The sequence below is a fragment of the Microbacterium suwonense genome, assembly GCF_030296555.1.
GTDB classification, from domain to species: domain Bacteria; phylum Actinomycetota; class Actinomycetes; order Actinomycetales; family Microbacteriaceae; genus Microbacterium; species Microbacterium suwonense.
Genome location: NZ_AP027728.1, coordinates 1,088,118 through 1,145,302 on the forward strand (window position 1 = coordinate 1,088,118; position 57,185 = coordinate 1,145,302).

A 57,185-nucleotide genomic window follows, 5' to 3' on the forward strand; every position below is an offset into this window, starting at 1 on the left:
CTCGGCCGGGTTCCCCGGCCCCGCAGCGTCTGCGCCAGCTCGAGCGCGAACTCGGTCTTGCCCGTGCCCGTGGCGCCGACGACCGCCCACAGGAGCGGGCCGCGGATGCTGGCGGTCACACCCCGACGCGCAGGGTCGGCAGACCGAGCGACACCGCGCGTGGAGCACCGGCCTCACCGGCGGGTGCGGGGACACCGCAGCTGGCTGCCTGCGCGCGATCCCAGGCGTCGCCTCCACGCGTGCGCCGGATGCGAAGCGGCGCGCCGGTCGGGTCGTCCGCGAGCAGGTGGAACGGGGCGCCGTGGGTGATCCTCACCGTCACGACATCCCCCGGCCGGGGCAGCTCCGACCCCGGCGTCACTTCGAAATGCACCAGGCGGTTGTCTTCGGCGCGGCCGGTGAGGCGGTGCGTCTCGGCATCCTTCTTGCCTTCGCCGACCGATACCAGCACCTCGACCTCACGGCCGACCTGCTTCTGGTTCTCCTCCAGCGAGATGCGCTCCTGCAGTGCGATCAGCCGGTCGTAGCGCTCCTGCACGACGGCCTTGGGCACCTGGTTCTCCATGGTCGCGGCCGGAGTGCCCTCACGGATCGAGTACTGGAAGGTGAAAGCGCTCGCGAACCGGGACTGCTCGACCACGCGCATGGTGTCTTCGAAGTCCTCATCGGTCTCCCCGGGGAAGCCGACGATGATGTCGGTGGTGATCGCAGCGTGCGGGATGCGCTCGCGCACGCGGTCGAGGATGCCCAGGTAGCGCTCGCTGCGGTACGAGCGGCGCATGGCCTTGAGGATCCGGTCGCTGCCGGATTGCAGCGGCATGTGCAGCTGGGGCATGACGTTGGGGGTCTCGGCCATGGCCGCGATGACGTCATCGGTGAAGGCCGCCGGGTGGGGGCTGGTGAAGCGGATGCGTTCGAGGCCCTCGATCTCACCGGCCGCGCGCAGCAGCTTGCCGAACGCCTGACGGTCGCCGAACTCGACCCCGTAGGAGTTCACGTTCTGACCGAGCAGGGTCACCTCGATCGCGCCGTCCTCGACGAGCAGGCGGATCTCACTGAGGATGTCGCCGGGGCGGCGATCCTTCTCCTTGCCGCGCAGGCTGGGCACGATGCAGAACGTGCAGGTGTTGTTGCAGCCCACTGAGATCGACACCCAACCGCTGTGCGCGGAGTCGCGCTTGGTGGGAAGGGTCGAGGGGAAGACCTCGAGCGATTCGAGGATCTCCAGCTCGGCCTCGCCGTTGTGGCGCGCGCGCTCGAGCAGTCCGGGGAGGGAGCCCATGTTGTGCGTGCCGAAGACGACGTCGACCCAGGGCGCCTTGTCGAGGACCGCCTGCTGATCCATCTGCGCCAGGCATCCGCCGACGGCGATCTGCATCCCCTCGTGCTTGTCCTTGCGGGACTTCAGATGCCCCAGAGTGCCGTACAGCTTTCCGGCCGCGTTGTCGCGCACCGCGCAGGTGTTGATGATGACGATGTCGGCGTCCTCGCCGTCGTCCGCCCGCACATACCCGGCACTCTCCAGCGAGCCGGAGAGCCGCTCGGAGTCGTGCACGTTCATCTGGCAGCCGAAGGTGCGGACCTCGTAGGAGCGTCGGCGTCCGTCGGCATCGATCGCGGCCGGGGAGGGCGCGATGATCGTCGGTTCGGAGGAGAGAAGAGACATGATTCCGCCATTCTACGAGCTGTGGATGCGAAGGGCATCGAAGCAGACCGCTCGGCTCCGGCTCTTGATGCTGGCTGGTGCCGATCAGTCGGATTCCACGAAGCGCACTCCGCTGCGCCCGCTCCCCGCTTCGCTCAGCGCTGTGCGCGCCGCATTCATCGCGACGGACCCCGCATACCCGCGCCTCGCGAGCTGGCCAAGCAGGCGCCGCAGTGCGGTCTCGGGTTCGAGCCTGGTCATTGCGGGCGCCTTGCTGCGAGCGTACTCGAGGGCCCGATCGGCATCGTCGTCGGGCAGCTCCTCCAGAGCCTGCGTGATGATCTCCCGCGGGATCCCCCGTTGCGACAGCGCCCGCGACAGCGCGATCCTCCCCTGCCCCTTGCGTTCGACGCCCGAGGTGACCAGCAGCTGAGCGAGGGTGCGATCATCGAGGTAGCCACGGTGGACGAACTCGTCGATGATCTGCTCGATCGATTCGCGATCGGCCCTGCTCTCACGCAGCACGGAGCGCGCCTCGGACACCGACAGCTGCCGGCTGCGCAGCCTGCGCACCAGCACCTCCTCGGCGCGGCGGCGGGCCTCGTCCGGGTCCTCTGTCGCGTGATCCGGTGCCTCGTTCGTCACGTCCTCCGCGTGTGCGGTAGGCAGGGCGGTCACGCGTCCGCGGCTCTCCGACAGCGCGGAGCGCCAGAGCCCCTCGTCGCCGGTTCGACGCGGAAGATCCGGTCGGGTCTCCCCCGAGTCACGGTCGGCGCCGAAGATCGGGATGACGGGGGCGAGGTGCTCCTCGCCCCCGTTGCTGTGCCCCATGATCACGCCGGACGGCGCTCGGCGAGCTCGTCAGCCGGCGCCTCGGGAACAGCCTTCATGCCGATGCCCAGCTTCTGCTTGATCTGATCCTCGATCGCGAGGGCGATGTCCTCGTTCTTCAACAGGAAGGTGCGGGCGTTCTCCTTGCCCTGTCCCAGCTGATCGCCGTCGTAGGTGTACCAGGAGCCGGACTTCTTCACGATGCCGTGCTCGACGCCGAAGTCGATCAGGCTGCCCTCACGCGAGATTCCGACACCGTAGAGGATGTCGAACTCCGCCTGCTTGAACGGCGGGGCCATCTTGTTCTTGACGACCTTGACGCGAGTGCGGTTTCCGACTGCCTCGGCACCGTCCTTGAGCGTCTCGATGCGCCGGATGTCCAGGCGAACGGAGGCGTAGAACTTCAGCGCCTTTCCACCGGCGGTGGTCTCGGGCGAGCCGAAGAAGACACCGATCTTCTCACGCAGCTGGTTGATGAAGATCGCGGTGGTCCTGGTCTGGTTCAGACCGCCGGTCAGCTTGCGCAGCGCCTGCGACATCAGTCGAGCCTGCAGACCGACGTGCGAGTCGCCCATCTCGCCCTTGATCTCGGCCTCGGGGACCAATGCCGCGACCGAGTCGATGACGACCAGGTCGATCGCGCCGGATCGGATGAGCATGTCGGCGATCTCGAGCGCCTGCTCACCGGTGTCGGGCTGAGAGACCAGCAGCTGATCGATGTCGACGCCGAGCTTTCGCGCGTACTCGGGATCGAGTGCGTGCTCCGCATCGATGAATGCCGCGATGCCACCCGCCCGCTGAGCGTTGGCGATGGCGTGCAGCGTGAGCGTGGTCTTTCCAGACGACTCGGGGCCGTAGATCTCGATGATGCGGCCGCGCGGCAGACCTCCGATGCCCAGGGCGCTGTCCAGGGCGATCGATCCGGTCGGGATGACCTCGACGGGAGCACGCTCATCGCTGCCCAGTCGCATGATCGATCCCTTGCCGAACTGACGCTCGATGTGTGCGAGTGCGGAATCCAGGGCCTTCTCGCGGTCGTCGGTGGATGGCATGACGTGCTCCTCAGTGTCTCGAATGCTGCCGCCTGTAGGCTGTCGCGGCCGCTCCGGGATGGATCGACTCTGCGACAAGGCGCATGGCTGGTGCCACGTCATTCACGGTAGAAGCAACCACCGACATCGGCTCGGGATTGCCCCGTTCTGTGGAAAGAAATCACACCAGGACCACTTGTGCAGAACGATACGCGCACGTCGAACAGATCTTCGACGACACGCCGCGCGCGCCGATCGGAGATTCGTTCAGCGTCGGCGCGGCTCCAGGCGCCCCACCCCGTAACGGCGCTCTGCGGGCACGTCCGCCTCGTCGCACAGCGCGAGCCAGATGTCGCGTGGCGGCACTCCGGCCTCCAGCGCCTCCAGCGCCGTCGTTCCCAGCGCGCCGAGGATCAGGTCATGGGTGAGCGCCGTCGCCCGTCCGCCGAACTCGTCGTCGACTGCGCGCAGGAACTCACTGCGTCTCATTCGCGTCGAGAGCCGATCAGTGCAGCGACAGTTCGGGCTCGACCGAGGCGACCAGATCGTCGGGAACGACATCCGGGAAGCCGCCCAGACCTTCGAGGACCGAGATGCGGTCGCCGACTTCGCGCATGATCGTCGAGATGGGGATGTCCAGTGCATCGGCGACCGAGGCGAGGATCTCGCTGGAGGCCTCCTTCTGGCCGCGCTCCACCTCGCTGAGGTAGCCGAGCGCGACAGACGCCTTGCTCGCCACCTGGCGCAGCGTGCGCCCCTTCTGCAGGCGGAAGTCCCGCAGCACATCGCCGATCTCCTGTCTGACAAGGATCATCGGAACCTCCTCTCCTCTCCAGCGGTTGAATCGACATCCGAGTGGATCGCCAGTCTAACCCGACTGGCTGATGCTGAATCTACTGTTTCTCGCTGTGCTTCCGTTGTGAGGGGATTTCTCATGGTGTGTCGAATATTGAGCACACTCGTGTCAACCAGACCTTCGCATCCGCTATTCCCGCAGTGTCGCGAGAGCGAGCGCGAACGCCGCTGCGGTCGCCTGCGCGCGGATGTCCGCCCTCGACCCGGTGAAGACGTGCGACGCCGATCGTGTCCTGCCCGGAACTGCCACGCCGATGTGGACGGTACCGACCGGCTGGCCGTCGGGCGAGTCGGGGCCGGCGATCCCGGTGGTGGCGATCCCGGCATCCGCCGCCTGTCCGTCCACGGCCACCGCATGTCGCACACCCTCGGCCATCTGCACGGCCACCTCCGGATGCACGGGCCCGTGCGCGGCCAGCAGCGTGGCGTCCACGCCCAGCAGCGTGTGCTTGAGGGGCGTGGCGTAGGCGACGACCGCTCCCCGCAGCACGGCGGATGCGCCCGGCACCGACACGATCTCGGATGCCACAGCTCCCCCGGTGAGCGATTCCGCGACGCCGAGCGTCCAGCCCCGGTCGCGAAGCGCGGCGACCAGTCGGGCAGCCTCGCTCAGCGGCGCCGCGCCGGTCATGCCGGTTCCCTGCGACCGCGCAGCTGCGCGACGACGTAGTCGATCCCGCTGACGACCGTCAGCGCAAGAGCCGCGATCATCAGCCACAGGGTCACACCGGTCCAGACCGGCATCCCGAGCCACACGTGCAGGGGAAGCAGCGCCCAGCCGAGCGCGACCCCCTGCACGACGGTCTTGATCTTTCCCATCCAGGCCGCCGCCACGACCTGCTCGTGCACGATGATGAAGCGGTGGACGGTGATCCCCCATTCGCGGATCAGGATGACGATCACGATCCACCAGTGGACTTCGCCGAGGATCGCCAGTCCCAGGAATCCTGCACCCGTGAGCAGCTTGTCGGCGATCGGATCCCACAGCTTGCCGAAATCGCTGACGATGTCGTATCTGCGGGCGAGGTATCCGTCCACCCAATCCGTCGAGATCGCCAGCACGAACAGCGCGCCCGCCACCCAGCGCATCGCCAGGTCGTCGCCTCCGAACGCGCCCGCCAAGAGCAGCAGGACGAAGAAGACGATCGCGAGCGGGATGCGGGCGATCGTGATCGCGTTGGGCAGCTGCCTCGGAATCGCCATCAGTCGCGGCCCGTCAGGCCCCAGGCATCCTCGTCGCCGTCGTCCTCGCTCTCGACGACGGGGTAGCCCTGGAACTGCTGCTCGACAGGATCGTGCTGATGCGGGTCGTGCCCTGCCGCTGGCGCAGGGACTCCGTCGGCGGACGGCGCCGCGGAGGCAGCTGTGGGCGCCGGCGCATCGTCGCCGCGAAGCCGTGCCAGCACGGCGGGCAGCTGCTCATTGGTCACCAGCACGTCGCGGGCCTTCGATCCCTCGGACGGTCCGACGATCTCGCGCGACTCCAGCAGATCCATCAGGCGGCCGGCTTTGGCGAAGCCCACCCGCAGCTTGCGCTGCAGCATCGACGTCGAGCCGAACTGCGACGAGACGATCAGCTCCGCCGCCGCGAGCAGCAGCTCGAGGTCGTCGCCGATGTCCTCGTCGACCTCCTTCTTCTTCGCGGCGGCCTCCTGCACATCCGGACGGTACTCCGGCCTGGCCTGCTGTGTGACGTGCTTGACGACGGCGGCGATCTCGCTCTCGTCGACCCAGGCGCCCTGCAGGCGGAACGGCTTCGAGGAGCCCATCGGCGAGAACAGCGCATCGCCCTGGCCGATGAGCTTGTCGGCCCCCGGTGCGTCGAGGATGACGCGGCTGTCCGTCACGCTCGTGACGGCGAAGGCGAGCCGCGAGGGCACGTTGGCCTTGATCAGCCCGGTCACCACGTCGACGCTCGGGCGCTGCGTGGCCAGCACGAGGTGGATTCCGGAGGCGCGCGCCAGCTGGGTGATGCGCACGATGGAATCCTCGACGTCGCGCGGGGCGACCATCATCAGGTCGGCGAGCTCGTCGACGACCACCAGCAGGTACGGGTACGGCTTGAGCACCCGCTCGCTGCCCGCCGGCACCTCGATCTCACCGTTGCGCACGGCTCGGTTGAAGTCGTCGATGTGACGGAAGCCGAACGACGCGAGGTCGTCGTACCGCATGTCCATCTCCTTCACGACCCACTGCAGCGCCTCGGCCGCCTTCTTCGGGTTCGTGATGATGGGGGTGATCAGGTGCGGCACGCCCGCATAGCTGGTGAGCTCCACCCGCTTCGGGTCGATGAGCACCATCCGCACATCGGCAGGACGTGCGCGCATCAGCAGGCTCGTGATCATCGAGTTCACGAAGCTCGACTTGCCCGACCCGGTGGATCCGGCCACCAGCAGGTGCGGCATCTTGGCGAGGTTCGCCACCACGATCTTGCCGCCGACGTCCTTGCCGACGCCGATCGTCAGCGGATGGGTGCTCTTCTGCGCGGCGGGCGAGCGCAGCACGTCGCCGAGCGCCACGGTCTCCTTGTCGACGTTCGGGATCTCGATGCCGATCGCGCTCTTGCCGGGGATCGGCGAGAGGATGCGCACATCGTTGGAGGCCACGGCATAGGAGAAGTTGTTGCTCAGCTGGAGGATCTTCTCGACCTTGACTCCCAGGCCCACCTCGATCTCGTACTGCGTGACCGTCGGCCCGCGGGAGAAGCCGGTGACCTTGGCATCCACCTTGAACTGCTCGAGCACACTGGTGATCTGCGCGATCGTGTGATCGGTGGCGTCCGAGCGAGTGACCGGCGGCGGGCCCGCCTTGAGAACCATCGGCGAGGGCAGCACATAAGGAGCGGCCGGCGGCTGAGGTCCGTTCGTTCCGGGCCCCGCCGTGCCGAAGCCGTCCAGGCCGGGCAGCTCACCGGTGGAACCGGCGTCGTCGAGCAGCGCGGTGGCGTTCTGCTCGTCGAGCATGCCGGTCAGCGCACTGATATCGGTGAGCACCTCGGTCGCCGCGTCCTGCCCGGCCTCGTCGACGATGACGGCCTGTTCGTAGGCGCCCTCGCTGCTCGGCTCATCCAGCAGGGCGGTGAGCGCCTGCGAGTCGACCCCGTCGTCGGGGTCCTCTTCGCGACCGGTCTTGTTGCGACGCCACCAGGGCAGCGCGTCCTTGTCGTCGGCGTCGTCCGCAGGCGCCTCGTCGACTGCCGCCGGGCGCAGGGGCGCTCCGCGCCGAACATCCACGCGTACAGGTCGCCCAGCCGCTCGCCGATGCGGTTCGGCGGGGTCTTGGTGAGGATCAGGACGCTCAGCAGTGCCAGCAGCCCGAGCACGATGTACGCCACCACCGCGGTCAGGTGCGCCAGCGGCTCCCCCAGCATCCAGCCGAACAGTCCGCCCGCCGCGCTCAGCGCGGGCATCCCGTCCTTGGGCTGGGGACGCGACAGCTCACCGAACTTGTCGACAGCGCCCGAGGCGACGTGGCAGAACCCGGCGAGAGCGAGCACGAAGAACCCGAAGCCGATGCCGATGCGTCCGTTGTCGTGCACGGAGGACGGATGCCGGAACAGCCAGCCCGCGAGCAGGAGCAGCAACACGGGCAGCACGAAGGCCACCCGCCCGACCAGCAGACCCCAGGTGTAGGCGCTGATGTTCTGCGCGATCTGCTCACCGATGAAGAACCACTCCACCACTGCGCCGGCGCAGGCCAGCAGCACGAGCAGGAACGGGAATCCGTCGCGGCGCTGATCCTTCTCGAGGGATTCGGGGCCGAACGCACGGAACAGCCCGCCGACGCCGTGCGCCACGCCGAGCCACATGCGCGCCGCCAGCGGCGGCCTGTCGGCCTCGTCCACGTACTTCTTCGGTGCAGGAGCGGCCTTCGCGCCGGATCGCGAGGAAGTCTGCCGCTTCGATCGCGACGCGGGCGTCGCGGAGGCGCGCTCAGACTTCGTGGTGCTCCTTGCCATGCCTCCACGCTACGGCGCAACACCGACATCCGGCCGCAATGACGCGGCTTTCCGCGGGATCCCGGAGGCCGAGTGCTACGCCTCGATGACGAGCGGGACGATCATCGGGCGACGGCGCAGCTTCTGATTGACCCACCGGCCGATCGTGCGCCGCACGATCTGCGAGAGCGCATGGTTGTCGCGCACGCCGTTCCCCGCGGCCTCCTTGAGAGCCGCGACGATCTTCGGAACCACGTCGTCGAAGACCCGATCGTCCTCCGCGACGCCGCGGGCGTGGATCTCCGGCCCGGAGATGATGGCCCCGGTGGTCGAATCCACGACGATGATGATCGAGACGAAGCCCTCCTCGCCGAGGATGCGGCGGTCCTTCAGATCCGCATCCGTGATGCCGCCGACCGTCGACCCGTCCACGTACACGAAGCCGATGTCCAGCTGACCGGCGACTCTGGCCTGTCCGTCCTTCAGGTCGACGATGGTGCCGTTGGAGCCCAAGATGGTGTTCTCTTCGGGGATGCCGGTGTCCTGCGCCAGCTTGGCGTTCGCCATCAGATGCCGGTACTCGCCGTGCACCGGCAGCACGTTCTTCGGCTGCAGGATGTTGTAGCAGTACAGCAGCTCGCCCGCGGCGGCGTGCCCGGAGACGTGCACCTTGGCGTTGGCCTTGTGCACCACGTTCGCGCCGAGCCTGGTGAGTCCGTCGATCACTCGGTAGACGGCGTTCTCGTTGCCCGGGATCAGACTGGAGGCGAGGATGACGGTGTCGCCGTCCCCGGGCTCGATGGCGTGGTCGAGGTTGGCCATCCGGCTGAGCACGGCCATCGGCTCGCCCTGCGAGCCGGTGGACATGTAGACGATCCTGTCGTCGGGCAGGTCGCGGGCCTTCTTGTAATCGATGAGCACGTTGTCGGGCACGTGCAGATAGCCGAGCTGCTCGGCGATGGTCATGTTGCGCACCATGCTGCGGCCCAGGAATGCGACGCGGCGACCGTGCGCGTGCGCGGCGTCGATCACCTGCTGCACGCGGTGGACGTGGCTGGAGAAACTGGCGACGATCACGCGGCGCGGTGCCTTGCCGATCACCTGATCCAGCACGGGCCCGATCGAGCGCTCGGTAGGGGTGAACCCGGGCACGTCGGCGTTGGTGGAGTCCACCAGGAACAGGTCGACGCCCTCCTCGCCCAGCCGTGCGAAGGCACGCAGATCGGTGATGCGGCCGTCCAGCGGCAGCTGATCCATCTTGAAGTCGCCGGTCGCCAGCACCAGGCCGGCGGGAGTGCGGATGGCGACCGCCATCGCGTCGGGGATGGAATGGTTCACGGCGATGAACTCGAGATCGAACGGGCCGACCTTCTCCTGCTGCCCCTCGGTGACCGTGAGGGTGAACGGCTTGATGCGATGCTCCTTGAGCTTCGCCTCGACCAGCGCCAGAGTGAGCCCCGATCCGATCAGCGGGATGTCGTTCTTGAGCCGGAGCAGATACGGCACGGCGCCGATGTGATCCTCGTGCCCGTGCGTGAGCACCACACCGACGATGTCGTCGAGGCGGTCCTTGATCGGCTCGAAGTCGGGCAGGATCAGGTCGACGCCGGGCTGGTGCTCCTCGGGGAACAGCACCCCGCAGTCGACGATGAGGATCTTGCCGCCGAACTCGAAGGTGGTCATGTTGCGGCCGACCTCCCCGAGACCGCCGAGCGGGGTCACGCGGAGCGTGCCCTGGGCAAGCGGTTCAGGGGCGGCGATGGGGGTGGACATGCAGTCTCCTCAGTCGGACACCGGGTGCCCGCTCGTTGCTTCTCAGCGCCCGGTGGCGCTCATCGTGTTGTTCCGTGCACCTTCGGCAGCGCACCGCCGGCCGCCGCGTTGCGGTCGGGACGGAAGTTGGAGAAATCGGCGCCAGGGACATCGTGGACGAGCGAGAGCTCGTCCTCGATGATCGCGGCCTCCCACTCCTCCGGGCCCACCAGCGGCAGCCGCACCCGCGGGCTGCCGATGCGGCCCAGGCCGTGCAGGATGTACTTGGCCGAGACGGTTCCCGGCACATGCGTCATGACTGCGCGCACCAGGGGCTCCAGGCGCTTGTGCTCGGCGGTGGCGGTCTTCAGATCGCCGCGGTTGACCGCGTCGATGATGGTCCGATACGGCGCCGAGGTGATGTTCGCCGTCACGCCGACCAACCCGGTCGCGCCGATCGACAGGTGCGGCAGGACATTGGTGTCGTCACCGGAGAAGTACATCAGGTCGGTCTGGTTGAGCACCCGGCTCACCTCGGAGAAGTCGCCCTTGGCATCCTTCACCGCGAGGATGTTCGGATGCTTGGCCAGCCGCAGGATGGTCTCGTACATGATCGGCACGCCGGTGCGCCCGGGGATGTCATAGAGGATGACCGGCAGATCGGTGGCGTCGGCGACGAGGCGGAAGTGCGTCAGGATGCCGGCCTGGGTGGGCTTGTTGTAATAGGGCGTGACGATCATGATGCCGTCGGCGCCGGCCTTCTCGCTGGCCTTGTACAGCTCGATGGCATGCGCGGTCTCGTTCGAGCCGCCGCCGGTGATGATCTTCGCCCGTCCCGCGGAGACGTCTTTGCCGACCTCGACCAGACGCAGCTTCTCATCGTCTGTGAGCGTCGAGGTCTCACCGGTCGTCCCGGTGACGACGATGCCATCCGCACCGTCGCTGATGACGCGATCCAGGTGCTTCTCGACGGCGGGCCAGTCGACTTCACCGTCGGCGGTCATCGGGGTGACCAGCGCGACCAGAACCTGTCCGAAGGGATTGTCAGGGTGCGTCATGCCCTCAGGTTATCGCGTCGGGTGGCACTGCACGTGCCTGATGCGCCGCACAGCGCCGGTCAGACCCGTCCGCGGCGGGCGACGCCCGCGGTGATCCGGCTCGGAAGCACCCGCGTCAGCCCGACGATCGCCTTGTACCGCAGTGACGGGATCGACACAGCCCTGCCACGCGCGGCATCCCGCAGCCCCTCGCGCACCACGTCCGCCGCGTTCAGCCACATCGGCGACGGTACGCCCTCGTGCCCGGGCGCGAGCCCCATCCGCTCGTGGAACGTCGTGTGCGTGAACCCGGGGCACACCGCGGTGACGCTCACGCCGTCGCGCGCATACTCGGCGTTCGCCCAGCGGCTGAACCCGATCAGCCAGCCCTTGCAGGCCGAGTAGGTGGAGCGGGAGATGAACCCGGCGACGGATGCCACGTTGATGATCCGTCCTCCCCGCCCGCGCATGGCGCGAATGGCGGCGTGCATCAGCCGCATGGACGCCTCCACGTGCACGCGCAGGTGGCGCACCTCGTCGTCGATGTCGTTGTCGGCGAAGTGCAGCGGCAGCCCGAAGCCCGCGTTGTTGACCAGCAGATCGATCGGATGCCCGGCATCCGCGATGCGTGCGGCGACGCGATCGACGTCGGCCTCGACGGCGAGGTCGGCGGTGAGCACCTCCACGGCGACGCCGTGCTGCCTGCGCAGTTCTGCGGCGAGTGCCTCCAGCGCCGTTTCACCGCGGGCGACGAGCACGAGGTCCGCGCTCCTGGCGGCGAGCTGATGGGCGAATTCGGCGCCGAGTCCCGCGCTGGCGCCGGTGATGAGCGCGGTGGGCATCAGCGCTCGTACCCGAGGAAGCGATAGCGGATGCCGGTGCGGGAGGTCTGCCAGTCGCCCTCGTCGACCAGGCGCCAGCCTTCTCGCGACGGAGCGAAGGCGTCGCCGTCGACGGCCAGATCGAGTTCGGTGACCTCGAGGCGGTCGGCCTGGCCGATCACCTGGCGGAAGAGGTCTGCGCCGCCGATGAACCACATCCGGTTCAGGCCTCGCACCGCCTCATCGATGTCGGCCGCCCGTCGCACGCCGTCGGCCGACCAGTCCTGCTGCCGGGTGATGACGATGTTCTCCCGTCCCGGCAGCGGGCGGAATCGCTCGGGAAGAGACTCCCAGGTGCGCCGACCCATGATCACCGGCGCGCCGAGAGTGACCTCTTTGAAGTGGGCGAGATCCTCCGGCACGTGCCAGGGCATGGTGCCCGACGCGCCGATCACGCCTCCTCGGCCTCCGCCCAGATCAGGCCCACCCACGGTGAACCGGAAGGCGCAGCGCTCATACCGCGACCGCCGCACGGATCGCGGGATGATGCTGATACCCGTCGACGATGAAGTCCTCGTAGCGGTAGTCGAGGATCGAGTCCGGCCTGCGGGCGAAACGCAGCGTCGGATACGGGTAAGGGTCTCGGTTCAGCTGCTCGCGCACCTGCTCGACGTGGTTGTCGTAGATGTGGCAGTCCCCGCCGGTCCACACGAAGTCGCCGGGCTCCAGACCGGTCTGCTGCGCCACCATCAGCGTCAGCAGCGCATAGGAGGCGATGTTGAACGGCACGCCGAGGAACAGGTCGGCGCTGCGCTGGTAGAGCTGGCACGAGAGCCGCCCGTCGGCGACGTAGAACTGGAAGAGCGCGTGACAGGGTGCGAGCGCCATATCAGGGATGTCGGCCGGGTTCCAGGCCGAGACGATGAGGCGACGCGAATCGGGTGTCGCTGTGATCTGCTCGATCACCTGCGAGAGCTGGTCGATGCTGCCGCCATCGGGGGCGGGCCAGGAGCGCCATTGCACCCCGTACACCGGACCGAGGTCGCCGTCGGCATCCGCCCACTCGTCCCAGATCGTCACACCGTGCTCCTGCAGCCAGCGCACATTCGAGTCGCCGCGCAGGAACCACAGCAGCTCATACGCGATGGACTTGAAGTGCACCCGCTTGGTGGTGATCAGCGGGAACCCCTGCGAGAGATCGAAGCGCAGCTGACGGCCGAACACGCTGGTCGTCCCCGTCCCCGTGCGATCGTCCTTGTGCGTGCCGCCCTCGAGCACGTCACGGAGCAGGTCTTCGTAGGGCGTGGGAACGGCGGCGCTCATGCCAGCAACGATACCTGCGAGAGCGCCGCGGCGGGGTGGTTTCGGATGATGCGTCATGCGCCGTCACATCGGCCCGGCCACCCCGATCGCTGACCTATCGTGTGGCTATGCCCCTGACGTCCGCACTGATCGCCGTGGCCACGCTGGTCGCCGTGGCGATCGTCGCCGGCGCCGTCTGGCGCCTGCGCGACGGGCGTCGCCGCGACGGCGCGGATGCCATCGATCTCACCGGGCTGGGAGTGCACGAGGGCCGGATCGCGCTGGTGCAGTTCAGCACCGAGACCTGCACGCGCTGCCCGCAGGTGCGACGGATGCTGCAGAGCATCGCCTCCGCCCGTTCCGTCGACCACGTCGAGGTCGACCTCACCCACAGCCCCGACCTCGCCCGCCGGCACCACGTGCTCAGCACGCCGACGACGTTCCTCGTCGGCACGGACGCGACGCTGGTCGCGCGCTTCAACGGCGTACCCCGTCGCGCCGACCTCGAGGCAGCCCTCAGCGAGCTGCCCGCACTGCAGGAGGCATCATGACCGCAGCGAAGAACATCCCCGGGGCCCCGGCCGGCATCGACCCGCGTGGTCCGCGCTTCGGCGCCTGGATCACCTCGGTGCTGCTGCTGGTGGCGACCTTCCTCGGCCTGACCGGACTCGCGACGCAGGGCAGCGGCACAGCCGCGTTCGGCTGGTTCGCCTATCAGCCCTTGGCGAGCAGCGCTCTCCCCTCGGAGTGGGCCATCCAGGCGGCACCGGTCGGCCTCCGTGCACTCGACCCCGCGTTCCTCCTGACCCTCGTCGTGGCGCTCCTTTTCCTCTGGGGCGTCGTCTGGCCGCGCACCGCGCCGTGGGGCGTGCTGTTCCACCGGATCGTCCGCCCTCGCCTGGCGCCTCCCTCCGAGCTGGAGGATCCGCGCCCGCCGCGCTTCGCGCAGGGTGTCGGCCTGTTCGTCGTCGGAGTGGGCCTGGTGCTGCAGCTGCTGGGGGTTCCGCTCGCTCTGCCGATCGCGACTGCGGCGGCGTTCATCGCCGCATTCCTGAACGCGGCATTCGGGTTCTGCCTGGGCTGTCAGCTGTACCTGCTGCTGCAGCGTACAGGGCTCGTCGGGCGGCGGCCGCAGACCGCCTGAACAGCGGTACCGTCGCCGTCCCACTCTGGGTAGGCTTACGGCACGGCGCGAACCAGCGCCACCCGTTGCGACACTCGGAGGACACATGCCCGTCACCAGCGAAGCCGCCGCCACCTGGACAGGTTCCCTGACCGAGGGCTCCGGAACAGTCGCGTTCTCGAGTTCGAACCTCGGCACCTTCCCCCTCGACTGGAAGGCACGCAGCGAGGGGTCCGACACGACCACCACCCCTGAGGAGCTCATCGCGGCCGCACACGCCTCGTGCTTCAGTATGGCCCTCTCGCACGCGCTGGCCGAGAACGGCACCCCTCCCGAGCGGGTGAACACCTCGGCATCCGTCACCTTCAGGCCGGGCACGGGCATCACCGGCAGTCACCTCAACGTGAATGCCACCGTCCCCGATCTGACGCCCGAGAAGTTCCAGGAGCTCGCCGAGGGCGCCAAGACCGGATGCCCCGTCTCCCAGGCGCTGGCCGGCATCGAGATCACCCTCGAGGCCAGCCTGGCCTGATCAGCACCCGTCTGTGTGGCGCTTGTGCACGCATACCACGGCGTGTCGCGGGCATACGCGCCATATAGACGGGCTCGTCAGGAGCGGGCGCGCGCGAGTCTGATGGCCTCACGGATGCTGGCTCTGGCGTCCTTGCGGTGTCCCGCCGCGTCCTGCACGACGCCCAGTCGGTAGCGCGCCCGCCAGTCCTGAGCGTCTCGCTCGGCTGCCGCCAGATGCTGCTCGATCAGCGGATCGGCGTCCTGCACACGCAGCCGACCGCTCGGCATCCGCTCGGCAGGCGCCTGCGGCATCCCGCCCTCTCCGTCGAGGATCCGGCCGAGCCGATCCGCGGAGAAGCCGAACATCAGTTCCCGCACCAGCGCCCATGCCCCGATCGGCGCGATCACGATCAGCGCCACGCCCATCCCGATCGACACAGCCGTTCCCGTGGCGAGGAACAGCACCGCGAACCACACCGACATGGCGAGGTACAGGAAGAGTGCGGCGCCCATGATGACGACGCCGATGCGCGAGCTCATCCCTCGATTCTAGGTCGCGCCGCCCCGGCCGGCCCGTGACAGCGCCCGACAGCGGCTGACAGCGACCCGACAGCGCGATGACAGTGCGGTGCCCGATTCTCGATGCATGACTGATATCACCGCCGACCTGGCCGTCGAGGCCGAGGGACTCGTGAAGGTGTTCGGAGAGAACCGGGCAGTCGACGGCGTCGACCTGCGCGTGAGAACCGGCACCGTCTACGGAGTGCTCGGGCCGAACGGGGCAGGCAAGACCACCACCATCAACATGCTCGCAACGCTGCTGCGCCCGGACGGCGGCACCGGCCGCGTGTTCGGCCACGACGTGGTGCGCGAGCCCAACGTCGTACGCCAGCTGATCGGCGTCACCGGCCAGTTCGCCTCGGTCGATGAGACGCTCTCCGCCACCGAGAACCTGATGATCTTCTCCCGGCTGCTCGGGCTCTCCCGCACCGAAGCCAGAGCGAAGTCCGCCGAGCTGCTCGAGCGCTTCGGCCTCGCCGACGCCGCACGGCGACCGTTGAAGAAGTTCTCCGGCGGCATGCGCCGCCGGCTCGACCTGGCCGCCTCCCTCATCGCCCAGCCCCCGCTGATCTTCCTCGACGAGCCGACCACGGGCCTGGATCCGCGCACCCGCGGCCAGATGTGGGACACCATCCGCGAGCTCGTCGCCAGCGGATCGACCGTGCTGCTGACCGCCCAGTACCTCGACGAGGCCGACCAGCTCGCCGACCGCATCGCCGTCATCGACCGCGGGCGCGTGGTGGCCGAAGGCACCTCGGACGAGCTGAAGGCCTCGATCGGCACCTCCTCACTGCAGCTGCGCGTGGAGGACCCGGCCGACACGGCGGACGCCGTCACCGCGATCGAGCGCGTGCTGGGCGTACACGCGGTGCTTTCGCCCGAGGCCTCCCGCATCACCGCGCCGATGGCCGACACCGATCGGGTCACCGATCTGCTGGTCACCCTGCGTGAGGCCGGCATCCATCTCTCCGAGATGAGCGTGCAGAAGCCGACGCTCGACGAGGTCTTCCTCACCATCACCGGCCACGACACCGGGGAACAGACCGCCCCGCAGACAGCAGAGGAGGTGCCCGCATGAGCACCCTGGCATCGGAGACCCACCGCATCGTGCCTGCCGCGGAGCGCGAGCTGAAGAATCGCACGAGCGTCGAGCAGACCGTCCGCAACACCCTCACCATGGCCTACCGCGGTCTGGTGAAGATCCGGCGCACGCCGGAGCAAGCTGGTGGATGTGACCGTGCAGCCGATCATCTTCACCCTGATGTTCGCCTACCTCTTCGGCGGTGCGATCGCGGGAGACGTGCAGGACTACCTGCCGCTGCTGATCCCCGGCATCCTCGTGCAGACCGTGATCACGACCTCGGTCGTCACCGGCACGCAGCTTCGCGAAGACATGGACAAGGGCGTGTTCGACCGGTTCCGTTCTCTGCCGATAGCTCGCATCTCCCCGCTCTCGGGGGCGCTGCTGGCCGATACCCTGCGATACACCATCGCCACGACACTCACCTTCGCGATGGGCTATGTGATCGGCTACCACCCCGCAGGTGGAATCGGCAGCGTACTGATCGCCGGGCTGCTCGTGATCGTCTGCTCGTGGGCGATCAGCTGGATCTTCGCGTTCTTCGGCGTCATCGCCCGGACGGCCGGCAGCGTGCAGGGGATCTCGATGCTGATCCTGTTCCCGCTGACGTTCCTCTCCAACGCCTACGTGCCGGTGGACACCATGCCGGACTGGCTGGCGTGGTTCGCGAACGTGAACCCCATCTCGCATCTGGTCACGGCCGTGCGCGAACTGGCCAACAGCGGCGTCGTCACCGGCGACCTGTGGATCTCACTCCTCGGAGCCGCTGTCATCGTCGCGATCTTCGCACCGCTGACCGTGCGTGCCTACATGCGAAAGGCCTGAACCGCGACATCCCGCACACGGTCGAGCCCCGCCGCCATCACGGTCGAGCCTCGACCCGCAGTCGGGGCTCGACCCGCGGTCGGGGCTCGACCCGCGGTCGGGGCTCGACCCGCGGTCGCAGCGGTGCCTGCCGGCCCCTCAGCGCTGCGAAGGTCCGAGCACGGTGAAGGCTCGTGCGGTGCGCTCGGCGACGGTGAGCCGCGAGAACGCGGTGCGGGCGGAGCGGACGGCATCCGCTCCCAGGATGCTCTCGGCGTGCGCCAGATGCACCGAGATGCGCATGCTGGGCAGGTCCTGTCGGGTTCCCAGCGTCTCGGCCAGGGCGAGCGCCTCGAGCCCTCGACTGCGGACGGCGGGATCGGTCAGCGCCCACGCCGACCATCCGATCAGCACGGTGCCGAGAATCGGCTTGTCGACGAGCTGGGGACGCAGCCGCTGCGTCGCGAGGAATCTTCCACGCAGACGGGCCGCCCAGTACGCGGGATCCTCGTCGATGTCCGGTCCGTCCAGGACCACAGCCGAGATCGTCGCTGCGACCGCCACCAGGAACCACGGCGAGGCACGCTGATCGCGATCGCGGAACAACGACAGAGAGTGACGACACGCGGCCGTCGCCGCATGTCCATCGCCGCGCAGACGGCCGACCTCAGCCACGCCGAGCCACCCCATCGATGCCTGCTCGAGCCCTTCCTGCGTCCGCTCGCGGCCGTGGATCATGGCGTCGAACAGCGGTTCGGCATCGCCGATCCTGTTCAGCTGCAGCAGTGCGACGCCACGGGTCCAGTTCTGCTGCCGCGCCTCGGCATCCAGCAGATCCCAGCTCCACGCGATCACCGCCTCGAGCGTCCGGTGCCGGGCCGGCGCAGTGCGCTCACCAGTGGTGAGCAGCTCGAACCGGTTCTGCAGACGCGCCTCGATCTGCTCCGGCGTCATCGTGCGTACACGAGCCGCCGCAAGTTCGATGGCCAGCGGCAGCCCGTCCAGATGCGCGCACAGCCGTGCGACCGACTCCACGTCGAGCACCGCGTCGGGGCGAACCGCCTACGCCCGCTCGATGAACAGCCGCACGGCGGGCGCGGCAGCGCTGCCTTCGGCCTCCAGCGCCTGCAGCGGATAGACGCGCTCCGCGGCGATCTCCAATGGAGTGCGGCTGGTTGCCAGTATCCGCAGCTGCGGGACGGCGGCGAGCACGTCCGCCACCCAGGCAGCCACGCCGTCGATCACCTGCTCGCAGTTGTCCAGTACGAGCAGCGTGGAGCGCTCGCCCAGCACACCGAGGATCCGCGTGTGCAGGTCCGGGCGCGCAAGAGTCTCGGAGAGGCCGGCGCCCGGGGAGCTCTCGCTGATCCCGAGCGCCGCGGCGATGGCAGGCTCCACGTCCCCGTCGTCGCGGACGGCCGCGAGCGGGATGATCACGACAGCCTCTTCATCCGATGCCGCGGCGACCTCGTACGCCAATCGAGTCTTTCCCATACCGCCCACGCCGAGCACGGTGACCAGCCGGGCAGCCGTCAGCATCTGCATGATCGCGCTCAGTGCCTGCTCCCGGCCGATGAGCGCGTTCGGTGCCGCTCTCACTCCGATGCGCAACCGCGGCTGTGGTTCCTGAGCGCGCAGCAGCTGCGCGTTGAGCGCGATCAGGGCGGGACCGGGCGAGCTGCCGAGTTCATTGCGCAGCCCGTCCGCGAAGGACGCGTAGCGGGCTATCGCCTCTGCCGTCCTCCCATCCGCCGCAAGCGCTGTGAGCATCTCCTGCTGCAGACCCTCGTCGAACGGATGCGCGGCGGCCAACTCGACGAGTGCCGTCACGGCTTCCGTCGTCCTGCCCTCTGCGGTCAGGGCACGGGCCCGCAGCAGCGATAGTCGCTCCCGGATCGCCGCCGCCGCCTGGGCGAGCTCGTCGGCGATCGGCGCCTGGCCGAGATCGGCACCAGGCTCACCGCGCCACAGCGCGAGCGCTGCCTCCGTAGCCCCGAGTGCCTGCCGCGGATCCGTGGACTCGGCGGTGTGCAGCAGAGTCCTGGCCTCCGCCAGGTCGGTGTCCACGGTCGACAGCGCATAGCCGCCGGGAACGCTCTCGATCAGATCCGCTCCGCCGATCGCACGGGTGCGCGACACCAGGGTCTGCAGCGCGGCGCGCGGATTCTGAGGCGGCTCATCGCCCCACAGATCATCCGCGAGCGCGGCCACCGAACGAGCATGGCCGGCGCCGGCCAGCACGAGCGCGGCGATCAGCGCACGCGTCGCCGTACCGCCTGCATCGTGTCCGGCCACGTGAACGTGGCCGAGGACGCCGACGCGATGCGTCATGCGCGCGGCCGGATCCCGATGTCGATGATGTTCTCCAGTCCCACCACAAGGTCACGTGCGTCGCGGGCGAAGGGCAGTGCCAGTCGGATGCCGGGTGCATAAGCTGCCGCCGAGTCCACGGTGTCGTGCACGACCGTCAGAGTCTCCCCCGCTCCCGACAGGATGGCTTCCTGCCTGGCGATGACACCGGGACGGCGCAGCGAGTGCACGGGGATGCCCGCGACCTGCTGCCCCCGAGCCCGCTGGTCCACGTGGGGTGCGTGGAAGGGGCCGCGATCGGATCGTGCATCCGCCATCAGCTCCGCCGTGCGCACGGCTGTGCCGCTCGGTGAGTCGATCTTCGTGTCGCGGTGAGACTCGATGATCTCCGCGAACGGGAAGAATGGTGCCGCAGCCGCCGCCAGCGCCGTGCCCAGCGCGGAGCCCAGCGAGAAGTTCGGGATGAAGACCACGCCGGTTCCGGCCGAGGCCTGCAGCGGCCGCACCAGCGATATGCGCTCCTGCGACCAGCCGGACGTGCCGACCAGGACATTGATGCCGTGCTCAAGCGCCGCACGCACCACCTCGACGCTCACGGCGGGGGTGGACGCATCGACGATCAGATCCGCATCCTCGAGCTCGGCGAGGTCGCTTGCGGAGCCGAGCACGTTGCGCACCTCGAAGCCGTCCAGCTCATCGATCACCTCGTGGATGATGCGCCCGAGCTTGCCTGTACCGCCGACGAGGGCAACCTGTGTCATGACTCAAGTCTAGATTCGCCGCGGCCCCGCATCGGCCGCGTGTCGGCATCGGCCCGGCGACCCCGAACCGCTGGTCTCAGACGGTCGGGACCTCGGGCAGTCCGGTGCGCAGCTCCATCGGCAGATGCCCCAGGTCGTTGTGGCTGATCAGGGTCCACGGGCGGCCCTGCTTCTGCGCGATCACACTCAGCCCGCAGTGCGCCTGGTTCAGCGTCAGCCACCGCCAGTCCGGTGCGCCGAGCACCTCGCGCACGAACCAGGCGATGACGAAGTTGTGCGTGATCAGCACCTCGTGCACGTCACCGTTCCGCCGACGGAGGAACTCGCCCACGGCATCCGTCATCTGCGCCGAGCCGGCCTCGACCTCTGCGTCGCTCACCGAGCCGAAGAACGACTCGTACGCGGTCGGCGTGTCCTCGGTCAGCCCGGTGGGAACGCAGTCGAACAGCAGCGCCGAAGGCACCGGATCCACCGAGGGCAGCCGCGCGGCGATCGACCTGGCGGTCTCGGCGGCGCGCAGCAACGGCGAGTGCCATACGGCGTCCAGGGGAAGGCCGGACAGGCGATCGGCGATCAGCTCTGCCTGACGCTGCCCTCGCGGTGAGAGGGGGCCGTCGTCGATGCCGTACTCGGCGTCCTGATGCTCGCCGTGCCTGACCAGATATATGTAGTGCGTCACAACCCTGCTCACTTCGTGCCGCCGCATCGCGGCCTCTCCAGCTTAGGTCACCCTGCCGACGCCGGCAGCCGAGATGTCGGTCAGCGGGTTCCCGCGCGCGTGAGGTCGGCGAGCTGGGTGCGGGAGAGGGTGATGCCCGCTCCCTGCATGAGCTCGTCGATGTGCTCGGGCGCGAAGGCGTTCACGATCGGCGCGACCACCGTGCGCTGCGCCAGCAGCCACGCGACCGACACCGCCGCGACCGGCACTGACAGCTCCGCAGCGACGATGTCCAGCGCGCGCAGCACGCGGATGCCGCGGCGATTCAGGTGCGCACGCATCTGCTGACCGCGTACGCCCGTGACCGCGGCCTTGCTGCGGTGACGCCCCGAGAGGAAGCCGTGCTCCAGCGCGTGCGACGGTGTCACGGCCAGACTCTGAGCGGCCGCGACCAGCCGCAGGTCGCCCTCGAAGCCGTCGCGCCGCACCAGGTTGTAGGGCTCGTCCAGCACGGTCAGGCGCGGGTAGCCGGCTGAAGCGAGGATCCGAGCCTCCACCAGCTGCTCCGGTGCGAAGCGGAACCCTCCGACCGCAGTGATCTTTCCGGCGTCCTTGAGCCATTCGACGGTCGCCAGGGTGTCTTCGAGGTTGGTCGTCTCGTCGAGCGACGCGTCGAGGTAGAGCACATCGATGTGATCGACGCCCAGCCTGCTCAGGGATGCCTCCACGGCCCGCACGAGGTTCACCGAGCCGAGACCGGGGTTGTCGGCATGCGCGCCGATGCGGGCGCTCAGCACGATGCGGTCGCGGTTGCCGCTGGATCGCAGCCATCGGCCGACGATGTGCTCGCTGCGCCCCCGGAATAGCCGTCGGCGGTGTGCACGGCGTTCCCGCCGAACTCCACGTAGCGCTCGAGCAGTGCGTGGCCGGTGGGGAGGTCGACGTTCCAGCCAAACTCCGCCGCTCCCAGCATGAGAGGGAAGATGGTGAATCCGGTCTCGCCCAGGGGCACGCGGATCGTCTCTCCCACGCCCGGCCCGAGAACGGGGATCGGAGCCGAGGGGTGCGCCTCGACGGCCTCCTTGACGCGCGGGTCGTGATCGGCCGAGCCGACTCCGAACATCCTCATCTCTCACCCCCGCGAGATCCCGCCATCACGCACCCGAGTGCGTACTTCGAGGGTAAGTGACGATCCGGATGCCGATGCTCGCCGCGATGTCGCCGGAGGGAACTTCTCGTAACGATCCGGTCACAGCGGACGGGAAAGGCCCGGAATCGCACGATCTCACGTGCGATTCCGGGCCTTGAGCACGGATGCCGGCTCAGCGGCATCCGCGGGGATCACGCCTCAGCGGGCTCTGCGACCTTCTCGCCTTCGGCGGGCGCGTCATCGAGCACGGGTTCGAGCGACAGCTTGCCGCGGTCGTCGATCTTGGTGATCTTGACGAGGATCTTCTGACCGACCGAGAGCACATCGTCGACGTTCTCGACGCGCTTGCCACCGGCGAGCTTGCGCACCTCGGTGACGTGCAGCAGGCCGTCCTTGCCAGGAAGCAGCGAGATGAAGGCGCCGAAGGTGGCGATCTTCACGACGGTGCCCAGGAACTGCTCGCCGACCTCCGGGTTGGTGGGGTTGGCGATCGCGTTGACCTGGGCGCGTGCGGCCTCGGCCGACGGCCCGTCGACGGCGCCGATGTAGACAGTGCCGTCCTCCTCGATGGAGATCTGCGCGCCGGTCTCATCCTGGATCGCGTTGATCGTCTTGCCCTTCGGGCCGATCAGCTCGCCGATCTTGTCGACCGGGATCTGCACGCTGATCACGCGCGGAGCGGTCGGCGCCATCTCGTCGGGCGCGTCGATCGCCGCGTTCAGCACGTTCAGGATCGTCAGACGCGCATCCTTCGCCTGCGTCAGAGCGCCGGCCAGGACGTCCGAGGGGATGCCGTCCAGCTTGGTGTCGAGCTGGATCGCCGTGATGAACTCGCTGGTGCCCGCGACCTTGAAGTCCATGTCGCCGAGGGCGTCCTCGGCTCCGAGGATATCGGTCAGTGCCGCATAGCGGGTCTCACCGTCGACCTGGTCGGAGACCAGCCCCATCGCGATGCCCGCCACGGCGGCGCGCAGCGGCACGCCGGCGTTCAGCAGCGACAGGGTCGAAGCGCAGACCGAGCCCATCGAGGTGGAGCCGTTGGAGCCGAGCGCCTCGGAGACCTGACGGATCGCGTACGGGAACTCCTCGCGGGTGGGCAGCACCGGCACGAGCGCGCGCTCGGCGAGGAAGCCGTGCCCGATCTCGCGACGCTTCGGCGACCCGACGCGGCCGGTCTCACCGGTCGAGTAGGGCGGGAAGTTGTAGTGGTGCATGTACCGCTTGTGCGTAACCGGGGACAGCGAGTCGATCTGCTGCTCCATCTTGAGCATGTTCAGCGTGGTGACGCCCATGATCTGGGTCTCGCCGCGCTGGAAGATCGCCGACCCGTGGGCACGCGGGATGACCTGCACCTCGGCGTCCAGCGGACGGATGTCGGCCAGACCACGGCCGTCCATGCGGACGCCCTCGGCGAGGATGCGGCCGCGGACGATGCCCTTGGTCACCGACTTGTATGCACCGGAGACCTCGCCGAGCGCGGACTGCGGCAGCGTGCCGGCCTCGACAGCTGCGGCGACCTCTGCCTTGACGCGGTCCTTGACCTGGTCGTCGGCGTTCTGACGCTCGATCTTGTCGGCGATCTGGTAGACCTTCTCGAGGTCGGCCGACGCCGACGCCGAGATGAAGTCGTACGTCGCCTGCTCGTACGCCGGGAAGACCGGGTACACGCCCGGCTCCTTCGAGGAGTGCGCAGCCATCTCGGCCTGCGCCTCGACGAGCTGCTTGAGGAACGGCTTGGCCGCCTCGAGACCGCCCGCGACGACGTCCTCGCTCGGCTTGACGGCGCCGCCCTTGATGAGGTTCCAGCTGTTCTCGGTGGCCTCGGCCTCGACCATCATGATCGCGACGTCTTCCGAGCCGTCGGCCTTGGTGACCACGCGACCGGCGACCATGAGGTCGAACACGGCCTCTTCGACCTGCGCCTGGTTCGGGAATGCGACCCACTGGTCGGAGTGCTCGCCGTGGCCGGGGATGAGCGCGAGGCGCACGCCGGCGATCGGACCGGAGAACGGCAGGCCCGAGATCTGGGTCGACGCGGATGCCGCGTTGATCGCCAGGGCGTCGTAGTACTCGCCGGGGGCGATCGAGAGCACGGTGATGACGATCTGGACCTCGTTGCGCAGGCCGTCCACGAAGGACGGACGCAGCGGACGGTCGATCAGACGGCAGACCAGGATCGCCTCGGTGGACGGGCGTCCCTCGCGGCGGAAGAACGATCCGGGGATCTTGCCGGCAGCGTAGGAGCGCTCCTCGACGTCGACGGTCAGCGGGAAGAAGTCGAAGCCCTCGCGCGGGTGCTTGCCTGCGCTGGTGGCCGACAGCAGCATGGTCTCGCCGTCGAGGTAGGCCGCGACGGACCCCTGGGCCTGCTGGGCGAGGCGCCCGGTCTCGAAGCGGATGGTGCGGGTGCCGAAGCGTCCGTTGTCGAGAACGGCTTCGGCGGCAGTGATTTCAGGACCTTCCAAGAGGTCTCTCCTTCTTTGTTTAGGCTCGTCCGTCCGTGTGACGGGCGAGTTCTCGCGAAGGAGCGGATGCGGGCAGATATAAGCGCGCGGGCAACCCCGCGAATCTCGCCTGCGCTGGCCACCAGTAGAAGACCACCCGGCGCCTTTGCGACGAGGAATCCACCACAGGGGACCAGCTTCTCAGCCGACCGCTCCGTACATATGCAGTTGACGGATGCCATAGACATCCGTGTTCAGCCTAGCAGTCCGCCCTGTGGGCGCCGGCCGATTCCCCGTGTCCTTGCGCGGCACGAGCGACTAGGCTGACCCCATGAGCACCGAAGAGGGCGCACCCTCCGCATCCGAGGAGATGAAGCGCAAGTTCAAGGAAGCGCTCGACAAGAAGAACGCGCGTCACCGTGATGGTGAATCGCACCTGGACGGCGAGTCCGCGGTTCACGCCGCGAATGCGCCGCAGACGCGACGTGAGTTCCGACGCAAGAGCGGATGACAGCCTGAGGGCCGCCCCGACCGGGGCGGCCCTCCTCACGTCCTGGCCTCACTCCCCCGCGAGCCCGCCGAGCAGGTGCCCGAACGACCTGCCCTTGCCCAGGTAGGTGTCGGGGTCGAAGGGATCGGCGTCCGTCACGGGGTCGCGACGGACGATGGCCTCCGCGAGCTCGCGTGCCCCCGTTCGACTCTGGCGCTGAGCGGCGCCACCTCGTCGGCGCTGCCGCCCCAGTCGCTGGAGGCGGCGAACACACCGGTGGACACCGGCTCGGCATGCAGGTAGGTGAACAGCGGGCGGATCGCGTAGTCGATCGCCAGCGAGTGACGCGTGGTTCCCGCATTCGCGCCGAGCAGCACTGGTTTGCCCGTGAGCGAATCGGGATCGAGCACGTCGATGAACGACTTGAACAGCCCGGCGTAGCTGGTGGAGAAGATCGGCGTGACGGCGATGATGGCGTCGGCGGAGACCACGCGGTTGATCACCTCCTCCAGCGGTGCGGGCGCGAAGCCGGTGAGCAGGTTGTTCGTGATGTCGTGTGCGAGATCGCGCAGCTCGATGACATCGGACTGCGCTCGCACGCCCTGCTCGGTCAGCGCCGCGACCGTGGCAGCGAGCAGGCGGTCGGCCAGCATCCGCGTGGACGACGGATTGGACAGCCCGGAGGAGATGACGGCGATGCGACGCTCGGTCATGTCAGGCGCCCTTCTGCGCGAGGCCGAACGCCGCGCCGGCGGGGGCCACGGCATCCTGATAGGGCGAGCCGGCGGTGAGGTTGTCACCGCGGTTCGCGCCGGGACGCGCCTCACGCGTCGGCCCGTCGCCGTAGGCTTGCCGGACGCGAGCCGCGTGAGTCGGCGCATCCGGAACCGTGGTGGGGCGGTCCTTCGCCAGTTCTCTGCGGAGCACGGGCACAACCTCGCTGCCGAGCAGGTCGATCTGCTCGAGCACCGTCTTCAGCGGCAGACCCGCGTGGTCGACGAGGAACAGCTGTCGCTGGTAGTCGCCGAAGGCGTCGCGCATGGCCGCGTAGCGGTCGATCACCTGCTGCGGGGATCCGACGGTGAGCGGCGTCATCTCGGTGAAGTCCTCCATCGAGGGGCCGTGTCCGTAGACCGGCGCGTTGTCGAAGTAGGGACGGAACTCGTTCACGGCATCCTGCGACTTCGGCCGGATGAAGGCCTGACCGCCCAGACCCACGATGGCCGTCTCCGGGGCGCCGTGGCCGTAGTGGCTCCAGCGCTGGCGGTACAGCTCGATCAGGCGCTGGTAATGCTCCTTGGGCCAGAAGATGTTGTTCGCGAAGAAGCCGTCGCCGTAGTAGGCGGCCTGCTCGGCGATCTCGGGCGTGCGGATCGAGCCGTGCCAGACGAACGGCGCGACACCGTCCAGCGGACGTGGCGTGGCGGTGAAGCCCTGCAGCGGGGTGCGGAACTTCCCCTCCCAGTCCACGACGTCCTTGGTCCACAGCTCGTGCAGCAGCGCGTAGTTCTCGATCGCGAGCGGCAGCCCCTGACGGATATCCTTGCCGAACCACGGATACACCGGGCCCGTGTTGCCGCGGCCCATCATCAGATCCATCCGGCCGCCGGAGAGATGCTGCAGCATCGCGTACTCCTCGGCGATGCGCACCGGGTCGTTCGTGGTGATCAGCGTGGTCGCGGTGGACACGATCAGCCGCTCGGTGCGCGCGGCGATGTAGGCCAGCAGCGTCGTGGGGCTCGATGAGAAGAACGGCGGGTTGTGGTGCTCCCCGATGGCGAAGACGTCGAGACCCGCCTCCTCGGCGTGCGTGGCGATCGCCACCGCCGCCTGGATCCGCTCGCGCTCACTGGGCGTGACGCCGGTGGTCGGATCCTGCGTGATGTCGCTGACCGACATGATGCCGAACTGCATACCGGTCGGGTCGCTGTTCTGCGCGTCCATGTTGTTCTCCACTCGGGATGCCTGGCATCCGTTTCTATTCACGTGCATGTACCTGGTGAAACGTCGTACCGACGAGGATATTCCCGCAGGATCCGCAGAAGTCCGCACCGGTACGCTCGAGGGATGAGCAGTGAGCGCCCGCCATCCGCGAGCCCGGCCACCGGCGGCATCGCCCGCCCACGGCGGCGCGTGCCGTTCTGGGACAACGCGCGCTTCGCCTGCGTGGTCCTGGTCGTCATGGGGCACGGCGTGCAGCGCCTGACCTACGACTCCGACATCTCCTATGCGTTCTACCTGTGGATCTATGCGTTCCACATGCCGGCGTTCGCGATCATCTCGGGTTACTTCTCGAAGGCGGCCAGCCCCACCCGCCGTCAGATGGCCAGGGTCATCACCGACATCCTGGTGCCATATGTGATCTTCGAAGGGCTCTGGACCCTCACCAAGTGGCTTGTCGAGGGGCGCGCCGATCCGAACCTGACACAGCCATCCTGGACGCTATGGTTCCTGCTGGCGCTGGGCATCTTCCGGCTGGTGCTCCCCTACCTGGCGCTGCTGAGATGGCCGCTGGTGTGGGCCCTCGCGATCTCGATCGGCGTCGGCTACCTCAGCAACGTGAACAGCACCTTCTCACTGTCGCGCACCCTCGGGCTGCTGTTCTTCTTCACCCTGGGCTGGTGGATGCGCGAGCGGGACATCGTGCAGCGTCTGCGTCTGATCGATTTCCGCCCGTGGTGGCTGCGGGTGTGCGCGGTCGCAGTGCTGGCGACGTGGGCGTTCACCTGCTGGCGCTGGCTGCCGTTCTGGGATGACATCGACCTGCGCTACTGGTTCTTCTACGACGATTCCTACTCCGACCTGACCGCCGACCAGTGGTGGGCCGGCGGCATCCGTCTGAGTCTGATCGCGCTCGCACTGCTGCTGAGCGCCTGCTTCTTCGCGCTCATGCCCCGTCGCGCATTGCGGTGGACGACGCTGGGCCAGTACACCATGTACGTCTACCTGCTGCACTCGTTCGTGCTGTACCCGTTCCGGGAGTCCGGCGCGCTGCGTGACCTGGATCCGACCTGGCTCTGGCTACCGCTGGTCACCCTGCTGTCCGCAGCGATCGCTGTGCTGCTGGCGTGGAGGCCGGTGCGGAGACTGTTCCGGCCGCTGATCGAGCCGCGCCCGCGGTGGATGTTCGCCGATCCGTCGCTGTCCTCCCGCACCGGCCACCGCAGCGACCCGACCGGTTCCCGGCGCGGGGCGGGCGGCTGAGGCGCTGCCCGGCGCCCGCGCCGACCGCACTCAGGCGAACAGCGCCGCTCCGATGTAGGAGCCCTCATCCACCCCTGCCGGGATGGCCCAGATGCCGGTGCCGACATGGCGGATGTACTCGTTGAGCAGGTCCGTGGAGAGCCGACGCTGCAGGGAGACGAACTGTTCGGGGTCGCGCTGATACGCCAGGAAGAACAGGCCTGCATCCATCCGGCCGAGAGCATTGTTGCCGCCGACGTAGTTGAACCCGCGACGCAGGATGCGGGTTCCGCCGTTGGCATCAGGGTGCGCGAGCCGGACGTGGCTGTGTTCGTCGAGCGCGGACAGCTTCGGAGCCGTCTCCTCCGTGCCGCCGGACAGCGGCGCCCCTTCACCCTTGTCGCGCCCGAAGATCTGCTCCTGTTCGGACAGCCGCACCCGATCCCAGGTCTCGATCAGCATCGCGATCTTCCGAGCCACCAGATAGGAGCCTCCGGCGAGCCAGGCGGGCTCGTCATCGTCGGCGACCCAGACGTGCTCCCGAAGCGCCTCCCGATCGTCGGCGAGGATATTGGCCGTGCCGTCCTTGAACCCGAAGAGGTTCCGGGGCGTGTGCTGGTCGGTGGTGGTGCGGGAGGTCTTGCCGAAGCCCAGCTGGGACCAGCGTAGCTTCGCCCGCCCGAACGCGATGCGACTGAGGTTGCGGATGGCGTGCACGGCCACCTGCGGATCGTCGGCGCACACCTGGACGCACAGATCCCCGCCGGACTGCGCGGGGTCCAGGTCCTCGCCGAGGAACGGCGGGAGGCGCTCGAGCTTGGGCGGCCTGCGTTCGCGGATGCCGTATCGGTCGCCGTCCTCGTTCTCGAACAGGGTCGGCCCGAAGCCGAATGTGACGGTCAGGGCGGCGGCCGGCAGTCCCAGTGCCTCGCCGCTGTCATCCGGCGGCGCCTCGGGCGAGCCGCCCACGGCTCCGGTCGCACTCACCTCGAGCCCCTGCGTCATGCGAGCGGATGCATACGTCCAGTCCTGCAACAGCTCGACGAGGGTGTCGCGGTCGCTGCGCGGCATCATGTCGAAGGCAGCGAAGTGCAGATGCTCCTGCACAGGCGTGGTGATACCGGCCTGGTGTGCCCCGAAGAAGGAATGCGATCCCGGCTCCTGCCGCCCGTCCCGCTGAGCGACCCCGGCCAGGAATCCGCCTGCGCCGGCCGCGACGAGAGCGCTGCGCCTCCACCGGCGGCGAGCCCCAGCAGTCCGCGCCTGCTGAGCCCCGACCGCAGCGGCTGCGGCGGCTGCGGCTCGACGTCCTCGGTCATCGGCATCCGCGATCAGGACAGTGCGACGCTCGTCAGCTGCGACAGCGGCTCGGCGAGTGCATTGATCAGATCGATGAGGTTGCGCTTGTCCGTGTCATTCAGGTCGGTGAAGGGCACGAAGCCGGCATCCAGAGAGCCGTGCACACCGAGGGCCTGCTCGAGATCCGAGTAGCCGGCGGCGATGTCCTTCACCAGTGCGGCGCCTTCGTCACCCTTCGCCGTCACGAATTCACTGACCAGCGAGAACGCCATCTTCGACCCCTCCACGTTCGCAGCGAAGTCGTAGAGGTCAGTGTGCGACCACCAGTCCTCCTCACCGGTGATCTTGCCGGTGGCCACCTCGTCCAGCAGTGCGACGGCCCCGTTCGAGATGCCGGCGATGCCCTGATCGTTCAGTGCGGCGGTGAAGTCCTCCGAGTGCACGTAGTCGTAGAGCTCCTGCACGTCGGCGATCAGCAGATCGCCGAACTCGCCGCGCTGCTCGGCTGTGGACGGCGCCCAATCCTGCCAGGCGGGCGTCTCGTCATCGGCGTTCAGCGCATCCTCAGCCGGTACCCACAGATCCTTCTCGATGCGATGGAATCCGGTCCAATCCAGCCCCTCGGCCACGGCGTCGACCTCGCGGTAGTCGATGCGCGGGTCGAGGTCGCCGAGCGCCTCGGCGACCGGCTCGATGCGCTCATAGTAGGCGCGAGTGGTCGCGAACAGCTCACGTGCCCTCTCGTCGTCGCCATCGGTGTACGCCGTGACCAGCTCCTGCACAGCGGGAACCAGCTGCCCCACCTGATCCTTGACGAATGCCGCGTAGAGGTCGACGGCCTGCTGCTTCTGCTCGGCGTCCGGTCCGTCGATGGCGACCTTGTCGCCTCTGACGGTGAACGCAGCCCTGCCCACACCCTCGCCGATCATGCCGGGCTTGCAGACTGTGAAGTAGTCGCCGGGCTGTGCCACGACGGTCAGGGTTCGCGAGGCCGCAGGAGCGATGTTCTCCACCTCGCCGATGATGCGCAGGCCGTCATCGGCCAGCAGGTAGAACTCGCTCACCTGGTCGCCGGTGTTGGACACGGTGAAGGTCAGGGTGCCGCTCTGCGCGGTGTCGGCGGAGACCGTGCACTCATCCGCGGTCGAGGAGACCGTGAAGGATGCTGAGGGATCGGCGCCCGCCTTCGCGACGCAGCCGGTGAGGGCGAAGGCGGTGACAGCCAGAGCGGCGGCCGCGCTGAGAGGACGGATCAAGACGGTCATGCTGCTCCCGGAGACGATGACGGAATGGACGATGGCTGCGGTGCCGCCTTGGCGGCATCGGCAGGCGAGGGCAGGCGGCTTCTGCGGATCCCGCGTAGGAAGAGCCCGCCGACGATGAGGATGTACAGCGCCCAGGCGGTGACCTGCAACCAGCTCATGTGCGGAACGAAGCCCACAACCGCCTGGAGCAGCACGGCCCAGAATCCGGTGGGCGCGATGACGGTGCTGACATCGAACGCCCACCCGAACGGGAACCCGGCCCAGCCGGTCAGCACGGCACCGGTCGTGGCATCGATGGGCGCCATCGCGCTGAACGGGCCGGGGAGGACGCCGGCTTCCTGCAGATCCATCATGGCGTACGCCAGCACACCTGCCGCGACGACGACGAGGAACCCGCCCGTCCAGGTGAAGAAGGTGCCCAGGTTCAGTCGGAGGGCCCCGCGCGCCAGCATCCACCCCACCACGATCGCGACGGCGAGGCCGGCTGCCGCGCCGATCAGCACCGTGGGATCCTGACCGAACGTCTGCGACATCGACCACAGCAGCAGCGTGGTCTCGATGCCCTCGCGCGCCACGGAGACGAAGCCGACCGCCACCAGCGCCCACAGTGTGCCGGATTCCAGCGCCCGGTCGATCCCGCCCTGCAGCGATGCCTTCATGGTGCGCCCGGCCTTCTGCATCCAGAAGATCATCCAGGTGACCATGCCCACCGCCAGCAGCGAGAACACTCCGCCGAGGATCTCCTGCGCCTGGGATGTCAGCGCGTATGAGCCGAAGGTCAGCACGGCGCCGATGCCCAGTGCCAGCGCGACGGCGCATCCGATTCCCGCCCACATCCTCGGCAGCACGTCTGCCCGCCCTATTCGGCGCAGGTAGGCGACCAGAATGCCGACCACGAGGGCCGCTTCCAGGCCCTCACGCAGGCCGATCAGGAAGGTTGCGAACACAGGCGGAGGCTCCGAGATCCGGGTGGTTTCAGGTAAGGGATGCCTTACCTAAAGAACTTTAGCACCGTGACGGGGTGCCGCATATCGATCCACGGTAAGACGACGCAACATTCCGCCGATCGGCTCGGTGCATGGTTAGCGTCGAGTCATGACGGACCTGAATCTCCCCATCCTGGACATGTCCCGGCTCGATGACGGCGCCGCAGCGGCATCCGCATTCCGCGCCGATCTGCGCGCCGCCACTCGAGATGTCGGATTCTTCTACCTGACCGGAACCGGGATCCCCACCGAGCTCGTCGCTCGACTGCACCGCGTCGCGCGCGAGTTCTTCGCGCTGCCCGAGGCGGACAAGCTCGCGATCGAGAACGTCAGGAGCCCGCACTTCCGCGGCTACACGCGCATCGGCGGAGAGCGCACCCAGGGCCGCGTCGACTGGCGCGAGCAGATCGACATCGGATCCGAGCGCGATGCCGTCAGCGGCGGCCCGGCTTACAACCGGCTCATCGGCCCGAACCTGTGGCCGGCCGCGCTGCCCGAGCTGCGTGAGACCGTGACGCAGTGGCACACCGCGATGTGCGCGATCGCCCGCAGGCTGCTGCGTGCCTGGGCGTTGTCGCTGGGCGCTGCGGAGTCGTACTTCGATGACCATTTCGGTGAGCCATCGACACTGATCAAGATCGTGCGCTATCCGGGAACGGACAATCCGCTCCCCCAGCAGGGAGTCGGCGCACACAAGGACAGCGGTGTGCTGACCCTGCTATGGGTCGAGCCGGGGCGCGGGGGCCTGCAGGTCGAGCGCGACGGCGAGTGGGTGGATGCCCCGCCCGTGGACGGCGCGTTCGTGGTGAACATCGGGGCTGCTCGAATACGCCACCAACGGGTATCTGAAGGCCACCAACCACCGCGTGATCTCACCAAGGGCCCCGCAGGATCGCCTGTCGATCCCGTTCTTCTTCAATCCCGCACTGGACTCGCAGCTGCCGCTGATCGACCTGCCCGCCGAGCTCGCCGCGCAGGCCCGCGGCGTGACCGATGACCCGCACAACCCGATCCACAGCCTGTACGGCGAGAACGCGCTGAAATCACGCCTGCGCGCGCACCCCGACGTGGCGGCCATCCATCATCCCGATCTGGTGGGTGCTCCCGCCTAGCATCCGTCTCCCTGCCGCACACGCCGGCAGTGCGGTCCGGACACGACGAAGGCCGCCCCACACCCGGGGCGGCCTTCCAAGAAAGTTTTGTGCGATTGCACGCTGGTCGTCAGCGGCGAAGTCCAAGCTTCTCGATGAGCGCACGGTAGCGCTCGATGTCGATGTCCTGGAGGTAGCCGAGCAGTCGACGGCGCTGACCGACGAGCAGGAACAGCCCACGACGCGAGTGGTGGTCGTGCTTGTGCTCCTTGAGGTGCTCGGTGAGGTCCTTGATGCGCTGCGACAGCATGGCGACCTGCACCTCGGGGGATCCGGTGTCACCGGGGTGCGTCGCGTACTCTTCGATGATCGCCTTCTTGACGTCTGATTCCAGTGCCATAGATTCGATCCCCTCTCTGCTTGTTGCGCGGCGCCCGACGCCTGATGCGTGGGCTCTCTTGATCCGCGGCCGATCGAACGGCAACCACAACAGCCTACCAGTTTCGACGCCAGTGGTGCGCACGCCCGATAGCCTCTAGGAGTGCAGTTCTCCCGCGGTCTTCTCATCGACCTCTCGCCGTTGAGGACCAGCCCCGCTTTCGCCCGCATGTGGATCGGCTCGACGCTGGCGGGCATCGGCGGTCAGCTCACCATCGTCACCGTCATGCTGCACGTGTTCGAGCTGACCGGCAGCACGTTCGCCGTCTCTATGATCGCCGTCGCAGGACTCCTGCCGATGATCCTCGCCGGTCTCTACGGGGGCATGCTCGCCGACGCCTTCGACAGGCGTCGAGTCGCGCTGATCTCCGCCACCGTGGCATTCCTCGCCACGGCACTGCTGGCAGCACTGACCTGGACACACGCCGAGACGATCTGGTGGCTGTACGGGCTGAGCATGATCATCGCCGCGGCCAACTCGGTCGGGATGGCCACGCGGACGGCCATCGTGCCGCGGCTCATCCCCTGGAGCGCCTCGCGGCGGCATCCGCGCTGAACGGCGTGGCCTTCGGCGTGACGGTGATGGTCGGCCCCGCGGTGGCGGGAATGCTCGTCGCGCTGACGGGCTTCGGCTGGACCTACACGATCGACATCATCCTGATGATGTCGATGTTCCTCGGCCTGTGGACGCTTCCGCCGCTGCGCCCGGAAGGCACGATTGTGCGTCCCGGGCTGGCCTCCTCGTCGACGGCTGGCGTTTCCTGCGCCGGGCGGGCAACATCCGGATGCAGTTCCTGCTCGACATCACGGCGATGACGTTCGGGCAGCCGCTCGCGCTCTTCCCCGCGCTCGGAACCGTGCTGCTCGGCGGCGGAGCCCTCACGACGGGGATCCTCACCGCGGCGGTCGCCGTCGGCACCTTCGTCTCCAGCCTGTTCTCTGGACGTGTGGTGCACTACCGCTGGCACGGCATCGGCATCGCGCGGGCCGTGCAGGCATACGGTGCGGCCATCGCGCTGTTCGGCGCGATCCTGCTGACAGGGGTGTTCCTGCCCCCGGCATCCGAGCAGGTGCCGCACATGCTGCTGATCGCTCTCGCCTGTCTTGCACTGGCGCTGTCGGGGGCGGCCGACAATGTCAGCTCCATCTACCGCAACACGATGATGCAGGCTGCCGTGCCCGACGCGATGCGCGGGCGACTGCAGGGGATCTTCATCATCGTCGTCGCCGGCGGCCCCCGCGTGGGCGCCCTGTACGTCGGTGCCCTCGCTACGGTGACAAGCCTGTGGTTCCCGCCGCTGCTGGGCGGGTTCCTGGTGATCGGCATCGCCGCGACTCTCGCACGACTGAGCCCGCGTTTCCGCGCCTACGACGCGCTGAGCCCCGAGGCCTGACGCTCAGCGCGCACGGCCCCGGGGCTCGAGAGTCTCAGTATGCGCGAGCTCAGACCTGCAGCGCACCCTGCAGGTCGAGGCCGATCGTGATGTCCTTGCCGACCAGCACGCCACCGGTCTCGAGAGCAGCGTTCCAGGTGAGCCCGAAGTCCTCGCGGTTGATGACGGTCTTCGCCGACGCGCCCGCCTTGTAGTTGCCGTACGGGTCGGTGCCGAAGCCGCCGAAGTCCAGCTCGAAGCTGACCGGCTTGGTGATGCCGCGGATCGTCAGATCGCCGTCGACGAAGAAGTCGCCGTCTTCGACGCGTGTTCCGGTGGAGACGAACTCCATGGTGGGGTGGTTCTCGACGTCGAAGAAGTCTGCTGAACGCAGGTGCGCGTCACGGCCCTCGTCGTTGGTGTCGACGGATGCCACGTCGACCTTCGCCTCGACCTTGGCCTCGAGCGGGTTCTCCGGAGCGATCAGCGTGGCCTCCTTCACCCCGAAGCTGCCGCGCACCTTCGAGATCATCATGTGCCGGACGCTGAAGGTGACCTCGCTGTGCGCGGGGTCCAGGGTCCAGGTTCCAGGACGGTAACCGGGGATCTCGATCGACATATGTGGTTCTCCTTGACGTCGTCTGCAGTGTCGTGGGCGCCGGCCGTCGAGCGGGCGCCACACGAAGAGACAACTTACATTCGAACGCATACATTCCCACTCACGGCGTTCTCACAGAAAACCCGCCCGCGCGGCGTGAGGAACGCGGCGCGGACGGGTTTCGGATGCCGGGATTCAGCCCACGGCCACCAGATCGATGATGAAGATCAGAGTCTTGCCGGAGAGGAAGTGACCGGCGCCTGCCGAACCGTACGCCAGGTGCGGCGGAATGGTCAGCTCTCGGCGCCCGCCGACCTTCATGCCGGGGATGCCCTCCTGCCAGCCCTGGATCAGGCCGCGAAGCGGGAACTGAATGGTCTCGCCCCGGCTCCAGGACGAGTCGAACTCCTCACCGGTGTCGTACTCGACGCCGGCGTAGTGCACGGTGACGGTGTCGCCGGGCTTCGCCTCATCGCCGTCGCCGACGATGATGTCGCGGATGACGAGTTCGGCGGGGGCGGGTCCGGTGGGAGCGTCGAACTCGGGCTTTGTGCGATCAGTCATGACTCCATCAAACCCGAGGGCCGCACGAGGGTCAACGCCACGAATCCGCTGAGCGCGAACGTGCCGACCGTTCGGCGGAGCCGGGCCGGCCCGGCAGAGACTCTTGACTTCCGCGCCGTCTCGGAGCACCCTGTCATTAGGTCAACTCAGCGCCCGGGAGACTCGCAGGCATCGCCGCAGCACCGGGCGCTGAGTCTGTCCTGGACGCTGCGAGTGTCCCACCAGCGGGTGGGCTCAGTATGCGAGCAGCTGCGCCCGCGTCGCCCTGGTTCTCGCGAGCAGCGCTTGTTCGTCGGCGGCTGCATACGCGTCGTGCCCGGTGATCGCGCGCTGACGGACGGCGGCGAGTGCGGTCGCGTCTCTGATGAAAGACCTCATCAGAGCTCGCCGGTCGCCCCGCAGACCCGCCGCCCACTGCATCCCCGCCTTCCGGCCCGCAGGAGTCGCCAGCATCACCACCTCCTCGGCGGTGAACCAGCCGGCGTCGGCGTAGTCTCCGAGCCGGCGCCGTGTCAGCCGTGCCTCGGCACGGCGCAGCGCGACGATGACGAAGATGAAACCGAGGAAGAGCGGGATCTGCGTGGTCAGATACAGCACGATGAAGTCGCCCAGCAACGAGGATCCGTTCCAGAACGCGTGCAGCAGCACAGCTCCGAGCAGCCCGAGCGCGCCGGCGCCGAGCGCACCCGATGCGCCGGCTCCACGACGAGCGGCCAGGCCGATGGCGAACCCGGTCAGAGCGGTGAACATGGCGTGCGCGAACGGCGAGACCAGACCGCGCAGGATGAAGGTGAGCGTCAGATCACCCGCGCCGCCGGTGATCAGGCTGACGCCGAAGTATTGGATGTTCTCGGTGAACGCGAATCCCGCACCGACCAGCGCGCCGTACACGATGCCGTCCACCGGCCCATCGAAGGCACGACGGCCGATCACGAGGATCAGGAACACCCCGAGGCCTTTGGCGACCTCCTCGACGATGGGTGCCTGGACGACGGCGGTGAAGATCCCGTCGGGGCGGCCGACGGCCACGTTCAGCAACAGGTCGAACAGCAACGCCATGCCGGCGGCCGCCACCCCGCCCCACGCCACTGCGAAGATCACGAGACTCTTCGGCTCGGGCTCCCACCTGTCGATCAGGTGCACACCGAAGAGGACGATCCCCAGCGGCACGAGCGCGAGGACGAGTCCCACCGCCGATGCGCCGGTGCCGAGGAACACCGCGAAGTAGGCGATCAGCGCGAGCATCGCGAAGCCGAGCACTCCGAACACCCAGATGGACACCCCTCGGCCCCGGCGCACCGGCATCGGTAGTGCGGGCATACCTGCAGCCGGGGATGGCGACAGCGGCGCCGGAGGCGCCACCTGAGAAGCCGATCGACCGGCGACCCGCAGGTACGGCTCCTCTAGTGCGGGCTGCGCCGGACGGGGCGCCTGCCCGTACCCGGGCTGAGGAGGCCGACCGTACAGCGGCCGTGGTGGCTGCCCGTAAACCGGCTGGCCTTCCCGGCCGTACGCCGGCTGGCCCTCCACGGATGCCGACGACGCGTCAGCCGGCCCGCCGGTCGTCGGCGGCCGCGCCGGGGACTCCCTCCAAAGCTCATGCTGAAAGCCTAGAGGGAGCCTCCGCCATGGCACGCATCCCGGCCGGTAGCGTAGAGGCATGCGGTTTGCCCATCTGAGCGCTCGCGACTCCGAGTCGCCCCTCCTCGCCGTCATCGACGGTGCGGAGGCGATCCTCGTCAGCGATCTCCTCTCCCCCGGTCCGAAGACGCTCCAGGAGCTGATCCTGGGCGGTGACGAGATGCTGGAGCGCCTGCGCGTCGCGCTCGCAGACGGCGCCGCTCCCCGGCATCCGCTCGACGGCTTCGCCTTCGACTCTGCCGTCATCGATCCGCCCGCGATCCTGGCTGTGGGGCTGAACTACTCCGCGCACTCCAGCGAGCTCGGGCTGAAGACCGACAAGGCCCCGACCGTGTTCACGCTGTGGCCCAATTCGCTCATCGGTCATGAGCAGACCATCTCCTGGCCACGTTCGTTGAGCGAGTCGGTCGACTATGAGGCCGAGCTGGGCGTGATCATCGGCAAGCCCGCCAAGGACGTCTCCGAAGAAGACGCGCTGAGCACCGTGTGGGGATACACGGTGGTCAACGACGTGACGGCCCGTGACATCCAGTTCGCGGAGGCGCAGTGGTCGCGCTGCAAGTCCTTCGACGGGTTCACGCCCACCGGACCGGTCGTGGTGACCGCCGACGAGATCCCCGACCCCCAGGCGCTGCACATCTGGACCGTCGTCGACGGCCACACCGTGCAGGATGCGACCACCGGTCAGATGGTCCGGACCGTCGCGACCCTGATCGCACACCTCTCCACCTCGGTGACGCTGCTGCCTGGCACCCTGATCTCCACCGGCAGCCCGGGCGGTGCCGGCTATTCGCGCGACCCGCAGATCTTCCTGCGCGACCGCTCCACGGTCACCGTCGGGATCGACGGGATCGGCGAGCTCACCGCGCATTGTCGCATCCTCGACTGATCCCGCCGAGACCCCTCACCAGCGTCGAGACCCCTCCTGAATCGCGCGATTCAGGAGGGGTCTCGACAACCAGGAGGGGTCTCGGCGGACCGGTACTGAGGGTCAGCTCTGCGGAAGGTCCTCCGCGGCGATCACCGGGATCGCCGAGGTGACGGTCTCCAGGCCTGACAGGCGCGCCGGCGAGATCTGCTTCATGACCTCTTCGCGTGACATCAGACCGGCCTCCACGACCAGATCGGCGATATTGCGGTTGGTCAGCAGTGCGGTCTTGGCCAGCGCAGCGGATGCCGCGTAGCCGATGAACGGCGTCAGCGCGGTGACCACTCCCACCGACGCGCCAACCATCGCGCCGAGGCGCTCACGGTTGGCGGTGATGCCGTCGACGCAATTCACGCGCAACGTCCACATGGCCTGGCGCATCCAGGTGATGGACTGGAAGATCGAGTGCGCGATCACCGGCTCGAAAGCATTCAGCTGCAGCTGTCCCGCCTCCACGGCCATCGTCACCGTGACATCCGAGCCCGCGACCGCGAAGGCCACCTGGTTCACGGCCTCGGGGATCACCGGGTTGACCTTGCCCGGCATGATGCTGGACCCGGCCTGCATGGCCGGCAGGTTGATCTCGCCGAGACCGGCCTGCGGGCCGGAGGAGAGCAGGCGCAGATCGTTGCAGATCTTGGAGAGCTTGATGGCGTTGCGCTTGAGCGAGGACGAGAAGGACATGAAGGCGCCGGTGTCGCTGGTGGCCTCCACCAGGTCGGTCGCCGTGCTCAGATCCAGCCCGCTGATCTCACGCAGATGACGCAGCACAGTGGGCGCATAGCCGGCGTGGGTGGTGATGCCGGTGCCGATGGCCGTCGCGCCCATGTTGATCTCGGTGAGCAGCGAGGCGTTCTCGGTGAGGCGCTTGTGGTCTTCGCCGAGAGTGGTCGCGAAGCCGTGGAACTCCTGACCGAGCGTCATCGGCACGGCATCCTGCAGCTGGGTGCGGCCGACCTTGAGCACGTCGTGGAACTCACCCGCCTTGCCCAGGAACGACTTTCGCAGCAGGTCGAGTTCGTCCAGGAGTGAGAGGAGGTTGAGCGAGAGCCCGATCTTCACCGCGGTGGGATACACATCGTTGGTGGACTGACTGCGATTGGTGTGATCGATCGGCGAGAGGAACGCATAGTCGCCCTTCTCATGACCCGCCATCTCGAGTGCGATGTTGGTGATGACCTCGTTCGCGTTCATGTTGGTCGAGGTTCCGGCGCCGCCCTGGATGACGCCGACGATGAACTGGTCGTGGAACTCTCCGTCGATGACCCGTTGGGCCGCCGCATCGATGAGGTCGGCGCGCTCGGCATCGAGGACGCCGATCTCCTTGTTCGCACGAGCGGATGCCTGCTTGACCATCGCCAGCCCGCGGATCAGGTCGGGATAGACGGCGATCGCACGCTTGGTGATCGGGAAGTTCTGCTCGGCCCGCAGCGTGTGCACGCCGTAGTAGGCGTCCGTGGGGATCTGGAGGCTTCCGATCGAGTCGGTCTCAGTACGGGTCGGGGCGGGCGCGTCAGCAGCCATGTCACTTCCTTGTGGGTGGTGGCGGGTAGGTTGCGGGGGATGCTGCCAGTCTACGCCCGAGGGCGTGATGGCTTGCGTGAGAACGCCTCGAGCCGCTCCTGCGGGGAGAGCGCGGCCATCCGCCGCACCCACTCCTCGTCGAAGTAATCTCCGGTGGGGGCATCGGCCACGGGGACGACGGTGTGCGTGATCACGTCGGGCCGCACGTGCACGAGCTGGAACGCCTGCGCCGCATCCATCCCGTTCACCTCGACCGCAGGTCGTGCGAGGTTCATCGTGTAGCACGTCGACGATGCCACGCTCACCGGCACATCGGCGAACATCCCGGAGCAGGAGTAGTGCAGGTGGCCGGCGAGGATCCCGCGCACATCGGTGCCGCGGATGGCCTGCGCGAGTTCGTCCTGGTGGCGGAGTTCGAGGATGTCGAACAACGGCAGATGCGCGGGCAGCGGAGGATGGTGCATCGCCAGCAGCGTTCCATGCGGTGCAGGATCGGCCAGCACCCCCGCGAGCCAGTCCAGCTGCTCGCCGTCCAGGTCGCCGTGGTGCCAGCCGGGCACGCTGGTGTCCAGCGCGATCAGGCGCAGTCCGTTCAGATCCCACACGCCGGTGACCGGCTCCTGCGTGGCGGCGGCTCCCAGCAGCTCGACGCGCAGCTCCGGCCGCTCGTCATGGTTTCCCGCCACCCACACGATCGGGCTGCCGAGGTCCGCCGCGACCGGCTCGAGAATCGCCCGCAGCCGTCGGTACGCATCCGGCTCGCCGAGATCGGCGAGGTCGCCGGTGACTACGATCGCATCCGGATGCGGGTGCACGCGGCGCACCGCCTCCAGCGTGCGCTTGAGATTGCCCTCGCTGTCCGAGCCGCCGGCGTGCATCGCACCATCGGCGAGGAAGTGCGGATCGCTCAGATGGATGATCGTGTGCGACGCCTGCGGGTGGCGCCCGAACACCGGCATGTCGATCATGCGCTCAGCCTAGGACCGGATGCCGACATCTGGTCGTGGCGACGCTCTCAGTGGCCGATGACGATCATCAGGATGCCGCCGGCGACGGCTACGGCGCACACCGCGAAACATGCGATCGCGGCGACGAAGGCGAGCTGTCTCTGCCCCTCGGTCAGCGGGTTCTTGCGGGCTGCTTTCGCCGCCTGCTTCTCGGCGCGCTTGATCTCCTTCTCCGAGAGTACGGTGATCGCGTCGGTGAACTCGGCCGGCGTGACGACGGGGATCCGCCCCGCCCGCACCAGCATCCGCAGCCCCAAGGCGTAGAAGAGCACGATCACGGCGGCGCCGACCAGGGCGGCGGCGAACACGCTCAGGAACGCCTGCCAGTCGATCTCGAGGCTCATCGGACCTCCTCCTCGTCGTCGATCGCGATGTCCCACTCGGCGAGCTTGGCGCGAGCACGCCGGCTGGCGCTGAGCGTCTCCCACTCCTGGGCTGCCTTCTCGGCCTCGGCGAACTTCTTGGCCGCGCGCTCAGCGGCCTTCCGTGCCGCCTTGATCTCGCTGGGCGTTCCGCCTGCCTTCTTGAGCTTCTTCGCCTTCCGGGCCGCCTTCTCGGCCTCATCGGCCTTGCGCTCGGCGCGCTCGAGCGCCCGCATCAGCTCCATGCGCGTGGTGCGACGCGTGGGGCCGGGCACCTCGGGCAGGTCGACGACGTGACCGGACTCGGCGACATCGCTCATCGCGTTGGAGGCGTTGACGGCGTTCTTGCGCGAGCGCAGGAACAGCCCCACGATCACTGCCAACGCGATCACCGCGTCCACGGCCACGCCCCAGCCGTGCAGCCACACCACGATCAGTGCGGCGACCGCACCGACCGCACCGGCTGCAGGCAGGGTCAGCAGCCAGCCCACAGCGATCCGACCCGCGGTGCGCCAGCGCACCACCGAGCCGCGACGCCCCAGGCCGGAGCCGATCACCGAGCCGGAGGCGACCTGTGTGGTCGACAGCGCGAAGCCGAAGGCGCTGGAGGCGAGGATGGTGGCCGCGGTGGAGCTCTCGGCGGCGAACCCCTGTGCGGGCTTGACCTCGGTGAGCCCCTTGCCGAGCGTGCGGATGATGCGCCATCCACCCAGATAGGTGCCCAGCGCGATGGTGAACGCGCACGCCACGATCACCCAGAACTCGGGATTGTGGTAGTCGCTGCCGGTCGGGTCGCCGGTCTGCCAACCCACGGTGATCAGCGCGAGGGTGATCACGCCCATGGTCTTCTGCGCATCGTTCGTGCCGTGCGCGAGAGCCACCATGGACGAAGTGAAGATCTGTCCCCAGCGGAAGCCCGAACGACCGTCGGGCTTGCCGTCGTAACGGCGAGTGACGCCATAGGCGACCTTGGTGGCCACGAAGGCGATGATCCCCGCCGTCAGCGGCGCGATCAGCGCCGGAAGCACGACCTTGGAGAGCACGACGCCGAAGTTGATGCCGGACACGCCGACGCCCACGAGCGTCGCGCCGATCAGGCCGCCGAACAGCGCGTGCGACGAACTGGACGGCAGGCCCAGCAACCAGGTCAGCATGTTCCAGGTGATCGCGCCGATCAGCCCGGCGAAGATCAGCTGCGGCAGCAGAGCATGGTCGATGTCGCCCTCGTTGACGATGCCGCCGGAGACCGTCCTGGCCACCTCAGTGGACAGGAAGGCGCCGACCAGGTTCAGACCGGCAGCGAGGAGCACCGCGGTCTTGGGCTTGAGCGCTCCCGTGGCGATCGGCGTCGCCATGGCGTTGGCCGTGTCATGGAAGCCGTTGGTGAAATCGAAGAAGAGTGCCAGCGCGATGACCAGCACGACGACGAGGGCTGCGGTTTCCACCGTTCTCTTTCGTTGGGACTGCCAGATGGGATGCCGGAGGTGTCCGGCGTGACGAACGAAGAGTTCACCGTGGGTTGAAGTTCCGTTTACGGGCCCGCCAGAATCCTCCCACCCTCCCCCGCCGCGGTCAACTCGCCCCGGTCGCCATGCCGGCCCGGTCGCGCTCCGATACCGTTGACCTGTGAGCGAACCCCGCATTCAGCCGCCCGTCGCCGACCGTCGCCCCGTCACGCGCAGCCACCACGGCGATGCCTTCGAGGATCCGTACGAATGGCTCCGCGCCAAAGACGATCCTGCGGTGCTCGCGCATCTCGAGGCCGAGAACGCCTATACCGAGGCGCGTACCGGGCACCTGTCCGTGCTGCGAGAGCAGGTGTTCCAGGAGGTGAAGTCCCGCGTGCGGGAGACCGACCTGTCTGTGCCGACCCGGCGCGGCGACTGGTGGTACTACGGGCGCACCGAGGAGGGGGCGCAGTACGGCATCCAGTGCCGCACCGCAGCAGCCGGCGACGACTGGACGCCACCGGTGCTCGAACCGGGCCTCCCCGTGGACGGTGAGCAGATCCTGCTCGACGGCAACGCCGAGGCGGAGGGTCATGAGTTCTTCTCAATGGGTGCGTTCGATCTTTCCGAGGACGGCAGCCGGATGCTGTGGTCGGTCGACCTCGAGGGATCCGAGCTCTACACCGTGCACGTGCGGGACCTGACCACGGGTGAGCGTCTGGCAGATGTCATCGAGAACACCGGTCAGGCGTTCCTCACGCCCGACGGCCTAGCGGTGATCTACACGACCCGCGACGAAGCCTGGCGTCCCGACACTCTCTGGCTGCACACGCTGGGCACCTCTGCCGCAGAGGACGTCGCCCTGTTCCACGAGCCGGACGAGCGCTTCTGGCTCGGTGCCGGCATCACCCGCAGCAGGAAGTACCTGGTGATCGGCCTGGGCTCGAAGATCACCAGCGAGGAGCTGCTCGTCGATCTCTCCGACCCGACTGCCCAGCCGACACCGGTCTGGCCGCGCCGCGACGGCGTGGAGTACTCCGTCGACCACGCGGTCGTCGACGGGGAGGACCGGCTGCTGATCCTGCACAATGACGGCGCGCTCGATTTCGAGCTGGTGTCGGTCGCGGCATCCGATCCGCAGGGCGAGCGGCGCGTGCTGCTGCCGCATGCCCCGGGGCGTCGCCTGCTGGATGTGGACTGCTTCCGTGACTTCGCCACCGTCGAGTACCGCGCTGAGGGCATGCCGCACGCTGCACTGCTGGACTACCGCAGCGGCGAACTCGACGTGGTGGAGTTCGACGAGCCGCTGTACGAGGCCTATTTCAGCGGCAACCCGGAATGGCACTCGCCGTTCCTCCGGATGGGGTACACGTCGTTCGTCACCCCGTCCACGGTGCTGGAGCTGGAGCTCGCCACGGGCAAGAAGCACGTGCGCAAGCAGATGCCGGTGCTCGGCGGCTACGATCCGGCCGATTACGGTCAGCAGCGCGTCTGGGCGAGCGCTCCCGATGGAGCACGGGTGCCGATCTCGCTGGTGTGGAAGCGCTCCTTCGGCGAGCCGGGTGCTGCGGTGCGCCCTGTGCACCTGTACGGCTACGGCTCCTACGAGCACTCCATCGACCCAGGCTTCTCCACCATGCGCCTGTCCATGCTGGATCGCGGCGTGATCTTCGCGGTCGCGCATGTTCGTGGCGGTGGCGAGATGGGCCGGCAGTGGTACGAGGACGGCAAGGAGCTGCGCAAGCGCAACACCTTCACCGACTTCGTCGCCTGCGCACAGCACCTGGTCGACACCGGTGTGACCGACCCGCAGCACATGGTCGCCGAGGGCGGTAGCGCCGGCGGTCTGCTGATGGGCGCGGTGGCCAACCTGGCGCCGGAGTTGTTCGGCGGCATACTGGCCGGCGTGCCGTTCGTCGACGCGCTGACCTCGATCCTCGACCCGTCGCTGCCGCTGACGGTCGTCGAATGGGACGAGTGGGGCGACCCGCTGCACGACGCCGAGGTGTACGCGTACATGAAGGGCTACACGCCGTACGAGAACGTGCGCGACGACATCGCGTACCCACCCATCCTGGCGATGACCTCGCTGAACGACACCCGGGTGCTGTACGTGGAGCCGGCCAAGTGGGTGTCGGCGCTGCGTCACGCCGGCGCGAAGGATGTGCTGCTGAAGTGCGAGATGTCCGCCGGGCACGGCGGGGTCAGCGGACGCTACAACGCCTGGCGAGACCGGGCCTTCGAGATCGCCTGGATGCTCGATGTGCTGGGCCTTGCCGGCGATCAGCCGAACAGCGCCGCAGCCTCCTCATAGCGCGCCAGCGGCACGGTGTTGAGCTCGCCGAGCGCCTCGGCGAACGGTACCCGGACGATGTCGGTGCCGCGCATGGCGACCATCTGGCCCCAGGCGCCGTCGACGAGTGCGTCGGCGGCGTTCAGCCCCAGGCGCGTCGCCAGCACGCGGTCGAAGCCCGAGGAGACCCGCCGCGCTGGATGTGCCCGAGCACGGTCGAGCGCGTCTCGATCCCCGTGATGCGCTCGATCTCGGGCGCCAGCACCTCGCTGATGCCGCCCAGTCGCGGCCGGTTGAACGCATCCAGCCCCTTGTCGCTGTACGCCTCGTCCATCCCGGTGAGCGTGAAGCCCTCGGAGACCACGACCAGCGGCGCGCGACCGCGGTCGAAGGCGCGGGTGACGAGCGCGCAGATCTCGTCGATGGACATCGGCACCTCGGGGATGCAGATCACGTGCGCCCCGGCGGCCATGCCGGCATGCAGTGCGATCCAGCCCACGTGCCGCCCCATGACCTCTGCGACCATGCAACGCTGGTGCGAGTCGCCGGTGGTGCGCAGCCGGTCCATCGCGTCGGTGGCGATGTTCACGGCGGTGTCGAAGCCGAAGGAGTAGTCGGTCGCCTGCAGGTCGTTGTCGATGGTCTTCGGCACGCCGAGCACGTTGATGCCGTCCTTGGCCAGCCGGTCCGCGGCGGCAAGCGTGCCTTCGCCTCCGATGGCGACGATGCCGTCGATGCCGTGCCCGGCCAGCGTCTTGGCGATGTTCTCCGCTCCCCCGCGGCTTCCTCGTAGGGGTTGGTGCGGCTGGTGCCCAGGATCGTGCCGCCCACCTTGGACAGGCCCTTCACCTCATGGCGGGTCAGCGGGAAGAAGTCGCCGTCGACGACACCGCGCCATCCGTCGCGGATGCCGACGAACTCGAGATCGTAGGTGGTGGTGCCCTTGAGCACGATGCCCCGGATGACTGCGTTCAGTCCCGGGCAGTCGCCGCCGCTGGTGAGGATGCCGATCTTCATGCTGCCGCCTTCGTGCTTCGGGAGAGGGGGTGAGGGTGGGGGTCAGGCGACGCTGCCTGCATCCGACCCTACTGGGGAACCAGTGCGCATGCCATTCCAGATCGCGCGAAAAATGAGATTTTTGACGCCGGATCCTCGGCATCCGTCGCGATCTTGCTGAATCGCGCCAAATCCGACGAATGAGGGCGCCAAGAACTCAGGTTCTTGACGCCCCCTTCCGGGTTCATGACGGTCAGGCCGCGCCGAGCGCTTCCCGCAGCAGATGCATGAGCGCCGCCAGCTGCACGGACTCGCTGGTGGTCTCCTCGACCGTCTCGCCGTCCAGCGCCCGCGCTGCGAGGCCCTGCTTCTGGTCGATCAGCTCGGCGATCTTCGTGTCGATGGTGTGCGCGGCGATGATCCGCCACGCGGTGACCGGCTCATCCTGGCCGATGCGGTGCACGCGGTCGATCGCCTGCGTCTGCTCGGCTGCGGTCCAGCTCAGCTCGGCGAGCACGACGTTCGATGCCACCTGCAGGTTCACACCCACGCCTGCGGCGGTCAGCGAGCACACCGCGATGCCCACTTCGGGGTCGCCGTTGAACGCGTCGATCGCCTGCTGCCGCGCGGGGTGGACTGGTCACCGCGGATCGAGACGGCTCTGATCCCGGCTGCTGCGAAGTGCGCCTCGGCCTGGTCCATCACGTCGATGTGCTTGGCGAAGAAGACGACCTTCTCCACCGACCGCTGCAGCTGCACCGCGTAGTCGGCCGCGAGCAGCGCCTTGGCCTGGCCGATCCGACGGACCATGCTGAAGACGTTGTCGCCGCCGGTGCCCGCCGCTTTGGACTCCTCGAGCTCATTGTGCGCGACCAGGCGCACGATGTCGTCGTCGATCCCGTCGGCGTCGGCGGGCCCGTGGGCTGCCGCGCGGGCTTCCACGATCCGACGGTACTTGGCGGCCATCCGCTCGCCCAGCTCGCGCTCGGCCTGGCGGATGCTGCGGCCGAACTCATCGTCGAGCTGCACCGGGAGGTCGGCGATGAGCTTGTCGGGCAGGTCGGCGGCCACGTCCTTCTTCTTCCGCCGTACGATGCCCATCGAGATGACCGCATCGCGAGCCTCGGGGTAGAACGCTTTGTCAGCGGGGGTGAGTCCGGTCGCCTCCAGCTTGTCCATCAGAGCGGCTTCGGGCTTCTCGCCGTTCGTCCAGCCCAGGAAGCGCCAGATGGCGTCGAAGTCCTCGACGTCGTTGATCAGCGGCGTTCCGGTCAGCGCCATCATCAGCGGATCGCTCTGGCGCTCCCGGATGCGCGATGCCAGTGCCAACACGTTCTGCGAGCGCTGCGAGGAGAGGTTCTTGATGAAGTGCGCCTCGTCGACGACCATGCCCTTCAGGCCGATGGCGCCCAGCCAGGACAGATGCCGGTCGAGGATCTCGTAGTTCACGATGAAGACATCGGCGAAGGCGTCGATGTCGTCCCCGTCACCCTGGATGACGGCGGCGCGACGCTGCGGCGTCCACAGCTCGACCTCGCGCGCCCAGTTCATCTTCACCACGTTGGGCACCACGACCAGCAGCGGGTACGCGTCGGCGACGGATGCCGCCAGCACCGACTCCGCGGTCTTGCCCAGTCCGGGCTCATCGGCGAGCAGGAAGCTGCGGTGTCCTGCCCGCACCGCCTCGACGAACCGGGACTGATGAACCATCACCTCTCTGCCCTTCGGCGAGATGTGGTCGTACTCGGGCACGGGCGGCAGCTCCATGGTCGCCGCCCCGCCGCCTGCCCCCGACTCGAAGGCCTTGTACAGCGGTCCCATCAGCTCCCAGCTGTCCAGACGCCGACGCGGAGCGGACTCCGCACGCGGCGTGAGGTCGGGGGCCAGGAACGGGTTGGCGAGCTGACGCGCCTCCACTGCCGGCGGCGTCACCTGCTTCTCGGCGAGGGCGGCGGGCACGACGGGAGTGGAGCGAACCGGCGCCACGTCGGTGATGATGAGCTCTTCGGGCGCCAGCTCGGCGCCCGATTCGAGCAGCCAGTCGCGCCGCATCCGCTTAGCGACCGGCGAGGTGGCCTGGTCGGCCTCCAGCAGCTGGATCAGCGAGGTGTCGCGGGCCGCGGTCTTCGCGAGGATGGTCGCAACGCCGTCGAGACGCTTGAGCAGCTCCGTGCGCGCGGCATCGCTCAGCTCGGCATCCGATTTGACCCTCGCCCGCTCCTCGCGCACGAGGAAGGCGATCACCTGGAACTTGACCCGGTTCGTCGGCCCGAGCTTGGAGCGCTGCGCCTTCGCCTCGATCTCGCGCACCTTGCGCGCGAGGATCGGGATCAGCGGTGCCTCCTCGTCTCGACGCGAGGTCTTCTTGCGCCGCGGTGCGGCAGTCGCCGTGGTCGGCATGCTCCTCCTGAGCGTGAGTCCCGAAGCACCGAGGAGGTCTTCGGTTCGTACAGTGATCCGCGTGTGGCGCCAGCCAGGACCGTGCGGACTACGGCTCTCGATCTGCGCGATAGCGGTCGTCGACGAGTGCCTGGCGACAGTTTACGGCATATCGGCCGATGATGAGCGCTCGTCTTGTGCGAGTCGGCTGCGCGCCTCGGCGACATCCCGGGCGATCTGGTGGATCAGGGCATCCATCCCCTCGAAGGCGACCATGCCACGCAGGTGATCGGTGAACTCCACGGTGACCTGGTGTCCGTACAGGTCCAGACCCGACTCGTCGAGCACGTGCGCCTCGACCTGCCGGCGCTCGACGTCGTCGAAGGTCGGGTTGGTGCCGACGGAGATCGCGGCCGGATGCCGGATGCCGGTGTCGTGATCGTCGAGCCAGCCGGCGTAGATGCCGTCGGCGGGGGCGAGCGCATCGATCACCTCGGAGAGGTTGGCCGTGGGGAATCCGAGCTCACGGCCGCGTTTGAGCCCGTGCACCACCTCACCCGTCACGGTGACTGGGCGCCCGAGCACCTTGGCTGCGCCGACCACGTCGCCGGCGGCAAGCAGCTCCCGGATCCAGGTGGAGGACACGCGTCGCTCGGCCCCCTCCGGATGCACGTCATCCACGACGTCCACGGTGAAGCCGTGCAGCGGACCGAGCTTCCGCAGCAGATCGGGATTCCCCGCACCGCCACGTCCGAAGCGGAAATCGACGCCGACGAGCACGGTGACCACGTGCAGCGCATCGACGAGGATCGTGCGGACGAACTCCTCCGGTTCGAGGAGGCCAGCGCGCGGTCGAAGGTGAGCAGCAGCGTGGCATCCAGGTCGAGATCTGCGAGCAGCTCCAGCTTGCGCTCGGTGCTCACCACGTTCTCGGGGCAGATCTCGGGACGCAGCACCTCCAGCGGGTTCCGATCGAAGGTCACGGCCACGGCCTTGGCATCCGCCGCTGCCGCGTCGGCGCGCATCCGGTCGATCACCGCCCGATGACCGATGTGCACGCCGTCGAACTTTCCGATGGCGACGACGGTGGGCCCGAAGTCCGCGGGGATCTCGGCGGGGTCGCGGAAGACGATCATGCCGACGCGTCCTGCGGTCGGTGCGTGCGAAGCCACCACAGCCCGAACAGCGGCAGCACCAGCGGGACGAACACGTAGCCCATGCCGAAGTACGACCAGACGCTGTCATGGCCGAACAGCGACGGAGCGAGCAGGCTCAGCAGGCCGACGACCAGCACGCCAGTGAACTCGAAGAGCACCGCCACGCAGGCGACGGTGTACCAGCCACGGCGATCGGCGAGGACCAGCGCGACCGTGGCGAGGATGTAGACGACGGCGGCGAGGGCGGAGAGGGAGTAGGCCAGCGGTGCCTCGTCGAAACGTCGCACGATCTGCACGAAGCTGCGCCCGGTGGCAGCCAGCGCCATCACGGCGTAGACGATCACGAGGACGCGTCCGACACCCGTCATCCGGGTGCGCGGGGGTTCTGGGTCGGGGCATCGGTGTGGGACATCGCGTCCTCCATCCTATTCTGCCGCAGCCGCCGCGATCTGCGCGGGGTCACGCGACCTGCAGCGTCCAGATGCTCTGCATGCGCCACATCATGATCGCCAGCGACAGCCCGACGGCCCCGAGGACCACGGTGCTCCATCGTGTGCGGTCGAGCAGCGCCCACACGACTCCCCGACCGGCAGCAGCACCGCCGAGACCAGATACACCCAGAACTCCAGCAAGTCGCCGGTCGGCGCATTGCCGGCGAACGGCGCGATGATCGCCACGATCACCTGCACGATCAGCAGGACCTCCACCACCAGCAGGCTGCCGACCGTCCAGTCGCTGGGACGGCGCCCGGCGAAGCCCGCGACCAGGCAGAACAGCCCGGATGCGCACGCGACGACGATCTGGACGATGGTGAACCACAGGATCATGCCTGCACCTCCGGCATGTTCATCGCGCTCTTGATGTCGTTCCCGCGTGCCTCGACAATCCCGACCAGCGCGCCGTCGGGGTCGATGGCGGCGACCTCGGATGCCGCCAACCGGTCGCGCTGAGCGACCAGCCGCTTGCCGTGGCGCAGATCCCGTGCCTCTTCTGCGGTCACCACCAGCACCGGCATCACACGTGCGGCCGCAGCGGCGGGGGTGAGAGTCGCGGCGCCCTCGAGCTCGTCGATGCCGACGGCATCCGCCACGTCGAAGCCGCCGACCCGGGTGCGACGCAGCGCGGTGAGGTGTCCCCCGACCCCGAGAGCGTCGCCGAGGTCGCGGGCCAGGGCGCGGATGTAGGTGCCCGAGGAGCATTCCACCAACACGTCGAGGTCGGTGAAGCCGTCCACCCGACGCTGCGCCAGTACGTCGAAGCGCGAGACGGTCACGGCGCGGGCTGCGAGCTCGACGCTCTCCCCGCTCGCACCAGGTCGTAGGCACGCCGTCCTGCGACCTTGATGGCGGAGACCGAGCTCGGCACCTGGGAGATCGCCCCGGTCAGGGTCGAGATCCCCGCCAGGATCGCCGCATCGTCGACATCCGTCCAGGCTCCGGCATCCGCCGTGTCGACGACGTCGCCTTCCGCGTCGTCGGTGGTGGTGCGCGCTCCCAGCCGGATCGTGGCCGCATAGGTCTTATCGGCGCCGACGATATAGGTCAGCAGCCGCGTGGCGCCCTCGATGCCGATCACCAGCAGACCGGTGGCCATCGGGTCAAGGGTGCCCGCATGGCCGACCTTGCGGGTGCCGAACGCGCGCCTGGTGCGCGCGACCACGTCATGACTGGTCAGGCCACCGGGCTTGTCGACGAGGAGGATGCCATGCGATGCCACCCGATCAGCCTACCGAGAGGACGACGCCTAAGCTGGCGGAATGCCGCTGTCCATCGCCCCTCCCACCTGGGCGCCGACGATGAACGGCTGGTACCGGCGCACCGCCCGCGATCTGCCGTGGCGACGCCCGGAGTTCCACGAGCAGTACGGCGCCTGGGGCACATTGGTCAGCGAGTTCATGCTGCAGCAGACACCAGTGGCTCGGGTGATCCCGCATCTGGAGGCCTGGCTGGAGCGCTGGCCGACGCCGGCGGCGATGTCCCGCGCGACGCCGGCGGAGGTCGTCCACCAGTGGGCGAATCTGGGCTATCCGCGGCGCGCGCTGTGGCTGCACCGCGCGGGCACGGAGGTCGTGGAGCGGCACGATGGAGTCGTCCCGAGGAGGTGGACGCTCTGCTGGCCCTGTCGGGCATCGGCGACTACACCGCCCGCGCCGTCGCGGTGTTCGGCTACGGCGATCGGCATCCGGTGGTCGACACCAACACGCGCCGGGTGATCGCCCGCGCGATCGACGGTCGCTCACAGCCGGGCTCACCCTCCCGGCGCGACCTGGCGCAGATGTCGCAGCTGCTGCCGGAGGATGAGACTGAGTCGGCGGTGTTCAACGCCGCGATGATGGAGCTGGGCGCGACGGTGTGCACGGCGCGCTCACCGCGCTGCGAGGCGTGCCCGATCGCCGCGGAGTGCGCCTGGCTGGCAGCCGGGCGTCCGGACACCGGAGATGCGCGCCGTCGCCAGGCGAAGTACGAGGGATCGGACCGCCAGGCACGTGGCGGCGTGCTGCGCGCACTGCGAAACGCGGAAGGACACCGGATGCCGACGGCCGACGTGCTCGCGGAGTGGCCCGACCCCGCCCAGCGGGATCGGGCCATCGACTCGCTGATCGTCGACGGACTCGTCGAGGCGGTCGATGGGACATTGAGGCTTCCGGCCTGATCCCCGGCGACGACCGACGTTCAGTCCTCTTCGGCGTCCTCGGAGCGGTAGGGATCCGGGTCGCCCGCGTGCGTGGCGCCGGCTGCGAGCCGGGTGACCTCCTCATCCCGTTCGCGCGCCTGCCGCAGCAGGTCGGCGATGTGCCCGGCCGACTCCGGCAGGGCGTCGGGGATGAACTCCAGCGTCGGCACGAGCCGCACGTTCAGCTGGCGGCCGACCTCTTTGCGCAGCAGACCGGTCGCCGAGGCCAACGCAGCGCCGCTGGCGACACGCTCCTCCTCGGTGCCGAGCACCGTGTAGAACACGGATGCGTGCTGCAGGTCGCCGGTGACGCGAACCTCGGTGATCGTCACGAAGCCGAGGCGCGGGTCGCGCAGCCCCTTCTCGAGCCGTTCGGCGAGGATGACGCGGATGCGATCCGCGAGCCGTGCCTGTCGTTCTCCAGCCATGTTCCCATTCCTACTACTTCTTCACGAGCGGTGTCCCCATGGAACCGCGGAGGCGGCTGACTTCTCCGTCTGAGCATCGGAGCAGGGGCCCCGCTCTGCGAAGAAGGAGAAGTCAGCCGCCGGAGCAGCCAGGTGATCAGCCGCGAGGCTTCTCGACCATCTCGGTGGTCTCGATCTCGTCGCCGACCTGGATGTCGTTGAACTTGCCGAGGCCGATACCGGCCTCGAAGTCCGTGCGCACCTCGGTGACGTCATCCTTGAAGCGACGCAGCGACTCGATGGCCAGGCCATCGGCGAGCACCACGCCGTCGCGGATGACGCGCGCCTTGGCGTTGCGCGTGATCGTTCCGGAACGGACGATGACACCGGCGATGTTGCCGAACTTCGAGGAGCGGAACACCTCGCGGATCTCAGCGACACCCGACTGGATCTCTTCGAACTCCGGCTTGAGCATGCCCTTGAGGGAGTTCTCGATCTCTTCGATGGCCGCGTAGATCACCGAGTAGAAGCGGATGTCCACTCCTCTCGGTTGGAGGCTTCGCGGGCCTTGGCATCGGGACGGACGTTGAAGCCCACGATGATCGCGTCGTCGATCGTCGCCAGGTTCACGTCGGACTCCGTGATGGCGCCGACACCGCGGTGGATGATGCGCAGCTGCACCGAGTCGTCGACCTCGATCTTCAGCAGCGACTCCTCCAGCGCCTCGACGGCACCGGACACGTCGCCCTTGATGATGAGGTTGAGCGTCTCGACCTTGCCCTCTTCCAGAGCACGCGTGAAGTCCTCGAGCGAGATGCGCTTGCGGGCCTTGGCCAGCAGGGCGTTGCGCTCGACGGCCTCGCGCTTCTCAGCGATCTGGCGAGCCATCCGGTCTTCCTCGGTCACGATGAAGATGTCACCGGCGCGCGGCACGGAGTTCAGACCCTGCACCTGCACCGGGCGAGACGGAGCGGCGAACTCCACGGAGTCGCCGTTCTCATCGAGCATGGCGCGGACACGGCCGTACGCGGTGCCTGCGACGATCGAATCGCCGACGTGCAGGGTTCCGGACTGGATCAGCACCGTGGCGACCGATCCGCGGCCCTTGTCGAGCTTCGCCTCGATGGCGACGCCGCGAGCGGCCTTGTTCGGGTTGGCTGTGAGGTCCAGGCCCGCATCGGCGACCAGCAGCACGGCGTCCAGCAGATCCTGGATGCCGGTCCCCTGGCGAGCCGACACGTCGACGAACATGACGTCTCCGCCGTACTCCTCGGCGACCAGACCGTACTCGGTGAGCTGCTGGCGCACCTTGGCGGGGTTCGCCTCGGGCTTGTCCACCTTGTTCACGGCGACGACGATCGGAACACCGGCCGCCTGGGCGTGGTTCAGCGCCTCCACCGTCTGCGGCATGATGCCGTCGTCGGCGGCGACCACGAGGATCGCGAGGTCGGTGACCTGTGCACCACGGGCGCGCATGGCGGTGAACGCCTCGTGACCCGGGGTGTCGATGAACGTGACCGCGCGCTCCACGCCCTCGTGCTCGGTCCAGACCTGGTAGGCACCGATGTGCTGGGTGATGCCGCCGGCCTCACCCTCGATGACGTTGGTCTGCCGGATCGCGTCGAGCAGTCGGGTCTTACCGTGATCGACGTGACCCATGACGGTGACCACCGGCGGACGGATCTCCAGATCCTCATCGCTCTCGGCCTCCAGCTCGGCCTCGAGGTCGAGACCGAAGCCCTCCAGCAGCTCCTTGTCCTCGTCCTCGGGCGAGACCATCTGGATCTTGTAGCCGAGTTCGGCACCGAGCACCTCGAAGGTGGCCTCATCCAGCGACTCGGTGGCCGTGGCCATCTCGCCGAGGTTGAAGAGGATGGTGACAAGCGTGCCGGGCTGCACGGTGTAGCCGTTCAGCGCCTCGAGCTTGTCGGCGAAGTCGGCGATCGATGCGCCGCGACGCAGGCGGATGGTCTCGCCATTGCCCTTGGAGACGTTGACGCCGCCGACGACCGGCGCCGACCGCATCTCGAATTCCTGCCGCTTCGCCCGACGCGACTTGCGCTGCTTGCTCTTGCCGCCGCCCTTGCCGAAGGCACCTGCGGTGCCGCCGCCGGGACCACGGCCACGGCCGCCGCCGCCGGGACGGCCTGCGAAGCCGCCGCCGGGCCGCTGGAAGCCGCCGCCTGCACCGCCGCCACCGGCGCCGGGACGACCCGGCCCACCGGAGCGCTGCTGGAACGGGGCGCCGGGACGACCGCCCTGACCGCCGCGCGCGCCACCGGGACGACCGGGACGCGGTGCGCCGATGCGCGGAGAACCGGGCCTCGGCGCCTGCGGCCGCGGGATGTTGCCCGGAGTCGGGCGCTGCCCCATGCCCTGTGCGGACGCGAACGGGTTGTTGCCCGGACGCGGCCCGGCAGGACGCTGTCCCATCCCCTGCGACGAGGAGAACGGGTTGTTGCCGGGGCGCGGAGCACCCGGCTTCGGTGCGCCGCCGGGCTTGGCCGCATCAGCGGGCTTCGGAGCGCTGCCGCCGGGCTTCGGGGCGGCGCTTCCCGGCTGAGGAGCGGTGGAGCCCGGGCTGGGCGCGGAGGAGGCCGCCGGTGCGGTCTGCTCCTTGGGCGCGGACGCGGGTGCCTCGGACTCGGGTGCCGGCTTCGCCGGTCCCGGCTTGGGCCCGGGCACCGGGGCGCCGGACTTGGGCGCACCCGACTTGGCTGTGCCGGACTTGGCTGCACCGGACTTGGATGCGGACGACGCCGGAGTCTTCGCGGCGCCCTTGTCCTCCGCCTTGGCGGCGGGGTCGGCCTCGATGGCGGCCCGAAGCTTGCGAGCCACGGGGGCTCGATGGTTGAAGAAGGACTCTTCACGAACTCGCCGAGCTCTTTGAGCTTGGCAAGTGCGAATTTGCTGTCGACGCCGAGTTCGGCGGCGATCTCATGCACGCGTGGTTTAGCAGCCACAATTCTCCTGTCAGGGTCGGTCTGCCCTGACAGGGCAGACCACTAGTCGCGGACGGGTCTCATCTCGAGCCGTTCACTTTGTTTCCATAGCCGTTCAGCCTTTGTTTCGGTGGATGTACCGTTCGGTGATCTGCGCAGTCGCCGCCTCGGGAAAATCCAGGGACGGAGACACACGAAGCGCACGTGCGAAAGCCCGGCGCCGCAGCGCGGCATCCAGACACTCGGATGTCGGATGCAGCCAGGCACCCCTCCCCGGCATCACGGCTCGCTCGTCGAAGACGAGTTCATCGTTGTGCTGGACCACCCTGATCAGGGCGGCTCGAGAGGCACGACCGCGGCAACCGACACACGTGCGTACAGGTTCCATCCTACACCTCACCACACGGACCGAAGCTCGACGCCCGCGAGGCGCGCCCCGATCCTCCGGTCTCACTCCGCGGCCATCACGCTGTCCGGCTGGATATCGATCTTCGCCCCGGTCAGCTTCGCGGCGAGCCGGGCGTTCTGCCCCTCCTTGCCGATCGCGAGCGAGAGCTGATAATCGGGAACCAGCGCACGGACGGCCTTGGTGGCCGCATCCAGCACGAAGGCGGAGGTGACCTTCGCCGGGGAGAGTGCGTTGGCGACGAACGACGCGAGGTCGGGGTGGTGATCGACGATGTCGATCTTCTCGCCGGAGAGCTCCTCGGTGACCGCGCGGACCCGACGACCCATCTCGCCGATGCACGCTCCCTTGGCGTTGACCGAGGGGTCATTCGCCTTGACGGCGATCTTCGTGCGATGCCCGGCCTCCCGGGCGAGCGAGACGATCTCGACCAGACCGCCCGCGATCTCGGGCACCTCGAGGGCGAAGAGCTTGCGCACCAGCCCCGGGTGGGTGCGCGACACCGTGATCTGCGGCCCCTTGGCGCCCTTGGCGACGCTGGTGACGTAGACGCGCAGTCGCGTTCCGTGCGCGTACTCCTCACCGGGCACCTGCTCTTCGGGCGGGAGGATGGCCTCGACCGAGCCGAGATCGACGTGGATCATGCGCGGGTTGGGCCCCTGCTGGATCACACCGGCGACGATGTCGCCCTCCTTGCCGCGGAACTCGCCGAGCACCGCGTCGTCGGCGAGGTCGCGCAGCCGCTGGCCGATGACCTGCTTGGCGGCGTACGCGGCGATCCGCCCGAAATCGGAGGGCTCGATCTCCTCCTCGCCGATGATCGCGTCCTCATCGTCGCGCACCGGCTGCAGCACGGCGACGTGCCCGGTCTTGCGATCGAGCTCGACGCGGACGCCCTCGGGCACCGTGCCGTCCTCGGAGACGTGCTTGCCGTAGGCGGTGAGGATGGCCTGCTCGATGATCGAGACGAGCTCGTCGAACGGGATCGCCTTCTCCTTCTCGATTCCGCGCAGCAGTCCGAGTTCGATGTCCATCAGCGGTCTCCTCTATTCAGCTCTCCCTGCGCACAGACACTGCGCAGGCATCCGTCAAGAATAGCCGAGTCAACCGTGGTGCGAC

42 protein-coding genes and 15 pseudogenes (1 of these 57 only partly in view) are annotated in these 57,185 nt (G+C 68.3%); 12 read left to right on the plus strand and 45 right to left on the minus strand.

The features are described 5' to 3' along the window. From miaA to QUE33_RS05625, 14 genes and pseudogenes are all read right to left on the minus strand, one after another. A pseudogene (gene miaA, locus QUE33_RS05560) lies at positions 1-107 on the minus strand (tRNA (adenosine(37)-N6)-dimethylallyltransferase MiaA); it reaches 819 nt to the left of the window's first position. 8 nt (positions 108-115) lie between these two features. Continuing rightward, complete coding sequence (miaB, locus tag QUE33_RS05565) at positions 116-1,666, minus strand: tRNA (N6-isopentenyl adenosine(37)-C2)-methylthiotransferase MiaB (RefSeq protein ID WP_286302391.1); 1,551 nt, start codon at positions 1,664-1,666, stop codon at positions 116-118. Between the two features lie 84 nt (positions 1,667-1,750). Beyond that, entirely contained in the window at positions 1,751-2,476 is a 726-nt protein-coding gene (locus tag QUE33_RS05570) for a regulatory protein RecX (RefSeq protein ID WP_286302393.1), read from the minus strand. A gap of 2 nt (positions 2,477-2,478) precedes the next feature. Continuing rightward, a complete protein-coding gene (gene recA / locus QUE33_RS05575) occupies positions 2,479-3,528 on the minus strand; it encodes a recombinase RecA (RefSeq protein ID WP_286302396.1) in 1,050 nt (349 codons plus the stop codon). 246 nt (positions 3,529-3,774) lie between these two features. Beyond that, on the minus strand, positions 3,775-3,996 hold the full coding sequence (locus QUE33_RS05580) for a DUF3046 domain-containing protein (RefSeq protein ID WP_286302398.1): 222 nt from the start codon (positions 3,994-3,996) through the stop codon (positions 3,775-3,777). A 16-nt stretch (positions 3,997-4,012) separates the two neighbouring features. Then, positions 4,013-4,321, minus strand: a complete 309-nt coding sequence (locus tag QUE33_RS05585) for a helix-turn-helix domain-containing protein (RefSeq protein ID WP_286302401.1) — start codon at positions 4,319-4,321, stop codon at positions 4,013-4,015. Between the two features lie 171 nt (positions 4,322-4,492). Beyond that, positions 4,493-4,993 (minus strand): CinA family protein, encoded by a 501-nt coding sequence (locus tag QUE33_RS05590; RefSeq protein WP_286302402.1) that lies wholly within the window; start codon positions 4,991-4,993, stop codon positions 4,493-4,495. Next, positions 4,990-5,565, minus strand: a complete 576-nt coding sequence (pgsA, locus tag QUE33_RS05595) for a CDP-diacylglycerol--glycerol-3-phosphate 3-phosphatidyltransferase (RefSeq protein WP_286302403.1) — start codon at positions 5,563-5,565, stop codon at positions 4,990-4,992. The genes QUE33_RS05590 and pgsA overlap by 4 nt, the downstream gene beginning before the upstream one ends. Beyond that, positions 5,565-8,320: pseudogene (locus tag QUE33_RS05600) on the minus strand (DNA translocase FtsK). Before QUE33_RS05600 ends, pgsA begins: the two are co-directional and overlap by 1 nt. 75 nt (positions 8,321-8,395) lie before the next feature. Beyond that, positions 8,396-10,072 carry a ribonuclease J gene (locus QUE33_RS05605; RefSeq protein WP_286302404.1) on the minus strand — a complete coding sequence of 559 codons (1,677 nt, stop codon included), beginning with the start codon at positions 10,070-10,072 and terminating at the stop codon, positions 8,396-8,398. A gap of 59 nt (positions 10,073-10,131) precedes the next feature. Beyond that, a complete protein-coding gene (gene dapA / locus QUE33_RS05610; protein ID WP_286302406.1) occupies positions 10,132-11,109 on the minus strand; it encodes a 4-hydroxy-tetrahydrodipicolinate synthase in 978 nt (325 codons plus the stop codon). Between the two features lie 59 nt (positions 11,110-11,168). Next, positions 11,169-11,930 (minus strand): SDR family NAD(P)-dependent oxidoreductase, encoded by a 762-nt coding sequence (locus QUE33_RS05615; RefSeq protein ID WP_286302408.1) that lies wholly within the window; start codon positions 11,928-11,930, stop codon positions 11,169-11,171. Next, positions 11,930-12,426: pseudogene (locus QUE33_RS05620) on the minus strand (dihydrofolate reductase). The gene QUE33_RS05615 and the pseudogene QUE33_RS05620 overlap by 1 nt, the downstream one beginning before the upstream one ends. Further along, entirely contained in the window at positions 12,423-13,232 is an 810-nt protein-coding gene (locus QUE33_RS05625; RefSeq protein WP_286302410.1) for a thymidylate synthase, read from the minus strand. Before QUE33_RS05625 ends, QUE33_RS05620 begins: the two are co-directional and overlap by 4 nt. 107 nt (positions 13,233-13,339) lie before the next feature. Between QUE33_RS05625 and QUE33_RS05630 the strand changes: the two genes are divergently transcribed. The 3 genes from QUE33_RS05630 (at position 13,340) to QUE33_RS05640 (ending at position 14,866) form a co-directional block, all read left to right on the plus strand. Next, entirely contained in the window at positions 13,340-13,762 is a 423-nt protein-coding gene (locus QUE33_RS05630; RefSeq protein WP_286302412.1) for a thioredoxin family protein, read from the plus strand. Beyond that, complete coding sequence (locus tag QUE33_RS05635; RefSeq protein ID WP_286302413.1) at positions 13,759-14,355, plus strand: DUF4395 domain-containing protein; 597 nt, start codon at positions 13,759-13,761, stop codon at positions 14,353-14,355. The genes QUE33_RS05630 and QUE33_RS05635 overlap by 4 nt, the downstream gene beginning before the upstream one ends. Positions 14,356-14,440: 85 nt before the next feature. Further along, on the plus strand, positions 14,441-14,866 hold the full coding sequence (locus QUE33_RS05640; protein WP_286302414.1) for an OsmC family peroxiredoxin: 426 nt from the start codon (positions 14,441-14,443) through the stop codon (positions 14,864-14,866). A 77-nt stretch (positions 14,867-14,943) separates the two neighbouring features. On the opposite strand, the gene QUE33_RS05645 is transcribed toward QUE33_RS05640, so the two are convergent. After that, positions 14,944-15,387, minus strand: coding sequence for a hypothetical protein (locus tag QUE33_RS05645; RefSeq protein WP_286302415.1), 444 nt, complete (start codon positions 15,385-15,387; stop codon positions 14,944-14,946). Positions 15,388-15,493: 106 nt separating this feature from the next. Between QUE33_RS05645 and QUE33_RS05650 the strand changes: the two genes are divergently transcribed. Next, positions 15,494-16,486, plus strand: coding sequence for an ATP-binding cassette domain-containing protein (locus QUE33_RS05650; RefSeq protein ID WP_286302417.1), 993 nt, complete (start codon positions 15,494-15,496; stop codon positions 16,484-16,486). Then, a pseudogene (locus QUE33_RS05655) lies at positions 16,483-17,314 on the plus strand (ABC transporter permease). Before QUE33_RS05650 ends, QUE33_RS05655 begins: the two are co-directional and overlap by 4 nt. Positions 17,315-17,452: 138 nt before the next feature. On the opposite strand, the gene QUE33_RS05660 reads toward QUE33_RS05655, so the two are convergent. The 7 genes from QUE33_RS05660 to QUE33_RS05690 all read right to left on the minus strand — a co-directional run bounded on the left by QUE33_RS05660 (position 17,453) and on the right by QUE33_RS05690 (position 24,637). Beyond that, a complete protein-coding gene (locus tag QUE33_RS05660; RefSeq protein ID WP_286302419.1) occupies positions 17,453-18,337 on the minus strand; it encodes a hypothetical protein in 885 nt (294 codons plus the stop codon). A gap of 18 nt (positions 18,338-18,355) precedes the next feature. After that, positions 18,356-19,624, minus strand: coding sequence for an AfsR/SARP family transcriptional regulator (locus QUE33_RS05665; protein WP_286302421.1), 1,269 nt, complete (start codon positions 19,622-19,624; stop codon positions 18,356-18,358). Continuing rightward, positions 19,621-20,364: a 4-hydroxy-tetrahydrodipicolinate reductase gene (dapB, locus tag QUE33_RS05670; protein WP_286302423.1), complete on the minus strand. Its 744-nt coding sequence runs from the start codon at positions 20,362-20,364 to the stop codon at positions 19,621-19,623. The genes QUE33_RS05665 and dapB overlap by 4 nt, the downstream gene beginning before the upstream one ends. Before the next feature lie 76 nt (positions 20,365-20,440). After that, positions 20,441-21,043 carry a histidine phosphatase family protein gene (locus QUE33_RS05675; RefSeq protein ID WP_286302424.1) on the minus strand — a complete coding sequence of 201 codons (603 nt, stop codon included), beginning with the start codon at positions 21,041-21,043 and terminating at the stop codon, positions 20,441-20,443. 80 nt (positions 21,044-21,123) lie between these two features. Continuing rightward, positions 21,124-21,864: an aldo/keto reductase gene (locus tag QUE33_RS05680; RefSeq protein WP_286303068.1), complete on the minus strand. Its 741-nt coding sequence runs from the start codon at positions 21,862-21,864 to the stop codon at positions 21,124-21,126. Continuing rightward, positions 21,813-22,151 carry a hypothetical protein gene (locus QUE33_RS05685; protein WP_286303213.1) on the minus strand — a complete coding sequence of 113 codons (339 nt, stop codon included), beginning with the start codon at positions 22,149-22,151 and terminating at the stop codon, positions 21,813-21,815. The genes QUE33_RS05680 and QUE33_RS05685 overlap by 52 nt, the downstream gene beginning before the upstream one ends. Before the next feature lie 212 nt (positions 22,152-22,363). Beyond that, the gene (locus tag QUE33_RS05690; protein WP_286302426.1) at positions 22,364-24,637 is read right to left on the minus strand and encodes a polyribonucleotide nucleotidyltransferase; all 2,274 of its coding nucleotides are present in this window, start codon (positions 24,635-24,637) and stop codon (positions 22,364-22,366) included. Positions 24,638-24,947: 310 nt separating this feature from the next. Between QUE33_RS05690 and QUE33_RS05695 the strand changes: the two genes are divergently transcribed. Then, the gene (locus tag QUE33_RS05695) at positions 24,948-25,127 is read left to right on the plus strand and encodes a DUF5302 domain-containing protein (protein ID WP_286302427.1); all 180 of its coding nucleotides are present in this window, start codon (positions 24,948-24,950) and stop codon (positions 25,125-25,127) included. 48 nt (positions 25,128-25,175) lie between these two features. Here the strand turns inward: QUE33_RS05695 and QUE33_RS05700 are convergent. Both QUE33_RS05700 and QUE33_RS05705 read right to left on the minus strand, forming a co-directional pair. Continuing rightward, positions 25,176-25,819: pseudogene (locus QUE33_RS05700) on the minus strand (FMN reductase). A 1-nt stretch (position 25,820) separates the two neighbouring features. Then, on the minus strand, positions 25,821-27,020 hold the full coding sequence (locus tag QUE33_RS05705) for an LLM class flavin-dependent oxidoreductase (RefSeq protein ID WP_286303071.1): 1,200 nt from the start codon (positions 27,018-27,020) through the stop codon (positions 25,821-25,823). A gap of 153 nt (positions 27,021-27,173) precedes the next feature. Here QUE33_RS05705 and QUE33_RS05710 point away from each other — a divergent pair, with 153 nt between their 5' ends. Continuing rightward, the gene (locus QUE33_RS05710) at positions 27,174-28,310 is read left to right on the plus strand and encodes an acyltransferase family protein (RefSeq protein ID WP_286302430.1); all 1,137 of its coding nucleotides are present in this window, start codon (positions 27,174-27,176) and stop codon (positions 28,308-28,310) included. A gap of 30 nt (positions 28,311-28,340) precedes the next feature. Here the strand turns inward: QUE33_RS05710 and efeB are convergent. The 3 genes and pseudogenes from efeB to efeU form a co-directional block, all read right to left on the minus strand. After that, positions 28,341-29,608 (minus strand): annotated as a pseudogene (gene efeB, locus QUE33_RS05715) (iron uptake transporter deferrochelatase/peroxidase subunit). Positions 29,609-29,620: 12 nt separating this feature from the next. Beyond that, a complete protein-coding gene (efeO, locus tag QUE33_RS05720) occupies positions 29,621-30,853 on the minus strand; it encodes an iron uptake system protein EfeO (protein ID WP_286302432.1) in 1,233 nt (410 codons plus the stop codon). After that, positions 30,850-31,800 carry an iron uptake transporter permease EfeU gene (gene efeU / locus QUE33_RS05725; protein WP_286302434.1) on the minus strand — a complete coding sequence of 317 codons (951 nt, stop codon included), beginning with the start codon at positions 31,798-31,800 and terminating at the stop codon, positions 30,850-30,852. The genes efeO and efeU overlap by 4 nt, the downstream gene beginning before the upstream one ends. A 148-nt stretch (positions 31,801-31,948) precedes the next feature. Here efeU and QUE33_RS05730 point away from each other — a divergent pair. Further along, positions 31,949-32,951: pseudogene (locus tag QUE33_RS05730) on the plus strand (isopenicillin N synthase family dioxygenase). Between the two features lie 109 nt (positions 32,952-33,060). Here the strand turns inward: QUE33_RS05730 and rpsO are convergent. After that, positions 33,061-33,330, minus strand: coding sequence for a 30S ribosomal protein S15 (gene rpsO / locus QUE33_RS05735; protein ID WP_286302436.1), 270 nt, complete (start codon positions 33,328-33,330; stop codon positions 33,061-33,063). Positions 33,331-33,537: 207 nt separating this feature from the next. On the opposite strand from rpsO, the pseudogene QUE33_RS16380 reads away from it, so the two are divergent. Beyond that, positions 33,538-34,762 (plus strand): annotated as a pseudogene (locus QUE33_RS16380) (MFS transporter). Between the two features lie 49 nt (positions 34,763-34,811). Here QUE33_RS16380 and QUE33_RS05745 read toward each other — a convergent pair. The 3 genes from QUE33_RS05745 to QUE33_RS05755 all read right to left on the minus strand — a co-directional run bounded on the left by QUE33_RS05745 (position 34,812) and on the right by QUE33_RS05755 (position 37,223). Next, on the minus strand, positions 34,812-35,360 hold the full coding sequence (locus QUE33_RS05745) for a YceI family protein (protein ID WP_286302438.1): 549 nt from the start codon (positions 35,358-35,360) through the stop codon (positions 34,812-34,814). A 174-nt stretch (positions 35,361-35,534) separates the two neighbouring features. Continuing rightward, positions 35,535-35,903 carry an FKBP-type peptidyl-prolyl cis-trans isomerase gene (locus tag QUE33_RS05750; RefSeq protein ID WP_286302439.1) on the minus strand — a complete coding sequence of 123 codons (369 nt, stop codon included), beginning with the start codon at positions 35,901-35,903 and terminating at the stop codon, positions 35,535-35,537. 234 nt (positions 35,904-36,137) lie between these two features. Further along, on the minus strand, positions 36,138-37,223 hold the full coding sequence (locus QUE33_RS05755; RefSeq protein WP_286302440.1) for a PrsW family intramembrane metalloprotease: 1,086 nt from the start codon (positions 37,221-37,223) through the stop codon (positions 36,138-36,140). A gap of 340 nt (positions 37,224-37,563) precedes the next feature. Between QUE33_RS05755 and QUE33_RS05760 the strand changes: the two genes are divergently transcribed. After that, the gene (locus QUE33_RS05760; protein WP_286302441.1) at positions 37,564-38,433 is read left to right on the plus strand and encodes a fumarylacetoacetate hydrolase family protein; all 870 of its coding nucleotides are present in this window, start codon (positions 37,564-37,566) and stop codon (positions 38,431-38,433) included. 102 nt (positions 38,434-38,535) lie between these two features. Here QUE33_RS05760 and QUE33_RS05765 read toward each other — a convergent pair whose 3' ends face one another. Genes QUE33_RS05765 through QUE33_RS05780 form a run of 4 tightly spaced genes read right to left on the minus strand, consistent with a single transcriptional unit; the run spans position 38,536 to position 42,810 of the window. After that, positions 38,536-39,996 carry an aspartate ammonia-lyase gene (locus QUE33_RS05765; RefSeq protein WP_286302442.1) on the minus strand — a complete coding sequence of 487 codons (1,461 nt, stop codon included), beginning with the start codon at positions 39,994-39,996 and terminating at the stop codon, positions 38,536-38,538. Positions 39,997-40,046: 50 nt separating this feature from the next. Next, the gene (locus tag QUE33_RS05770; protein WP_378760506.1) at positions 40,047-40,964 is read right to left on the minus strand and encodes a phosphodiesterase; all 918 of its coding nucleotides are present in this window, start codon (positions 40,962-40,964) and stop codon (positions 40,047-40,049) included. Positions 40,965-41,011: 47 nt separating this feature from the next. After that, positions 41,012-41,347 carry a peptidase gene (locus tag QUE33_RS05775; protein ID WP_286302443.1) on the minus strand — a complete coding sequence of 112 codons (336 nt, stop codon included), beginning with the start codon at positions 41,345-41,347 and terminating at the stop codon, positions 41,012-41,014. Then, the gene (locus QUE33_RS05780; protein WP_286302445.1) at positions 41,344-42,810 is read right to left on the minus strand and encodes an inorganic phosphate transporter; all 1,467 of its coding nucleotides are present in this window, start codon (positions 42,808-42,810) and stop codon (positions 41,344-41,346) included. The genes QUE33_RS05775 and QUE33_RS05780 overlap by 4 nt, the downstream gene beginning before the upstream one ends. A 181-nt stretch (positions 42,811-42,991) precedes the next feature. Between QUE33_RS05780 and QUE33_RS05785 the strand changes: the two genes are divergently transcribed. Beyond that, the gene (locus QUE33_RS05785; RefSeq protein ID WP_286302446.1) at positions 42,992-45,127 is read left to right on the plus strand and encodes a S9 family peptidase; all 2,136 of its coding nucleotides are present in this window, start codon (positions 42,992-42,994) and stop codon (positions 45,125-45,127) included. Here the strand turns inward: QUE33_RS05785 and QUE33_RS05790 are convergent. The 6 genes and pseudogenes from QUE33_RS05790 to truB all read right to left on the minus strand — a co-directional run bounded on the left by QUE33_RS05790 (position 45,097) and on the right by truB (position 51,354). Further along, positions 45,097-46,123: pseudogene (locus QUE33_RS05790) on the minus strand (6-phosphofructokinase). The gene QUE33_RS05785 and the pseudogene QUE33_RS05790 overlap by 31 nt on opposite strands. A gap of 232 nt (positions 46,124-46,355) precedes the next feature. Further along, positions 46,356-48,502 (minus strand): annotated as a pseudogene (locus QUE33_RS05795) (DEAD/DEAH box helicase). Between the two features lie 141 nt (positions 48,503-48,643). Then, positions 48,644-49,617, minus strand: a pseudogene (locus QUE33_RS05800) (bifunctional riboflavin kinase/FAD synthetase). Further along, on the minus strand, positions 49,614-50,006 hold the full coding sequence (locus QUE33_RS05805; RefSeq protein WP_286302448.1) for a hypothetical protein: 393 nt from the start codon (positions 50,004-50,006) through the stop codon (positions 49,614-49,616). The pseudogene QUE33_RS05800 and the gene QUE33_RS05805 overlap by 4 nt, the downstream one beginning before the upstream one ends. Positions 50,007-50,097: 91 nt before the next feature. Continuing rightward, a pseudogene (locus QUE33_RS05810) lies at positions 50,098-50,465 on the minus strand (hypothetical protein). Next, positions 50,462-51,354, minus strand: a pseudogene (gene truB, locus QUE33_RS05815) (tRNA pseudouridine(55) synthase TruB). The pseudogenes QUE33_RS05810 and truB overlap by 4 nt, the downstream one beginning before the upstream one ends. Positions 51,355-51,394: 40 nt before the next feature. Between truB and QUE33_RS05820 the strand changes: the two are divergent. Beyond that, a pseudogene (locus tag QUE33_RS05820) lies at positions 51,395-52,290 on the plus strand (HhH-GPD family protein). Positions 52,291-52,310: 20 nt separating this feature from the next. Here the strand turns inward: QUE33_RS05820 and rbfA are convergent. The 4 genes and pseudogenes from rbfA to nusA all read right to left on the minus strand — a co-directional run bounded on the left by rbfA (position 52,311) and on the right by nusA (position 57,100). Beyond that, the gene (gene rbfA / locus QUE33_RS05825; RefSeq protein WP_286302450.1) at positions 52,311-52,739 is read right to left on the minus strand and encodes a 30S ribosome-binding factor RbfA; all 429 of its coding nucleotides are present in this window, start codon (positions 52,737-52,739) and stop codon (positions 52,311-52,313) included. A 136-nt stretch (positions 52,740-52,875) separates the two neighbouring features. Further along, positions 52,876-55,681, minus strand: a pseudogene (infB, locus tag QUE33_RS05830) (translation initiation factor IF-2). Between the two features lie 94 nt (positions 55,682-55,775). Then, complete coding sequence (locus tag QUE33_RS05835) at positions 55,776-56,048, minus strand: YlxR family protein (RefSeq protein WP_286302452.1); 273 nt, start codon at positions 56,046-56,048, stop codon at positions 55,776-55,778. 62 nt (positions 56,049-56,110) lie between these two features. After that, positions 56,111-57,100: a transcription termination factor NusA gene (nusA, locus tag QUE33_RS05840; protein WP_286302455.1), complete on the minus strand. Its 990-nt coding sequence runs from the start codon at positions 57,098-57,100 to the stop codon at positions 56,111-56,113. Positions 57,101-57,185 lie beyond the last annotated feature (85 nt).

What these genes read in the sequence shown, in the direction of transcription:
- miaB (WP_286302391.1), bottom strand. Translation starts at nt 1,666, where the DNA reads ATGTCTCTTCTCTCCTCCGAACCGACGATCATCGCGCCCTCCCCGGCC.
- QUE33_RS05570 (WP_286302393.1), bottom strand. Translation starts at nt 2,476, where the DNA reads ATGGGGCACAGCAACGGGGGCGAGGAGCACCTCGCCCCCGTCATCCCG.
- recA (WP_286302396.1), bottom strand. Translation starts at nt 3,528, where the DNA reads ATGCCATCCACCGACGACCGCGAGAAGGCCCTGGATTCCGCACTCGCA.
- QUE33_RS05580 (WP_286302398.1), bottom strand. Translation starts at nt 3,996, where the DNA reads ATGAGACGCAGTGAGTTCCTGCGCGCAGTCGACGACGAGTTCGGCGGA.
- QUE33_RS05585 (WP_286302401.1), bottom strand. Translation starts at nt 4,321, where the DNA reads ATGATCCTTGTCAGACAGGAGATCGGCGATGTGCTGCGGGACTTCCGC.
- QUE33_RS05590 (WP_286302402.1), bottom strand. Translation starts at nt 4,993, where the DNA reads ATGACCGGCGCGGCGCCGCTGAGCGAGGCTGCCCGACTGGTCGCCGCG.
- pgsA (WP_286302403.1), bottom strand. Translation starts at nt 5,565, where the DNA reads ATGGCGATTCCGAGGCAGCTGCCCAACGCGATCACGATCGCCCGCATC.
- QUE33_RS05605 (WP_286302404.1), bottom strand. Translation starts at nt 10,072, where the DNA reads ATGTCCACCCCCATCGCCGCCCCTGAACCGCTTGCCCAGGGCACGCTC.
- dapA (WP_286302406.1), bottom strand. Translation starts at nt 11,109, where the DNA reads ATGACGCACCCTGACAATCCCTTCGGACAGGTTCTGGTCGCGCTGGTC.
- QUE33_RS05615 (WP_286302408.1), bottom strand. Translation starts at nt 11,930, where the DNA reads ATGCCCACCGCGCTCATCACCGGCGCCAGCGCGGGACTCGGCGCCGAA.
- QUE33_RS05625 (WP_286302410.1), bottom strand. Translation starts at nt 13,232, where the DNA reads ATGAGCGCCGCCGTTCCCACGCCCTACGAAGACCTGCTCCGTGACGTG.
- QUE33_RS05630 (WP_286302412.1), top strand. Translation starts at nt 13,340, where the DNA reads ATGCCCCTGACGTCCGCACTGATCGCCGTGGCCACGCTGGTCGCCGTG.
- QUE33_RS05635 (WP_286302413.1), top strand. Translation starts at nt 13,759, where the DNA reads ATGACCGCAGCGAAGAACATCCCCGGGGCCCCGGCCGGCATCGACCCG.
- QUE33_RS05640 (WP_286302414.1), top strand. Translation starts at nt 14,441, where the DNA reads ATGCCCGTCACCAGCGAAGCCGCCGCCACCTGGACAGGTTCCCTGACC.
- QUE33_RS05645 (WP_286302415.1), bottom strand. Translation starts at nt 15,387, where the DNA reads ATGAGCTCGCGCATCGGCGTCGTCATCATGGGCGCCGCACTCTTCCTG.
- QUE33_RS05650 (WP_286302417.1), top strand. Translation starts at nt 15,494, where the DNA reads ATGACTGATATCACCGCCGACCTGGCCGTCGAGGCCGAGGGACTCGTG.
- QUE33_RS05665 (WP_286302421.1), bottom strand. Translation starts at nt 19,624, where the DNA reads ATGACGCATCGCGTCGGCGTCCTCGGCCACGTTCACGTGGCCGGACAC.
- dapB (WP_286302423.1), bottom strand. Translation starts at nt 20,364, where the DNA reads ATGACACAGGTTGCCCTCGTCGGCGGTACAGGCAAGCTCGGGCGCATC.
- QUE33_RS05685 (WP_286303213.1), bottom strand. Translation starts at nt 22,151, where the DNA reads ATGAGGATGTTCGGAGTCGGCTCGGCCGATCACGACCCGCGCGTCAAG.
- QUE33_RS05695 (WP_286302427.1), top strand. Translation starts at nt 24,948, where the DNA reads ATGAGCACCGAAGAGGGCGCACCCTCCGCATCCGAGGAGATGAAGCGC.
- QUE33_RS05705 (WP_286303071.1), bottom strand. Translation starts at nt 27,020, where the DNA reads ATGCAGTTCGGCATCATGTCGGTCAGCGACATCACGCAGGATCCGACC.
- QUE33_RS05710 (WP_286302430.1), top strand. Translation starts at nt 27,174, where the DNA reads ATGAGCAGTGAGCGCCCGCCATCCGCGAGCCCGGCCACCGGCGGCATC.
- efeO (WP_286302432.1), bottom strand. Translation starts at nt 30,853, where the DNA reads ATGACCGTCTTGATCCGTCCTCTCAGCGCGGCCGCCGCTCTGGCTGTC.
- rpsO (WP_286302436.1), bottom strand. Translation starts at nt 33,330, where the DNA reads ATGGCACTGGAATCAGACGTCAAGAAGGCGATCATCGAAGAGTACGCG.
- QUE33_RS05745 (WP_286302438.1), bottom strand. Translation starts at nt 35,360, where the DNA reads ATGTCGATCGAGATCCCCGGTTACCGTCCTGGAACCTGGACCCTGGAC.
- QUE33_RS05750 (WP_286302439.1), bottom strand. Translation starts at nt 35,903, where the DNA reads ATGACTGATCGCACAAAGCCCGAGTTCGACGCTCCCACCGGACCCGCC.
- QUE33_RS05755 (WP_286302440.1), bottom strand. Translation starts at nt 37,223, where the DNA reads ATGCCCGCACTACCGATGCCGGTGCGCCGGGGCCGAGGGGTGTCCATC.
- QUE33_RS05760 (WP_286302441.1), top strand. Translation starts at nt 37,564, where the DNA reads ATGCGGTTTGCCCATCTGAGCGCTCGCGACTCCGAGTCGCCCCTCCTC.
- QUE33_RS05765 (WP_286302442.1), bottom strand. Translation starts at nt 39,996, where the DNA reads ATGGCTGCTGACGCGCCCGCCCCGACCCGTACTGAGACCGACTCGATC.
- QUE33_RS05770 (WP_378760506.1), bottom strand. Translation starts at nt 40,964, where the DNA reads ATGATCGACATGCCGGTGTTCGGGCGCCACCCGCAGGCGTCGCACACG.
- QUE33_RS05775 (WP_286302443.1), bottom strand. Translation starts at nt 41,347, where the DNA reads ATGAGCCTCGAGATCGACTGGCAGGCGTTCCTGAGCGTGTTCGCCGCC.
- QUE33_RS05805 (WP_286302448.1), bottom strand. Translation starts at nt 50,006, where the DNA reads ATGACGGGTGTCGGACGCGTCCTCGTGATCGTCTACGCCGTGATGGCG.
- rbfA (WP_286302450.1), bottom strand. Translation starts at nt 52,739, where the DNA reads ATGGCTGGAGAACGACAGGCACGGCTCGCGGATCGCATCCGCGTCATC.
- QUE33_RS05835 (WP_286302452.1), bottom strand. Translation starts at nt 56,048, where the DNA reads ATGGAACCTGTACGCACGTGTGTCGGTTGCCGCGGTCGTGCCTCTCGA.
- nusA (WP_286302455.1), bottom strand. Translation starts at nt 57,100, where the DNA reads ATGGACATCGAACTCGGACTGCTGCGCGGAATCGAGAAGGAGAAGGCG.